This window comes from Mesorhizobium sp. WSM4846, assembly GCF_055811415.1.
This window is the reverse complement of record NZ_JBVVPZ010000001.1, coordinates 434,459-484,600: the sequence shown is the minus strand read 5'-3', so window position 1 is coordinate 484,600 and position 50,142 is coordinate 434,459. Positions and strand designations below refer to the sequence as shown.

The 50,142-nt window shown below is 63.1% G+C and carries 38 protein-coding genes and 1 tRNA gene (1 of these 39 running past the window's edge); 18 read left to right on the top strand and 21 right to left on the bottom strand.

Features of this window, described 5'->3' with window-relative positions:
* Positions 1 to 146: 146 nt before the first annotated feature.
* Positions 147 to 1,643: an FAD-linked oxidase C-terminal domain-containing protein gene (locus tag AC0L15_RS02330; RefSeq protein WP_287246562.1), complete on the bottom strand. Its 1,497-nt coding sequence runs from the start codon at positions 1,641 to 1,643 to the stop codon at positions 147 to 149.
* A 287-nt stretch (positions 1,644 to 1,930) separates the two neighbouring features.
* Positions 1,931 to 3,274 (bottom strand): DUF3422 family protein, encoded by a 1,344-nt coding sequence (locus AC0L15_RS02325; RefSeq protein WP_287246561.1) that lies wholly within the window; start codon positions 3,272 to 3,274, stop codon positions 1,931 to 1,933.
* Positions 3,275 to 3,472: 198 nt separating this feature from the next.
* Between AC0L15_RS02325 and AC0L15_RS02320 the strand changes: the two genes are divergently transcribed.
* From AC0L15_RS02320 to AC0L15_RS02310, 3 genes are read left to right on the top strand one after another with little or no spacing between them, the layout of a single operon-like run.
* Positions 3,473 to 4,276, top strand: coding sequence for a FadR/GntR family transcriptional regulator (locus AC0L15_RS02320; protein ID WP_287246560.1), 804 nt, complete (start codon positions 3,473 to 3,475; stop codon positions 4,274 to 4,276).
* Positions 4,277 to 4,325: 49 nt separating this feature from the next.
* On the top strand, positions 4,326 to 5,462 hold the full coding sequence (locus tag AC0L15_RS02315) for an alpha-hydroxy acid oxidase (protein ID WP_287246559.1): 1,137 nt from the start codon (positions 4,326 to 4,328) through the stop codon (positions 5,460 to 5,462).
* A gap of 26 nt (positions 5,463 to 5,488) precedes the next feature.
* On the top strand, positions 5,489 to 6,271 hold the full coding sequence (locus AC0L15_RS02310; protein WP_473495846.1) for a metallophosphoesterase: 783 nt from the start codon (positions 5,489 to 5,491) through the stop codon (positions 6,269 to 6,271).
* 5 nt (positions 6,272 to 6,276) lie between these two features.
* Here AC0L15_RS02310 and AC0L15_RS02305 read toward each other — a convergent pair whose 3' ends face one another.
* Entirely contained in the window at positions 6,277 to 6,417 is a 141-nt protein-coding gene (locus AC0L15_RS02305; RefSeq protein WP_091595274.1) for a hypothetical protein, read from the bottom strand.
* Positions 6,418 to 6,690: 273 nt separating this feature from the next.
* Entirely contained in the window at positions 6,691 to 7,389 is a 699-nt protein-coding gene (locus tag AC0L15_RS02300) for a type 1 glutamine amidotransferase (protein WP_128175229.1), read from the bottom strand.
* Positions 7,390 to 7,475: 86 nt separating this feature from the next.
* On the opposite strand from AC0L15_RS02300, the gene AC0L15_RS02295 reads away from it, so the two are divergent.
* The 5 genes from AC0L15_RS02295 (at position 7,476) to AC0L15_RS02275 (ending at position 11,827) form a co-directional block, all read left to right on the top strand.
* Positions 7,476 to 8,153 carry a hypothetical protein gene (locus AC0L15_RS02295; protein WP_128175231.1) on the top strand — a complete coding sequence of 226 codons (678 nt, stop codon included), beginning with the start codon at positions 7,476 to 7,478 and terminating at the stop codon, positions 8,151 to 8,153.
* A gap of 31 nt (positions 8,154 to 8,184) precedes the next feature.
* Positions 8,185 to 8,919, top strand: coding sequence for a 16S rRNA (uracil(1498)-N(3))-methyltransferase (locus tag AC0L15_RS02290; RefSeq protein ID WP_287246622.1), 735 nt, complete (start codon positions 8,185 to 8,187; stop codon positions 8,917 to 8,919).
* A gap of 257 nt (positions 8,920 to 9,176) precedes the next feature.
* Positions 9,177 to 10,550: a glutamate--cysteine ligase gene (locus AC0L15_RS02285; protein ID WP_287246557.1), complete on the top strand. Its 1,374-nt coding sequence runs from the start codon at positions 9,177 to 9,179 to the stop codon at positions 10,548 to 10,550.
* Positions 10,551 to 10,664: 114 nt separating this feature from the next.
* Positions 10,665 to 11,552 (top strand): DUF937 domain-containing protein, encoded by an 888-nt coding sequence (locus tag AC0L15_RS02280; RefSeq protein WP_128247897.1) that lies wholly within the window; start codon positions 10,665 to 10,667, stop codon positions 11,550 to 11,552.
* Positions 11,552 to 11,827 carry a type II toxin-antitoxin system HicB family antitoxin gene (locus AC0L15_RS02275; RefSeq protein WP_353813030.1) on the top strand — a complete coding sequence of 92 codons (276 nt, stop codon included), beginning with the start codon at positions 11,552 to 11,554 and terminating at the stop codon, positions 11,825 to 11,827. Before AC0L15_RS02280 ends, AC0L15_RS02275 begins: the two co-directional genes overlap by 1 nt.
* A 135-nt stretch (positions 11,828 to 11,962) precedes the next feature.
* On the opposite strand, the gene AC0L15_RS02270 is transcribed toward AC0L15_RS02275, so the two are convergent.
* Positions 11,963 to 12,253 (bottom strand): DUF1127 domain-containing protein, encoded by a 291-nt coding sequence (locus AC0L15_RS02270; protein ID WP_128247895.1) that lies wholly within the window; start codon positions 12,251 to 12,253, stop codon positions 11,963 to 11,965.
* Positions 12,254 to 12,429: 176 nt separating this feature from the next.
* Between AC0L15_RS02270 and AC0L15_RS02265 the strand changes: the two genes are divergently transcribed.
* The gene (locus tag AC0L15_RS02265) at positions 12,430 to 13,380 is read left to right on the top strand and encodes a LysR substrate-binding domain-containing protein (RefSeq protein ID WP_287246556.1); all 951 of its coding nucleotides are present in this window, start codon (positions 12,430 to 12,432) and stop codon (positions 13,378 to 13,380) included.
* Between the two features lie 3 nt (positions 13,381 to 13,383).
* Here AC0L15_RS02265 and AC0L15_RS02260 read toward each other — a convergent pair whose 3' ends face one another.
* Complete coding sequence (locus tag AC0L15_RS02260; RefSeq protein WP_287246555.1) at positions 13,384 to 15,597, bottom strand: putative bifunctional diguanylate cyclase/phosphodiesterase; 2,214 nt, start codon at positions 15,595 to 15,597, stop codon at positions 13,384 to 13,386.
* 115 nt (positions 15,598 to 15,712) lie between these two features.
* Here AC0L15_RS02260 and xseA point away from each other — a divergent pair, with 115 nt between their 5' ends.
* Both xseA and AC0L15_RS02250 read left to right on the top strand, forming a co-directional pair.
* Positions 15,713 to 17,278, top strand: a complete 1,566-nt coding sequence (gene xseA, locus AC0L15_RS02255; RefSeq protein ID WP_128247892.1) for an exodeoxyribonuclease VII large subunit — start codon at positions 15,713 to 15,715, stop codon at positions 17,276 to 17,278.
* Positions 17,279 to 17,287: 9 nt separating this feature from the next.
* Positions 17,288 to 18,421 carry a DmpA family aminopeptidase gene (locus AC0L15_RS02250; RefSeq protein WP_287246621.1) on the top strand — a complete coding sequence of 378 codons (1,134 nt, stop codon included), beginning with the start codon at positions 17,288 to 17,290 and terminating at the stop codon, positions 18,419 to 18,421.
* A 170-nt stretch (positions 18,422 to 18,591) separates the two neighbouring features.
* Here the strand turns inward: AC0L15_RS02250 and AC0L15_RS02245 are convergent, their stop codons facing one another.
* The 5 genes from AC0L15_RS02245 to AC0L15_RS02225 form a co-directional block, all read right to left on the bottom strand.
* Positions 18,592 to 18,834, bottom strand: coding sequence for a DUF768 domain-containing protein (locus AC0L15_RS02245; protein ID WP_287246553.1), 243 nt, complete (start codon positions 18,832 to 18,834; stop codon positions 18,592 to 18,594).
* Positions 18,835 to 19,326: 492 nt separating this feature from the next.
* On the bottom strand, positions 19,327 to 20,082 hold the full coding sequence (locus tag AC0L15_RS02240; protein WP_473495845.1) for an ATP-binding cassette domain-containing protein: 756 nt from the start codon (positions 20,080 to 20,082) through the stop codon (positions 19,327 to 19,329).
* Positions 20,075 to 21,127, bottom strand: coding sequence for an ABC transporter permease subunit (locus AC0L15_RS02235; protein WP_027156329.1), 1,053 nt, complete (start codon positions 21,125 to 21,127; stop codon positions 20,075 to 20,077). Before AC0L15_RS02235 ends, AC0L15_RS02240 begins: the two co-directional genes overlap by 8 nt.
* A gap of 96 nt (positions 21,128 to 21,223) precedes the next feature.
* A complete protein-coding gene (locus tag AC0L15_RS02230; RefSeq protein ID WP_287246550.1) occupies positions 21,224 to 22,204 on the bottom strand; it encodes an ABC transporter substrate-binding protein in 981 nt (326 codons plus the stop codon).
* A gap of 467 nt (positions 22,205 to 22,671) precedes the next feature.
* Complete coding sequence (locus AC0L15_RS02225; protein ID WP_287246549.1) at positions 22,672 to 23,577, bottom strand: sugar-binding transcriptional regulator; 906 nt, start codon at positions 23,575 to 23,577, stop codon at positions 22,672 to 22,674.
* Between the two features lie 283 nt (positions 23,578 to 23,860).
* Here AC0L15_RS02225 and AC0L15_RS02220 point away from each other — a divergent pair, with 283 nt between their 5' ends.
* The 3 genes from AC0L15_RS02220 (at position 23,861) to AC0L15_RS02210 (ending at position 28,659) form a co-directional block, all read left to right on the top strand.
* Positions 23,861 to 24,766 carry a tagatose-bisphosphate aldolase gene (locus tag AC0L15_RS02220; protein ID WP_287246548.1) on the top strand — a complete coding sequence of 302 codons (906 nt, stop codon included), beginning with the start codon at positions 23,861 to 23,863 and terminating at the stop codon, positions 24,764 to 24,766.
* A gap of 269 nt (positions 24,767 to 25,035) precedes the next feature.
* Entirely contained in the window at positions 25,036 to 26,520 is a 1,485-nt protein-coding gene (locus AC0L15_RS02215) for an ROK family protein (protein ID WP_473495844.1), read from the top strand.
* A 231-nt stretch (positions 26,521 to 26,751) separates the two neighbouring features.
* The gene (locus AC0L15_RS02210; protein ID WP_287246546.1) at positions 26,752 to 28,659 is read left to right on the top strand and encodes a putative bifunctional diguanylate cyclase/phosphodiesterase; all 1,908 of its coding nucleotides are present in this window, start codon (positions 26,752 to 26,754) and stop codon (positions 28,657 to 28,659) included.
* Positions 28,660 to 28,708: 49 nt separating this feature from the next.
* On the opposite strand, the gene AC0L15_RS02205 is transcribed toward AC0L15_RS02210, so the two are convergent.
* Complete coding sequence (locus AC0L15_RS02205; protein WP_287246545.1) at positions 28,709 to 31,024, bottom strand: acetamidase/formamidase family protein; 2,316 nt, start codon at positions 31,022 to 31,024, stop codon at positions 28,709 to 28,711.
* A gap of 330 nt (positions 31,025 to 31,354) precedes the next feature.
* Here AC0L15_RS02205 and AC0L15_RS02200 point away from each other — a divergent pair, with 330 nt between their 5' ends.
* Positions 31,355 to 32,806: an acetamidase/formamidase family protein gene (locus AC0L15_RS02200; RefSeq protein ID WP_287246544.1), complete on the top strand. Its 1,452-nt coding sequence runs from the start codon at positions 31,355 to 31,357 to the stop codon at positions 32,804 to 32,806.
* Positions 32,807 to 33,064: 258 nt separating this feature from the next.
* Here the strand turns inward: AC0L15_RS02200 and AC0L15_RS02195 are convergent.
* Both AC0L15_RS02195 and AC0L15_RS02190 read right to left on the bottom strand, forming a co-directional pair.
* Positions 33,065 to 33,141, bottom strand: a tRNA-His gene (locus AC0L15_RS02195).
* 440 nt (positions 33,142 to 33,581) lie between these two features.
* Complete coding sequence (locus AC0L15_RS02190; protein ID WP_128166139.1) at positions 33,582 to 34,040, bottom strand: phasin; 459 nt, start codon at positions 34,038 to 34,040, stop codon at positions 33,582 to 33,584.
* A gap of 254 nt (positions 34,041 to 34,294) precedes the next feature.
* Here AC0L15_RS02190 and AC0L15_RS02185 point away from each other — a divergent pair, with 254 nt between their 5' ends.
* Positions 34,295 to 37,948: a PAS domain S-box protein gene (locus tag AC0L15_RS02185; protein WP_287246543.1), complete on the top strand. Its 3,654-nt coding sequence runs from the start codon at positions 34,295 to 34,297 to the stop codon at positions 37,946 to 37,948.
* Between the two features lie 380 nt (positions 37,949 to 38,328).
* Here the strand turns inward: AC0L15_RS02185 and AC0L15_RS02180 are convergent, their stop codons facing one another.
* The gene (locus AC0L15_RS02180) at positions 38,329 to 40,323 is read right to left on the bottom strand and encodes an acetoacetate--CoA ligase (RefSeq protein WP_287246542.1); all 1,995 of its coding nucleotides are present in this window, start codon (positions 40,321 to 40,323) and stop codon (positions 38,329 to 38,331) included.
* Between the two features lie 278 nt (positions 40,324 to 40,601).
* Here AC0L15_RS02180 and AC0L15_RS02175 point away from each other — a divergent pair, with 278 nt between their 5' ends.
* Positions 40,602 to 42,452, top strand: a complete 1,851-nt coding sequence (locus AC0L15_RS02175; protein ID WP_287246541.1) for an AsmA family protein — start codon at positions 40,602 to 40,604, stop codon at positions 42,450 to 42,452.
* 67 nt (positions 42,453 to 42,519) lie between these two features.
* Here the strand turns inward: AC0L15_RS02175 and AC0L15_RS02170 are convergent, their stop codons facing one another.
* The 6 genes from AC0L15_RS02170 to AC0L15_RS02145 form a co-directional block, all read right to left on the bottom strand.
* Positions 42,520 to 43,338, bottom strand: a complete 819-nt coding sequence (locus AC0L15_RS02170; RefSeq protein ID WP_287246540.1) for an ABC transporter permease — start codon at positions 43,336 to 43,338, stop codon at positions 42,520 to 42,522.
* 4 nt (positions 43,339 to 43,342) lie between these two features.
* On the bottom strand, positions 43,343 to 44,317 hold the full coding sequence (locus AC0L15_RS02165) for an ABC transporter permease subunit (RefSeq protein ID WP_287246539.1): 975 nt from the start codon (positions 44,315 to 44,317) through the stop codon (positions 43,343 to 43,345).
* A gap of 8 nt (positions 44,318 to 44,325) precedes the next feature.
* Positions 44,326 to 45,465: an ABC transporter ATP-binding protein gene (locus tag AC0L15_RS02160; protein WP_473495843.1), complete on the bottom strand. Its 1,140-nt coding sequence runs from the start codon at positions 45,463 to 45,465 to the stop codon at positions 44,326 to 44,328.
* 74 nt (positions 45,466 to 45,539) lie between these two features.
* Positions 45,540 to 46,637 (bottom strand): polyamine ABC transporter substrate-binding protein, encoded by a 1,098-nt coding sequence (locus tag AC0L15_RS02155; RefSeq protein WP_287238008.1) that lies wholly within the window; start codon positions 46,635 to 46,637, stop codon positions 45,540 to 45,542.
* Positions 46,638 to 46,994: 357 nt separating this feature from the next.
* Entirely contained in the window at positions 46,995 to 47,945 is a 951-nt protein-coding gene (locus AC0L15_RS02150; protein WP_287246537.1) for a DMT family transporter, read from the bottom strand.
* Between the two features lie 144 nt (positions 47,946 to 48,089).
* Positions 48,090 to 49,544, bottom strand: a complete 1,455-nt coding sequence (locus tag AC0L15_RS02145) for a helix-turn-helix domain-containing protein (RefSeq protein WP_287246536.1) — start codon at positions 49,542 to 49,544, stop codon at positions 48,090 to 48,092.
* Positions 49,545 to 49,790: 246 nt separating this feature from the next.
* On the opposite strand from AC0L15_RS02145, the gene aceA reads away from it, so the two are divergent.
* Positions 49,791 to 50,142, top strand: the 5' end (the start) of a protein-coding gene (gene aceA, locus AC0L15_RS02140) for an isocitrate lyase (RefSeq protein WP_287246535.1). 938 nt of this gene lie beyond the right edge of the window; 352 of the gene's 1,290 nt are visible here — the first part of the coding sequence; the start codon lies at positions 49,791 to 49,793; its stop codon lies beyond the right edge, outside the window.

The window sequence follows — 50,142 nt, the reverse complement described above, 5'->3', positions numbered from 1 at the left end:
CCCCCCCCCCCCCCCCCCCCCCCCCCCCCCCCCCCCCCCCCCCCCCCCCCCCCCCCCCCCCCCCCCCCCCCCCGCCGGGGCCCCCCCCCCCCCCGCCTCTGCCCCGCATTGCGGGGGCGAGGAACCGCCATTCCGCGACGCTACCATCAAAACCTCGGAATATCCGGAAACGCCATCTGGCCGCGATGCACGTGCATGCGTCCGAGCTCGGCGCAGCGGCGAAGCTGCGGAAACACCTTGCCCGGGTTGAGCAGATGGTTGGGGTCGAATGCGCATTTGACCCGCATCTGCTGGTCGAGGTCGATCTGGTTGAACATTTCCGGCATCAGGTCGCGCTTCTCGACGCCGACGCCGTGCTCGCCGGTCAGCACGCCGCCGACCTTGACGCAAAGCCGCAGGATGTCGGCGCCGAAACTTTCCGCCTTGTCGAGCTCGCCCGGCACGTTGGCGTCATAGAGGATCAGCGGATGCAGATTGCCGTCGCCGGCATGGAATACATTGGCGACGCCGAGCCCGTATTTTTCGGAGAGTTCCCGCATGCCGTGCAGGACGCGCGGCAGTTCCTTGCGCGGGATGGTGCCGTCCATGCAGTAATAGTCCGGCGAGATGCGGCCGACCGCCGGAAAGGCCGCCTTGCGGCCGGCCCAGAAACTCAGCCGCTCCTGCTCCGATTGCGAGATGCGGCATGTGGTCGAGCCGTTCCTATAGGCGATTGCCTCAACCAGGCCGATCAGATGATCGACCTCGACGCCCGGCCCGTCGAGTTCGACGATCAGCAGCGCCTCGACATCCAGGGGATAGCCGGCATGGACGAAATCCTCGGCAGCATGGATCGCCGGGCGGTCCATCATCTCCATGCCGCCCGGGATGATGCCGGCGCCGATGATGTCGGCGACGCATTGGCCGCCCTGCTCGCTGGTCGGGAAGCCGATCAGCAGCGCGCGCGCCGTCTCCGGCTTCTTCAGGATGCGCACGGTGACCTCGGTGACGACGCCGAGCAGCCCTTCGGAACCGGTCATCACCCCGAGCAGGTCGTAGCCTTCCGCGTCGAGATGCTTGCCACCGAGCCGCACCACCTCGCCGTTCATCAGCACCATCTCGATCCCGAGCACATTGTTGGCGGTGAGGCCGTATTTGAGGCAATGCACGCCGCCGGAATTCTCCGCGACATTGCCGCCAATCGAGCAGGCGATCTGGGAGGATGGATCGGGGGCGTAATAAAAGCCCTCCTGCTCGACGGCGGTGGTGATGCCGAGATTGGTGACGCCCGGCTGGGCGACGACGATGCGGTTGGGAAAATCGATCTCGAGAATGCGGTTGAACCTGCTCATCACCAACAGCACGGCATCTTCGAGCGGCAGCGCCCCGCCGGACAGCGAGGTGCCGGAACCGCGCGGCACGACGCGGATGTTGCGGTCGTTGCAATATTTCAGCACGCGCGAGACCTGCGCCACCGTTTCGGGCAGCACCACCACCAGTGGCAACTGCCGATAGGCGGTGAGGCCGTCGCTCTCGAAGGCGCGCATCGAATTGGCAGCGTCGACGACGCCCTCGCCCGGCACGATGATGCGCATATCGGCGACGATCTCGTCGCGCCGGCGCATCGTGGCGTCGTCTGATTTCGGCATCAGCAGGCCGGACATCGACAGTTCCTTCGATCGACTGGTAAAAATCTTTTACCAGCGGCAGGCGCTGGTTGCAAATCCTGCTTTGGCTGAAATCGGAAGCCGATACCGGGATGATCTTGCGCGGGTCGGCGAGAGGGAAGCGCTGACTTTCTCCCCCCTCGAGGGCCCTCGAGGGGGAGATGGCCGCGAAGCGGCCAGAGGGGGTCGTCTCACGTAAATCGCCGACGTCGTGTCCGGCCGCGAAACGAGGTTGGCGCCCATGCGAGACGACCCCCTCTGTCGCATTCGGCGACATCTCCCCCTCAAGGTGGGAGATTGCCTGCCTGCTCGCCTGCCGGCTTGGCGGGTTCGGAGTGCAGGCGGCGCACTCGGCGCACGCCCCACCAGACCAGCAGGATGGCGAGCGGCACCGAGGCGGCGGTGACGACCTCGGGCGCGACGGCATGGCCGAAGATCGAGGCGCCCTTGGCGAGGTAACCGATGAGCCCGACGACGTAGTAGGAGACGGCGGCGACCGAGAGACCCTCCACCGTCTGCTGCAGCCGCAACTGCAGGCGGGCGCGGTTGTTCATCGACGCCAGCAAATCGCGGTTCTGCTTCTCGACCTCGACGTCGACCCAGGTGCGCAGCAGCGTGGTGGCGCGGGTGAGCTTGGTCGACAGATTGGCCTGACGCTCCTCGACCGAACGGCAGGTGCGCATGGCTGGGGCGACGCGGCGCTGCAGGAAGCCGCCCCAGGTGTCGTAGCCGGGCACCGCCTCTTCCTCCAGCGCCTCCAGCCGTTCGCGGACGATGCCGTCATAGGCGCGGCTGGCGCCGAAGCGATAGAGGCTTGAGGCTGCATCGGCCTCCAGTTCGGCGGCAAGCTCGGTCAGATCGGCAAGCAGCGTCTGGTTGTCGCGGGTTTCGGCGACCTTCATTTCCAGCGTGGTCTGCGCCAGCCTGTCTTCGATGCGGCGGGCGCGACCGGACAGCATCAGCGCCAGCGGCAGGCCAAGCATGGCCAGCGTGCGGTAGGTTTCGATATCGATCAGCCGCTGCGCCAGCGCGCCGGTCCGTGCCGGCGTCAGGTTGCGGTCGAGCACCAGCATGCGGGTCATGCCGTCACCGTCCTGGCGGAAATCGGTGACAATGGCGGCGTTGCCGCGCTCGACCAGCGAATAGCACAGGCTGGTCGGGTCGAAGCCGGCGATCAGCCTTTCGCTCGCCTGCGTCCATTTGCGGATTTCGAGCCTGATGCCGGAAATCACCGTTCCCGGCGGCGAAAAGCCGTTGCCGAAAGGCGAACCTTCCTGGCGCTGGCCGCTCTCGGAGAGCGGTCCTTCCCACAGATAGGTGGAGAATTCCGTATGCCGCTCCCAGCGCAGCGAGCCCTTGCCCCACTTCATCGCGTGGTGGCGGGCATGAGGGTCAGGCGCAGCGATGCCGAGGCGCCGCGACAGTTCGGAAAGCACCGCCTGGTCGACGCCAGAGCCAGCTTCGGTCATGAACGAAAGCTGCACCAGCACGCGCGGTTTCTCGACCAGCGGATGCGGACGAGCGTGAACCTCGCCGAGCGCGCCAGGCCGTCCCTCATGCGCGGGAAAGCCCATGACGCTGCCTTCGACGCGCGGCTGGAATTCGAGATTGGACGGGTCATCTGCCACGGCTGGTCCCCCGGGCCTGGTGCACTCGCGTCCCTCTAGAGCCAATTGCCGGGGCACGCAAACGACAAATTAGCCGAAAGCGATAGGCCGGGACGACGTCGGACCCGGCCAAGTGGGCGAACTGGATAAATAATTTGACCAGTTGCCGACACTGACTTTATCCTGCGCCATACCGGTTCAATTCCCAGGCCATTCCCGTTGAGCGACATTTTCTCCAGGATCGAGCATTCCCGCACCGCCGACGAGGTGGTGCAGCAGATCGAAAGCCTAATCCTAGAAGGCGTTCTGCGCACCGGCGACAGGCTGCCGGGCGAGCGCGAGCTGGCGCGCCGGTTCGAGGTGTCGCGGCCGATCCTGCGCGATGCGCTGAAGGCGCTGGAGGGGCGCGGGCTTTTGACGACCCGGCCCGGCGGCGGCACCCATGTCGCCGACGTCATCGGCCAGCTGTTCACCAAGCCGGTGACGGACTTGATCTCCATGCACCGCAAGGCGGCGACCGACTATCTGGAATACCGCCGCGAGATCGAGGCAGTGGCGGCCGAGTATGCGGCGCGGCGCGCCACATCAGACGATCTGGCGCTGCTCGACCGCATCATGGCGCGCATGGACGAGGCGCACCGGACCGGAAATTTCGACGACGAGGCGGAAATCGACGTCGAGTTCCACCACGCGATCTGCGAATGCGCGCACAACATCATCCTGTTGCACACGCTGCGCTCGTGCTACCGGCTGCTGTCGGAGGGCGTGTTCCAAAACCGGCTCCTGGTGTTCAACGTGCCGGGCGCGCGCGAGGCGCTGCTTTCGCAGCACCGGGCGATCTACACAGCGGTCAAGGCCGGCGATCCGGCGGCCGCACGGCAGGCGGCGATGGACCACATCACCCATGTCGAACGCACCATGGCCGAGGCCGAGCGCAGCGGCGACTGGCAACGCGTGTCGCGGCTGAGGCTGATGCAGCGCTCAGAAGCCGGCGACAGCGAGCCGGCAAGAAAACGCTCGTGAGAGCCGGCCAAGAATTACGACGAATTAGCGAACCATCAGCGGGAAGCCCATGAGCATGATCCTCACCATCGCCGATCTCAAGGACCTGGCGCGCCGCCGCGTGCCGAAGATGTTCTTCGATTATGCCGATTCCGGTGGATGGACCGAAAGCACCTACCGGGCCAATGAGGAGGATTTCCAAAAGATCAAGTTCCGCCAGCGCGTGCTGGTCGACATGAGCAACCGCTCGCTGGAATCGACCATGATCGGCGATAAGGTGGCGATGCCGGTGGCGCTGGCGCCGACCGGCATGACCGGCATGCAGCACCCCGACGGCGAGATGCTGGCGGCGCAGGCGGCGGAGGAATTCGGCGTGCCGTTCACGCTGTCGACGATGAGCATCTGCTCGATCGAGGATGTCGCATCGGTGACCAGGAAGCCGTTCTGGTTCCAGCTCTATGTGCTGCGCGACAAGGATTTCGTCCTCAGTCTCATCGACAGGGCGAAGGCGGCGAAGTGCTCGGCCCTGGTGCTGACGCTCGACCTGCAGATCCTCGGCCAGCGCCACAAGGACATCCGCAACGGGCTGTCGGCGCCGCCGCGCTTCACGCCGAAGCATGTCTGGCAGGTGGCGACCAGGCCGGGCTGGTGCCTTGGCATGGCCGGCACCAAGCGCCGGACTTTCCGCAACATCGTCGGCCACGCCAAGGGCGTCGGCGACCTCAACTCGCTGTCGTCGTGGACGACGGAGCAATTCGATCCGCACCTGTCGTGGAAGGACGTCGCCTGGATCAAGGAGCGCTGGGGCGGCAAGCTGATCCTGAAGGGCATCCTCGACAAGGAGGACGCGCTGATGGCGGCCAAGACCGGCGCCGACGCGATCATCGTCTCCAATCATGGCGGACGCCAGCTCGACGGCGCGCCGTCGTCGATCTCGGTGCTGGAAGAAATCGCCGACGCGGTCGGCGACACGATCGAAGTGCATATGGATGGCGGCATCCGCTCTGGCCAGGACGTGCTGAAGGCGCTGTGTCTCGGCGCCAAGGGGACCTATATCGGCCGGCCTTTCCTCTACGGCCTCGGCGCGCTCGGCAAGGATGGAGTCACCAAAGCCTTGGAAATCATCCGCAAGGAGATGGACATAACGCTGGCACTGTGCGGAAAGCGTCTGGTGACCGACATGGGCAAGGATCAGCTTCGGCGTTAGACTCCCGTGGCGGCATGATCACGGAGATGGAAGCATTGATTGCCCCCGGCATCCACTTTCTCGACGCGCGCGGACCGGAAGGCATGCGCATCTATGCGGTCGGCGACGTGCATGGCCGGCTCGACCTGCTCGCCGCTATGTACCGCCGGATTGCGGCCGAGATCAGCCAGGCGCGGCCTGCCGACTGGCGTGTCGTCCATCTCGGTGACTATGTCGACCGCGGCCCGGACTCCAAGGGCGTCATCGATTTCCTGATCGAAGTGCGAAAACGCGACCCGCGCCACCTGATGCTCGCCGGCAACCACGACATCGGCTTCCTAGACTTCCTCGACACTCCCGATGCGGACGGGCTTTTCATGCGCTACGGCGGCATCCAGACCGCGCAATCCTATGGCGTAGCGCTCAATGAAGGTGGCGGCGCGTGGTTCGGCAGGTCCGAGGCGGCACTGCGGCAAGGCCATGCAGCACTTGTCGAGGCCGTGCCGAAAAGCCATGTCGAGTTCCTGCAGTCGCTGCCGTTTTCACTGACCTTCGGCGACTTCTTCTTCTGCCATGCCGGCATCCGGCCGGGCATTGCGCTGGAAAGTCAGAGCGCGCAGGACCTGATCTGGATCCGCGATGTCTTCCACAATCATTCCGGCCTGCATCCAAAAATCGTGGTGCATGGCCACACGCCGGTGCCGGAGGCCGAGGTGATGGTCAACCGCGTCAATATCGACACGCTCGCCTACCAAACGGGAAACCTCAGCGCGCTCGTCGTCGACGGTGCCGACAAGCGTATCCTGGTGGTGTCAGGCGAGAAGGGTTAAAGCGCTTAGCGAAGCGCGGCGGTGACGCCGTAGCCGTCGACGGCGTTGTGGTTGTTGGCTGCGTCGCCGGCGTAGGTGCCGAAGCCGCACAACACTATGGCCGACAACATGACAAAGGACAGAAGCGCTGCTTTCACGGACGTCATCTCTTGTTGAGCTTCCTGCATCTGTGCACGGGGCGGGTTACGAATGGGTTGAAACGCAAAATACGTCTCAAAGTTTCGACGATTTCGCGCTTTTAGGCATGTTCTGTATCGGCGATGTGTCGCCCGAGCGACCCAAACGGTTCATCGCGTTGCACGGACGATGCAGAGCGCGTGCCTTCTAGGGTGGCGGGCGGCCACAAGCCAAGCACGAAACATGCTGTCCACAGCGGATTTTTGCCGGCGTGCCAAATATGCAACGTCGGTACTGACTGATCAGATCGTCGCCACCCAGGCGCGGGCGATGGCCAGCCCGGCGGCGTCGGCAGCCGCTCCGTGGCGGGCCATTTCGTCATCGAGCCGATCGCTCCAGTCCGGGTGCCGCTCGGCAATGAGCGATGCGAAGGATGCGCTCCAGTCGCGGACCATCGGCCCGTCCGCCTCGAAATGGAACTGAAAGCCATAGACGGCACGGCCGATGCGAAACGCCTGGTTCTCGGCGACTTCGTTGCCGGCGAGCCGCACTGCATTTTCGGGCAAGACAAAAGTGTCGTCGTGCCACTCGAAGATCGAGAAATTTTCGGGCAGCGCGGCGAGCACCGGATCGGCCGTCGCCGCCGGCGTGAGCGAGACCTTGTGCCAGCCGAATTCCGAGGCGCCGCCGATCCGGTTCTCGCCACCGAAGGCGCGCGCCACAAGTTGGCTGCCAAGGCAGATACCGAGCACGGCGCGATCCTTGCCGGCGAAATCGCGCGTCAGGTCGAGAAGTTCAGGAAAATACGGGCAAATCTCGTCGTCCAGCGCATTCTGGGCGCCGCCGAGCACGACCATGGCGTCGTGCGCAGCGCTGTCCTGCGGCAGCATCTCGCCACAATAGGGCCGGCGCAGGTCGATATCGGCGCCTGCCTCGACAAGCGCTGCGCCGATCTGTCCAAGGCCCTCGCTGTCGAAATTCTGGACCACCAGCACCCGCATTGAAAACCTGCTGACATGAAAACGATGCGACGAGCGATATCATGCCGCCGTCATTCCGGCCAAGATACGTATCTGGGGAGAAAGCTATGCCACTGCAGAATCGGGTCGACCCGTTCGGCGTCATCCACGCCGTGCCGGAGCGCGGCCTGTTCATGGGCAATCGCGGCATCATCCATGACCCCGAAACGAAGACGCTGCTGAAAAAACGCTGGGCGCTGCAGGCCTGGATCATCTGCGTCTGCGAATTCCGCGATGTGCGGCGCGAGCCGATGGGCCGCAACCGGAACGGTGGCAAGGCCGGCTGGACCGAATTGTTTTTCCTGGACGAGGTGACCGCGCTCGCGGCCGGGCATCGGCCCTGCTTCTTCTGCCGGCGCGAGCGGGCCAGGGACTTCGTCCGGCGCTTCGGGATGGCCTTCGGCATTGCCGCGCCGCGCGCACCGCAGGTCGACAAGCGGCTGCATAGGGAGCGGCTGGCGTCGGGTGGGCAGGCACCGGTCGTATCCGTAGAAGAGCTTGCCGGGTTGCCGGACGGCGCCATGGTTGCGGACGGCGGCAATGCCTATGCGATGCGCGGCGGCAAGGCGCTGCGCTGGTCGTTCGCAGGCTATGGTGATCGTGTGGGGGGCGATCCGGTGGACGGCGATCCCGTGGGGTTCGGCGGTTTTGCCGACCGTCCAATCCGCCTGCTCACGCCGGCGACCACCGTTGCCGTGCTGAGGCAAGGCTATGTGCCAGTGTGGCATCCGTCGGCCGAGACTTGACGCCAAGAGCCGGCTCGCCCATTCCTCGGCGATGCGCGCCAATTACAAGATGCAGCGGCTGTTCGTGCCGGACGACCTCGGACCGGATATCGAGTTCGAGGCGAGCCCGCAGCAGGGCCATTACCTGATGCATGTGCTGCGGCTCGGCGAGGGCGCCGAAATCCTGTTGTTCAACGGCCGCGACGGCGAATGGTCGGCTTCTATCGCCGCCAGGTCCAAAAAGACGGTGCGGCTGAAGGTGCTGGCATTGCAGCGGCCGCAGCCTCCGCTGCCCGATCTCGTCTACTGCTTTGCGCCGCTTAAGCAGGGTCGGCTCGACTATCTGGTGCAGAAGGCGGTCGAGATGGGCGCCGGCGTCCTGCAGCCGGTCATTACCCAGCACACGCAGGTGGCAAAGCCCGCCATGGAACGGCTGCGCGCCAATGTCGTCGAGGCCGCCGAACAATGCGGCATCCTTGCGGTGCCGGAAGTGCGCGAAGCGGAAAAAATCGAGCGCCTGCTGGCCGGCTGGGACAAGGAGCGGCGGTTGATCTTCTGCGACGAGGATGCTTCCACCAACAATCCGCTGCCGGCGCTGCAGGCGGTGCGGGAGAAGAAGCTCGGGCTGCTGGTCGGCCCCGAGGGCGGATTTTCCGACGAGGAACGAAGGATGCTGCGGGAGCTGCCTTTCGTAACCGCGATTCCTCTCGGTCCGCGCATCCTGCGCGCCGATACGGCTGCTGTGGCGGCGCTGGCGGTGATACAGGCGACAATCGGAGACTGGTGAGGCACTTCCCTTCTCCCCTTGTGGGCCTTGTGGGAGAAGGAAGAAGCAGCCAATCAATTCCAGTTACCCTGTGGCTCAGGATTTTTCGCTTGATCGCCTACTGACATTTCGTCCATCTAGCGCCGGCGGTCGTCCGACCACCTACAGCGCCGCGCGTCCTTTCGGACGCGCAAAGGACGCTGTAGCACTTGATTGGGCACATGATCCTTTCCGAAAATCGAAGCCGATTTTCGGGGTCATGTGCTAGAGGACTTGTAATGGCGCGCGACACAACCGATTTCCGGCCGATCGAAGGCGTCGACGAGCTTGTCGAGCACCTGGCTGAAGGCAACAAGCCGCGCGACAAATGGCGCATCGGCACCGAACACGAGAAATTCCCATTCTATGTCGACGGCAATGCGCCAGTGCCCTATGGCGGCGAGCACGGCATCCGCGCCATTCTTGAGGGCATGCAGGAAAAACTCGGCTGGGATCCGATCATGGATGCCGGCCGCATCATCGGCCTGGTCGAGCCGACCGGCCGGGGGGCGATTTCGCTGGAGCCCGGCGGCCAATTCGAACTGTCCGGCGCGCCGCTGGAAACGATCCACCAGACCTGCCGCGAGGGCAATGCGCATCTGGCGCAAGTGCGCGAGATCGCCGAGCCGATGGGCATCCGCTTCCTCGGGCTCGGCGGCAGCCCGAAATGGTCGCTGGCCGAGACGCCAAAAATGCCAAAGTCGCGCTATGAGATCATGACGCGCTACATGCCCAAGGTCGGCACCAAGGGCCTCGACATGATGTACCGCACCTGCACCATCCAGGTGAATCTCGACTTCGAGAGCGAGGCCGACATGCGCCGCAAGATGCAGGTGTCGCTGAAGCTGCAGCCGCTGTCGACGGCGCTGTTCGCCAACTCGCCGTTCACTGAGGGCCGGCCCAACGGATTTCAGAGCTGGCGCGGCGACATCTGGCGCGACACCGACAACCAGCGCTCGGGGCTGCTCGACTTCTGCTTCTCGCCCGATTTCGGCTTCGCCGACTATGTCGAATGGGCGCTCGACGTGCCGATGTACTTCGTCATCCGCGACGGCCACTACCACGACATGACGCACGTCTCCTTCCGCCAGTTCATGGCAGGTGCGGCCCGCAACGAGATTTCTGACGGGCTGCCGACGATGGGCGATTGGGCGAACCATTTGTCGACGCTGTTCCCCGACGTGCGACTGAAGCGTTTCCTTGAAATGCGCGGCGCCGATGGCGGACCATGGCGGCGCATCTGCGCGCTGCCGGCTTTTTGGGTCGGGCTGCTCTACGACGCGGCGGCGCTCGACGCGGCCGAGGCGCTGACCTCAAGCTGGAGCTATGAAGAGGTGCTGGCGATGCGCAACGCCGTGCCGGAACAGGGCATTTCGGCGCCGTTCCGCAATACGACACTGCGCGAGATCGCCCGCGACGTGCTCGTCATCTCGCGCATGGGGCTGAAGAACCGCGGCCGCAAGAACCGCGACGGCTACGACGAAACGTCGTTCCTCAGCACGCTGGACGAAGTCGTCGCGCGCGGCACCACCAGCGCCGAGGAACTGCTCTCCGCCTATCATACGCGCTGGGGCGGCTCGATCGAGCCGGTGTTCATGGAGTATGCGTATTAGCCGTTTGCTATCGGCTTGGCTGACAGCTCGGGAAACGCGCTTTCCGAAATCGATTCCGATTTTCGGGCCGATGCGGTAGGCTCTTCTACGAGGATTTTCCCGAGGAGAAAACCAATGGCTTCCTTGTTCGACATTCTGGCGCAGGCGCAGAACGGTAACGGCATGCAGGCCCTCGCCCAACAGTTCGGCCTTTCGCAGCAGCAAGCGCAATCGGCGGTCGAGGCGCTGCTGCCGGCCTTTTCACAGGGGCTGAAGCGCAGCACCTCCGACCCCTACGGGCTCGGCGCGTTCATGACGGCAATGGCCAGCGGCCAGCACGCCAAATATTTCGAGGACGCAGGCCGGGCCTTCTCGCCGCAGGGCGTCGATGAAGGCAACGGCATTCTTGGCCATCTGTTCGGCTCGAAAGACCTGTCCCGCGCCGTTGCCAGCCAGGCAGCGCAGGCGAGCGGCGTCAGCCAGCAGATCTTGCAGCAGATGTTGCCGGTCGTGGCTTCGATGATGATGGGCGGCCTGTTCAAGCAGACCACAAATCAGATGCAGGCAGCAGGCGGATTCGGCGGCGGCAGCAATCCGCTCGGCGAGATCATCGAGCAGATGATGCGGCAGGCCGGTGGCGGCGCACCGGCGCCGCAACAGCGCCAGGCGCCGCAGCCCGGCCCGATGGACAATCCGTTCGGCAAGGTGCTGCAGGACATGTTCGGTGGTGCGCAGCAGCCGCAGGGTCAGCCGCGGCAGGCGCCCAATCCCTACGGCGACAATCCGCTCGGCAAGGTGCTGCAGGACATGTTCGGCGGCGGCGCGCAGCAGCCGCAGCCGCGTCAGGCGCCGCAGCAGCGCGAAACGCCGCAGCCGCAGACCAATCCGAGCGGCAGGCCACGCAATCCGTTCGACGATTTGTTCGGCAAGATGTTCGAGGCAGGTGCGCAGCAGCGTGACGACTACCAGAAGGGCGTGGAATCGATCTTCGATCAATTCAAGCGAGGCATGGATCGGCGGTAATGTTGCGAGCGTCCGAAAACTCGTGGCATTCATCGACGAGGCAAAGAGACATGACGGGCAGACTTGAATATCCGGTTGTCATCGCACCGCTGGCTACAGAAGACGGAGGCGGATTTTCGGCCCTGGTACCTGACCTGCCGGGCTGTACGAGCGATGGCGATACTCCTGAAGAGGCCATCGCGAACGTCCAGAACGCCATAGCGTCCTGGATAGAAGCCGCGCACGAAGTTGGTAGATCGACACGGCGGCCGTCGCGAAAGCTGGCCTTCGCCTGATTTAAAAAAAGAAAATGCCCGATCCTTGGGAGGACCGGGCAGTGCGCAGGCGGGCCGGCGGGGAAACCGGCAGGGAGTGGGAGCCTGCGAAATCCTATGGCGCCGCGCGCGCCCCAAGGGCGGCCACCAACGCGATCAGGTCACCTTGCGGGCAATATCCTCGATCGTGTCTGTGCGATCGGCCGCGATGACGCGAAGCCTCTCGGTTGGATCGCGGCCAAACGGCACGTCGATGGCGACGTGGAGATCGGCGCGCGTCAAGCCGATGTCGGCAAGTTCGGCGTCCGACATCTCGCCAAGGCGATAGAAGGCGCGGCGGTTTTTCCAGGCGCGATAGACGCTGGAGATGGTGTTGACCACGCGCGTCGCAATAGCCGGACGCGACGTGATGCGCGAAGTCTCGGTGGCGAAATCAAACGTAGCCATGTCAGTCTCCTTCATTCGAACGGACGAAGACGCGCGATCGGCGCTGGCAACAGCGGCCGTTCCGGTCCCGATTCACATGCTGTCATGTGGACAGTCGTAAATTTGCCATCGTTCGATTGATTAATCCAACGAATGTTTCTAATCTTTAACATCAACACTAGTGATGGATTGGACCGATGAAAGCGCCACTCGATCTCGATCAATTGCAGACCTTCGTCTCAATCGTCGACACCGGCAGCTTCACCCGCGCGGCGGAAGCGGTGCATCGGACCCAGTCGGCGGTGTCCATGCAGATGCGCCGGCTGGAGGCGCGGATCGGCAAGCCGCTGTTCGAAAAGGACGGGCGCACCAACAGGCTGACCGAGGAAGGCGACAGGCTGCTCTCCTACGCAAGACGGTTGCTGTTCCTCAATCGGGAAACGCTGGCCGCCTTCGACGACCGGCGGCTCGAAGGCACGATCCGAATCGGCACGCCGGACGACTATGCCGATCGCTTCCTGCCCGAGATCATGGCCCGCTTCGCCCGTTCCAACCCACGTGTCGAACTGACCGTGATCTGCGAGCCGACGCCGGGGCTGGTCGAGCATATCAAGCGTGGCAATCTCGATCTGGCACTGGTGACGCATAGTGACGCGCACGGCCAGTCGGAAGTGGTGCGGCGCGAACCGCTGCTGTGGGTGACTTCGGCCAACCATGCGACGCATGAACAGGACGTTCTGCCGATGGCCTTCGGCCGACCGAACTGCATCTGGCGGCGGGCCGCGGTCGACGTGCTCGACCGGCAAAACCGCGACTACCGCATCCTGTTCACCAGCTTCTCGGCGACCGTCATCACCGCCGCGGTGCTTTCCGGCCTGGCGATCTCGGTGCTGCCGGAATGCGCGCTGCGCCCCGGCATGCGGGTGCTGGGCGACGCCGACGGATTCGGCGCCCTGCCCGATTGCCGCATCGGCATCATGCGCGGCCAGACGTCGCGGCCGGAGATCGTCGACGCGCTGGCCCGTCACATTTCGGAAAGCCTCGACAATATTTCCGTGCCGCCCGGCGAAGAGACGGGAAGCTTCGACTTCGCAGCCTTTTCGAAGATGAAGCGGGGCAAGCCGAACCAGATCGTGCCGGGCTGGTAAGGATCAGGCGGAAACTGCTGCCGGCGTGCTGTCCTTGCCAGGCAAAAGGCCGGCCAGCCGCAGCAATTGCGCCGGCTCCAGCGGCAGCGACAGCAGATGGCCCTGAAACTCTCGGCAGCCCATGGCGACGAGCAGCGCCTTTTGCTCCTCGGTCTCCACGCCTTCCGCGGTGACGCCGACGTTAAGAGCGTCGGCAAGATCGACAAGTGCCCTGACGATCGCCGCTGAACTCTCGTCGCGGCCGAGGAGGTTCACGAAGGAGCGGTCGATCTTGAGCTTGTCGATAGCGTGGCGGCGCAGATAGTTCAGCGACGAATAGCCGGTGCCGAAATCGTCGAGCACTATGGCGATCCCCGACCGGCGCAAGGCAGCCAGAGCCGTCCTGGTCGTATCGTTGTTGTCCAACAGCACGCCCTCGGTGATCTCGAGCTGCAGGCGCCCTGGCGCCAATCCGGTCTCGGCGAGAACCGCCGCAAGCTGCTCGGCGAAACCGGCGTCGCGCAGTTGCAGCGGCGACACGTTGACGGCCACCCAAGGCAATTCGGTGCCGACAGCGAAGCGGCAAGCCTCTTGCAGCACCCATTTGCCAAGCTGGCCGATCATGCCACGTTCTTCGGCGATGGCGATGAATTGTGCCGGCGGCAAGCCACCGTGGACCTCATGTCCCCAGCGGATCAGCGCCTCGGCACCGAGGATCGTGCTGCCGTCCGCCGCAAAGATCGGCTGATACGCCAGCTTGGTCCCGGTTCCGCCATTCAGGGCATGGCGAAGCTCGCTCTCAACCTGGCGCTTGCGCAACAGCAGGTCGTCCATGTCGCCGGCAAAGACCTGGTAGCGGCCGCGGCCGTTCTTCTTGGCTTCATAAAGCGCGATATCGGCCTTGCGCAGCAAGTCGTCCGCATCGGCATCCGGACCGGTCGACAATGCTATGCCGATGCTGGCGCTGACAAAAACCTGGTCGTCGGCCAGCTTGAACGGCTCCTGCAGCTTTTGAAGCAGACCCTCCGAAACATCCTCGGCGCCTCGGATGTCGTCAACATCAATCAGGATCATGGCGAATTCATCACCGCCGAGCCGTGCCACCGTGTCGACCTCCCGGATTGCCTGCTGGAGCCTCGCGGCGGTCTGGCGGACAAGCTCGTCGCCGGCAGGATGGCCAAGCGTGTCGTTGACATGCTTGAAACGGTCGAGGTCGAGATAAAGAAGCGCCACTTTGGCTGTTTCGTGACTGGCCGTGAGCAAAGCGCGCCGGAGCCGGTCCTCGAACAGCGCCCGGTTGGGAAGGCCGGTGAGCGTGTCGTGGAAGGCGAGATACTGCGCCTCGGCCTGACTGGTCTGCAGCGCCGACGATGCACGGCGGAGGCGGCGCAGCAGGAATGCCAGGACACCTGCCGCGAGCAGCGCGCCACCGATCAGGGCCGGCCCTGCCTCGCGCACAAGCGCGCTGCCGGGCCGCTCCTGATCCCAGCCGGCATAAGCCAGGATGACGCCGTGTGAGTCGACCAGCGGAATGGCAGCCCCGCCGACCGGCTGCGACAACGGCAGCAGGCGGGCGCCCGCCAACAGATATTGCCCGGCGATCTTGGCCAGCAGCGCGTCGGTGATGAAGTCCACCGAGATATGAAGGTATTCGCTGCCAGGTGTCTGGATGACGCGGTCGGAACTCGGCACCAGCGGCATGATGCTGAGGATGGCAGGTTTTCCGTCAAGCTCCACCAGATCCCCTGCGGCCAATTTGACCGGACCGCCGGCCAGGTCTTCTTTCGCCGGCTCGCGGATCAACCGGCGCACCCTTTCGACCGTGGGCAACAGAACCGGTTCATCCTCGCTGTAACGCGCCGGCGCCAGCACGTTTCCTTCACGCATCGCATGGACCGGACGATCGGCGGCATCCAGTACATAGACCCGATCATGCCCATAGTAGGAATACATCCAGACGCTGATGTTATCGATCATCCAGTCCACGTTGCCGGCCTTGGCATTGATGACGGAATCGTCCCAGACTGCGATGCTTTCCTGCTCGCGATCCACCGCCGCCATCCGGTCCCGCATGCCGTTGGCGAAAAGGATTTTCTGCCGCTCGAGGGAGACGCTATCCGCCTGCACAGTGGCGTAAAAGCCAAAGCCGACGACCATGGCAAGCGCGAAAATGGCAAGCGCCATCACCGTCAGCGTGACCTGGAACGTTAATGGGCTGCGTTGAAGACGACGGCTCATGCGTCCTGGCCACTCTCTTTTCCGCACAGTCATCAGATCGGGTTAAGATCGAGTTATGACATCGGCTACGAGCGACGGCCTTGACGCCGGCCAACAACCGCCCCCCAATCGGCTAATGAGCGACGCTGCATCCGAATCACGTACCAACGCCACCGAATACACGGTCAGCGAGATTTCCGGCGCGCTGAAGCGCACGGTCGAGGACGTCTTCGGCAATGTCCGGGTGCGCGGCGAAATATCAGGCTATCGCGGGCCGCACTCCTCCGGCCATGCCTATTTCTGCCTCAAGGACGACCGCGCACGGCTCGACGCCGTGGTCTGGAAGACCACAATGGGCCGGCTGAAATTCCGCCCTGAAGAAGGCCTGGAGGTGATCGCCACCGGCCGGCTCACCACCTATCCCGGAAAGTCCACCTACCAGATCGTCATCGACAATCTGGAGCCCGCCGGCGCTGGGGCGCTGATGGCACTGCTGGAAGAGCGCAAGCGCCGGCTGCAGTCCGAAGGCCTGTTCGATGCCGGCCGCAAGCGCTTGCTGCCGTTCATGCCGCGCGTCATCGGCGTCGTCACCTCGCCGACAGGCTCTGTCATCCGCGACATCATCCACCGGATCAAGGACCGGTTTCCGCTGCATGTGCTGGTCTGGCCGGTGCGAGTGCAGGGCGAAACGGCCGGCGCCGAAGTGACCGCCGCCGTCAACGGCTTCAACGGACTGGCGCAGGATGGCGTCATCCCGCAGCCCGACCTGCTGATCGTGGCGCGCGGCGGCGGCAGCCTCGAGGATCTTTGGGGGTTCAATGACGAGGCGCTGGCCCGCGCCGTCGCCGCCTCGCGCATTCCGGTGATTTCCGCCGTCGGCCATGAAACGGACTGGACGCTGATCGACCTGGCGGCGGATGTGCGGGCGCCGACACCGACGGGTGCCGCCGAAATCGCCGTGCCCGTACGCGCCGACCTCGAAGTGACGCTTGCCGGCCTTGGTGCGCGGCTCAAGGCCGCGGTGTCGCGCAATTTCGAGCGCAAGCGCCAGGCGGTGCGTGCCGCCACCCGGGCGCTGCCCTCGCCCGACCAGTTGCTGGCATTGCCGCGCCGGCGTTTCGACGAGGCGACGAGCCGGCTTGGCCGAGCGCTGTCCGTCAGCGTCCAGCGCAAGCGAGCCAGGCTTCAGGCGCAGCGGCTGACGCCGGCCACCCTGTCGCGACGCATGAACGAGGCCCGCACACTGGCCGGCCGCGACCTTGGCCGCGCGCAAGCGGCGTTCTTCGCCATCGTGCGCGAGCGGCGAACGCGGTTTTCGCGCACCGCGGCGCGGCTGTCGCCGGCGCCGCTCGCAAGGCGGCAGAAATTGCAGGCAGATGCCCTGACGGCGCTGTCGCGGCGGCAGGACCGGGTGATTTCGGTGCGGCTCGAGCGTTTGCGCGGGAAACTGACCCAGGCCGACCGGCTGCTGGCGACGCTGTCGCACAAGGCGGTGCTGGCGCGCGGCTTCGCCCTGGTGAAAGATGCCGACGGCGCAGTGATCAATCAAGCGGCGGAAGTGGCGCCGGGGATGGCACTTTCGCTGGAGTTCGCCGACGGAACCGCCGATGCGGTTGCGACCAGCGGCGCGGCACGGCCGAAAACTGTTGCAAAGCCGGCCGCCAAAGCCAAGGAGCCTGGCAGCCAAGGCTCGCTGTTTTGAGCGCCGATGATTTCCGGCAATCCACATCACCAGACGACGCCTTCCGGCAGGCCGCGTGCGCGAGCCTTCGGCATTCGTTTTGACGGAACGCCCGGACCGTTCAACGCCATCACCGATGTGGCTGGCGTTGCGGTCGGTTATTCGACGCTGATTTCGGGCGAAGGTGCGCTGGTGGTCGGCGAGGGGCCGGTGCGCACCGGCGTGACCGCCATCCTGCCCAGACCGCGCGCCGAACTGGCCACGCCGGTGTTTGCCGGCATTTTCGGCCAGAACGGCAATGGCGAATTGACCGGCTCGCACATCATCGAGGAAACCGGTGCCTTCAATTTTCCGATCACCATCACCAACACGCATTCCTGCGGCGTTTCACGCGACGGAACGCTGCGCTGGATGCAGCGCGTGCTGCCGGCCGCGCTCGACAGCGGCTGGGGCCTGCCGGTGGCGGCGGAGACCTATGACGGCTTCCTGAACGACATCAATGGCCACCATCTCGGGTTTGAGCATGTCGCCGCGGCCCTCGATGGCGCGACCAGCGGATCGATCGAGGAAGGCAGCGTCGGCGGCGGCACCGGCATGATCGCCTTCGGTTTCAAGGCAGGCTCCGGCACGGCATCGCGCCTCGTCGAATGGTACGGCCGGCGCTACACGGTCGGCGCGTTCGTGCAGGCGAATTTCGGCACGCGGAGCAATTTTACCATTCGCGGCCTGCGCGCCGGGCCCGATCTCGTGGCACCGGCGATCTACGAAAGCACGCCGCGCGCCGAGAAGGGCTCGATCATCGGGATCGTCGCCACCGATGCGCCGTTGCTGCCGCATCAGATGAAGCGCTTGGCACGCCGGGTGCCGCTCGGCGTCGCCATGACCGGCGGCTTCGGCTATCACAGCTCGGGCGATATTTTCCTGGCCTTTTCGACCGCCAACCGCGAGGCGGCGATGGCGCCGTCAGGCCGCATCGCCAGCGCCGACTTCATCCCGGATACCGACATCGACCCGTTCTTCGACGCCGTGATCGGGAGTGTGGAGGAAGCGATCCTCAATGCGCTGGTCGCCAATGACGACATGACCGGGCGCGACGGCAATTTCGTGCCGGCGCTGCCAAAGGCATGGCTCAAGAGCAAATTCGGGGCTAGGCAGAGAAAGTAGAACTGTGTGGCGTGTCACGCGTCGCACAGGTGAATAGACGCCTTTTGCCGGGTCGGCATGTCACTCGCTAAAGCGCGTCGCGTTTGAAGGGATTCATGCGACGCGCTTTAGTTCTTTGTTTTATGCATGTCGTTATCCCAAAAGCGCTGCGCACTTTTGGGCGACATGCATTAGTTCGAATTCTTTTCGTCCTGGTCGGCCTCAGCCGCCTCTTCCAGCCTCGACGCGATAAGTTCCTGAATGTCGCCGACCTCTTCCTGGATATCCTCCAGCGGTATGCCGGCCTCAGCAGCCTTCGCCGCGCATTCCTTGGCGAGGGTCTCGGCCTGCTCCTCGATCCTGTCCAGCGAAGACTGGCAGTGGACCTTTTCGCCGATCCACTCCTGCAAGAACTCGATCGCGTGTTCGCTCATGCTGCTGTTCCCTGGCGGCTGCGCCGGTTGGTAATCATAAACGCCGGCATCCCCGAAAAGATGCACGCTCCTATTCCAACCGAGTCGCCGTCACCCGGCAAGCCGATCTTGCCCAAGCTCCACAGGGCTGACGGAAATCGAAGGTTCAAGGAGCACATTCTAATTCTGAAGGAGATTCTATTTTCCTGAGCAGACTGGCACCGTTGACTGGGATCAGGTCCCGGATCGCGCCATTGTTTCTACTTGTTATTTTCCGGCAATCCAGTCAATTTGTATGACAATAGGTATCGCATTACGCGGCACGTTTGCGGCGCCATTCGGGGCGCAACCCTAGGGTACGCGGCCAAAGCCGCCGCTATATAGTGACATCCTCGGGCAATGTCGACTCTGCTCGCCGTCCTGCTTCCTTCCGCCGCGCCGAGCGTATCTGGATGGCATTTTGTCACCGTCGGGGCGAGCATGGTTTCGCCGGAAATCGGGCGGGCGCTCGGCCTATCCGCCAACCATGAGCTTGACGACTTCGTCATAATTAGTCTCCGAAATCTTGCGCTCGCCGGCCTGGATGCCGCGGCGCAGCACGACGATACGGTCGGAAACGGCGAAAATGTCCTGCAGATTGTGCGAGATGAAGATCACTCCCCGGCCTTGCGCCTTGAGCTGGTGGATGAGCGAGATGACCTTGCGCTGCTCCGGCACCCCGAGGGCCGCGGTCGGTTCGTCCATGATCAGGATCTGCGCATCCCAGTAGACGGCCCGGCCGATGGCAACGGCCTGCCGTTGACCGCCGGAGAAATTGCTGACCGGGGCGTCGAGCCGGCTGACATGGAAGTCCAGCCGCCCCATCGTCTGCTTGGCGGCGACGGCCATCGCCTTGCGGTCGAGCACCGGCAAGAAACCGAAAGCCTTGCGCATGGGTTCACGGCCGAGGAAGATATTGGCGCCGATGGATAAATTGTCGGCGAGAGCGAGATCCTGGTAAATGGTCTCGATGCCTTTTTCGCGCGCCTCCTGCGGCGTCGCGAAGGTGACCGGCTGCCCCCTCAGCAGAATTTCACCGCCGGTCGGCTGAAAGACGCCCGATATCGCCTTGATCAGCGTCGTCTTGCCGGCGCCGTTGTCGCCGGCCAGCGCCACCACTTCGCCCGGCCGCACGGCCATGGAGAAATCGTTCAGCGCCTGCACCGCACCGAAATGCTTGGAAAGGTGTCGGACTTCGAGAAGGGGGGTGGTTGGTTCGGAACTATTCATCCTGGCGAGCTCCACTGAACCGGCGCTGCGCCTGGTCGATAAGGACGGAGATAATGATGACGAGGCCGACGGCGATGAACTGCCAGAACGGCTCGACATTGACGAAAACCAGCCCGTATTGAATGACCGCGATGACCAAGGCGCCGGCGACCGTCCCGAAGATGGTGCCTGAGCCACCGAACAGGCTGGCGCCGCCGATTACCACGGCTGCCACGCTGTCCAGCAGCAAGGGCTCGCCGGCCTGGGCGGCGCCCGCGGTGAAGCGCGCTGCATAGAGCGCGCCCCCGAGGCCGGCGCACATCGCCGAAAGCACGTAGAGGCGCAGGATGTGGCCCCTGATGTCGATGCCGGCGCGGCGCGCCGCCTGCACATTGGCGCCGATGGCGTAGTTATGCTGGCCGAACCGGGTCTGGCTCAGGATGTAGTGCATCACCACGACAAAGACGGCGGCAATGATGACGAGATAAGGCACCCCGTAGAACCTGCCGTTGCCAAGCAGCGCGAACCAGGAATTCTGGACCGGCACCGTCGTGCCGCCGGCCAGCAGGAACGCAGCGCCGCGCGCCACGCCAAACATGCCAAGCGTGCCGATAAAAGGGGGAATTCTGAGGCGCGAGATCAGCAAGCCATTGATGACGCCAGGCACGCCGGCGACGATCACGGCCGCCAGAATGCCCAACATCATGGCCAGAGGCACCGGCATGGCGACGCCAGCCATATTCGTAGCGTGGGCGGCGACGACGGCCGCGAGACCCATGATGAAACCCAGCGAGAGGTCGATGCCTCCCGAAATGATGACGAAGGTCTGCCCGGTCGCCAGCAGCAACGGCGCCACGGCGAATATCGCAATGGACTGCACGTTGAACGGGTTGAGCACGAAGGTCGCGCCGAAGGAGAGCCTCGACCAGACCTCGAAACAGATGATCAGGCCCGCAAGGAACAGCCAGGCGCGCCCTTCGGCGATGCGTGCGAGCCAGCTCCTGGCCGGATCACCGTGATCCGCCTGAGGAGCGACATGCGTTTCGGTTGGTGATGTTGAAGTCATGGATGGTTCCGATCCGCAGAGCGGCCTCCGACAAACAGGGTCAAAGCGACCCGGCGCAGGTCTCCTTCCGGCAGGCCGGAAGGAGACTGGCTGGACTTATTCGGAATAGAGGTATTTCGAGATGTTCGGGTCGGCGATGTTGGCCTTGTCCATGATCGTAAAGCCGGTGCCGATCGCAACCGGGATCGACTGGCCGGTCAGATGGGCATAGGCCGACACGACGCCGAAATAGCCGATTTCCGCGGGATGCTGGGCAATCGCGACGTCGACAAGGCCAGAGTTGATGTTGTCGGCAATGCTGGTCGGCGCGTCGAACGCCACGACCTTGACGGTGCCGGTCTGCCCGGCCTGCTGGACGCCATTCGCCGCGCCAAGCGCCGAGAACAGGTTTGCGCCGAACACCCCGACGAGATCGGGATTGCGCGCGAACACAGCCTGCAGCTGCGAGGCGGCCTTGTTGGCGTCATTGTCGTTGAACTGGGTTTCGAGAACGGTGATGCCGGGATGGTTGGCCGCCATCTCCTTCTTGAAGCCCTCTTCACGCTGGTCGGTGGTCGAAATGCCGGGCTTGACGTTCGAAACGTAGACCTTGCCCTTGTCGCCTATGGCCTTGGCCAATGCCCGCGCGGCGATCTCGCCGCCCAGAATGTTGTCGGAGGCAATATAGGACAGTGGGAAATCCGCCTCGCCGGCGCCGGTCTGGTAGACGCCGCTGCCGATGAAGGTGTCGACGGTGATCACCGGAATGCCGGCGTCATGGGCCTTGCGCAGGGGTTCGACCAATTGAACCTTGTCGGTCGGCGCGATCAGGATGGCATCCGGCTTCTTGGCGATGACCGCGTCAAGCACGGGGACTTGCGTTACCGGATTGAAATCCGGGGCGCCCTGGAAAACCAGGGTCACACCAAGGGCATCGGCTGCCGCCTGGGCTCCCTTGCGCATGGTGATGTAAAAGCCGTCGGTGGTAAGACCCGGAATGAGCGCAATGGTGTATTTTTTGTCCTGCGCCAATGCGGGCGTGACCAGCACCGCTGCGCAGATGGCGAGAGCCGCCAGAGCGGCAACAATCTTCTTCATAACATCCTCCTCCTAATGTTGGCAGATTTTGCCGTTGCGAGTCGTCCCGGCTCTGTGAAGTGCTGGCGGCGAGAAGCGGGTTTCGCCTGCTTGCTGTTATGGGGCAGCCTCCTCCCAAGCGCCCCAGTCATTAAATCGACCGTCGAAACCGACCAGCCTGCTGCGCAGTCCCGTTACGAGCCTCCGCAAGGTGCAGGAAACTGCGCCGCTCGGCGCGCATGCTTGCCTAGCTGCAATGTTGTAACACTTTGCTGAAAGAAATTGCAACCGCACATTTCCGGGGTCGAAACGCTTTCAAACCGGACACCATCTATCTGCTCCGCAGAGCCCCTCCCGCAGACTATTGCCCCAACGCCTTGCCGACACAACTGATGATTTCGCGGCGATGATTTCGCGGCTGCGGGTTGGGTGTCGATCGGTCTGGAATCGATCAGCTGTGCCGATGTCACGTATCGGCGTGCCCAGCATTATCGGGGCAAGAGAGCCTCGAGAATGGCCTGGGCCGTCTTCGTGTCCGTCACCAGAGCATTGATGAGGCTGGCGCGGACGGCACCTATGATCGCCTTCGCCTTCTCCGGCGAGGCGCCAACGCCGATCACCAGCGGGACGGCTCGAAGCTGGGCCGGCGACATTGCGATCATCCGGCCCTCCCCCTCCCACGGGATGAGCTTGCCTTCGACGTCGAAGTAGTGGCGGATGACGTCTCCCGCCGCATGAAACAGGGCCTGTTCGCTCAGCGTGGCCGCGCTCGCTTCGGGCGGATTGATGGCATGGGGCAGGCCGATGCCGACGATCGCAACGTCGGTCCGGTCCCAAAGCGCGACGCTGTCGCGGATGGCCGCATCGCCGAGGAAGACCTCACGCAATTCGGACGACGGCAGATAGGGCGCATGGATGAAATGCGGCGTCCCGCCCAGCTCTTCTGCGGCCAGCCGCACAAACTCGTTGATCTGAAAATGCGCCGCCTGCTGCTGCATGCCGCCGGTGGCAGCGACGGTAAGAACGCCGGGAATGCGCGGCAGGCCTGCCTGGATCACCTCGCGAATGGCTCGCCCCCAGCCGATGGCGACGACCTTGCCGGCCGTCAGTCCCGCTTGCTTGAGCAAGGCGCCGAGCGGCGCAGCGAGCGCCGCCAGCGCACCGGCTGACGGCGTTTCGATGACCGCCGCGTCACGCAGCCCGAGTGCCTCAACCAGTTGCGTGGTGATGCCTTCGGGGGTTGCAAGATCGAGAACTTCGATCCGCACGATGCCCTCCGCTCTCGCCCGCTGCAGGAGGCGCGATATGGTCGCGGTGGAGACGCCAAGCCGCCGCGCGATATCGACCTGCGACATGTCCGCCTCATAGTGCAGTTTGGCGACCGTATGCAGCATCGTCCGCGATGCGGCTGCATCTTGTGCGGGAGGTGCAGACAGCTTGCAATTCCTTTCAGCAATGTGTTACAGACCCATCGACCGATTGGAGTTATCGCGCAAATCCGGCTGACTCGCAACGTGGGCTGGTTTCCACGGCAGATTGCGGCCAAGGCCGAATTTCTCGGTCCATAGCGCAGCAAAGCGGCAAAACCTCCTGTCGGGAGGCAGGTAAAACTGAACCTTTCTTGTTTCCACTGATCTGCGCCCCGGTGAATGGGCGCCAACATCGGACAGAAGACCCATGACAAAGATGACGACCGCAGAGTTGCGCGGCTACCAGCAGATATGCGGCAAGGACGGGGCGATGATGGCCATCGCCTGTGACCAGCGCGGCGGCATGCGAAGCTTGCTTGCGGCGGACCCTGAAGAACAGGCCAAGATCACCGACGACATGCTGGGCGACACCAAGTCGGACATCACGCGATACCTCGCCAGCCAGGCATCCTGCGTGCTGCTCGACCCGCTCTGCGCGGTGCCGCGGGTTGTCGATGACGGGGTGCTGAGCCGCGATACGGCTCTGCTCATCGGCCTCGACGCTTCGGGCTTCGACGTCTCGCCTGCCGGCTACCGCCTGTCGCGTCTCGTTCCCGGCATCGGCGCGCGCCGCGTGCGCGAGCTCGGCGGCACCGGCGGCAAGATCATGGTCTATCTCAGGCCCGACAGGCCTGAGGCGAACGAGCATAATGTCGCCATTCTGCGCCAATGCATCGCCGATTTCGCGCAAGAGGACCTCCTGCTCGTCGTCGAGTTCCTGACCTATCAGCTCGAAGCGGAAAGCCATGAAGAGTATACGGCCAAGATCCCCTGGCTCGTCGAAGAGGGCACCCGTACTTCGCTGGAATGCGGGGCAAAGGTGCTCAAGCTTCCTTATCCCGGAACGCCGGAAGCCTGCGCCAGGATCAGCAGCATGGCTGGCGAGGTGCCTTGGGCGGTCCTCTCCGCCGGCGTCAACCATGCAACCTTCCTGGGCCAGGTCGAGATCGCGATGAGGAACGGCGCGTCAGGCGTCATCGCCGGCCGGTCGCTGTGGAAGGACTGCATCTCGCTCGACCGTGACATTCAGCGTGAAAGGCTCAGGACTATCGCGGTGTCGAGATTGCGCGAGCTTCAGGCGGTGATCGGAAACTACCGGCAGAAAGCCGCTTAGCACGATGACCCCGAACCGAAGGTCCGCGGATGCAAAATCGAAGTCGATCTTCGAAAAGGATCATGCGCAAATCAAAGTACTATAGCGTCCTGTGCGCACCAGGATGCGCGGCGCTGTAGCTATCCGACGTTCACACCAGGCACGCACGGGACGTCATGCCTCTGACCATGATCCCGACAAGTGGGGACCGGTTTTCGGAGAAGATCATGGTCAAACAGCAAGATAGAGTCCCATTTCGATTTAGTCGAAATGGAACAGGCTCTGGTTCGATGGCCATAGGAATCGATATCGGCGGCACCAATCTGCGCGCTGCCCGTGTTTCCGGCACGGGCGAAATCCTCGAGCGCATTTCCGAGAAAAGCGCGCCGGACCCCGAGCTCGTGCTCTCCCGGATCGCCGAAATGGTACGCCGGCTCGATTGTCCCGAAGTTGCGGCCATCGGCATCGGCGTCCCCGGCCGCGTCGATGCGCGGCTTGGCGCGGTCTTGTCAGGGGGCTATGTCAACCTCGCCTCGGTCTCCCCTGCGCAACGGCTGGAAAGCCTGGCGGGCAAGCCCGTGGTGATCGACAATGACTGCAACATGGCATTGGTCGCGGAAATGGCCCTCGGCGGCGCCAGAGGCCATGAAAGCATCGTCATGTTCACGATCGGGACCGGCATTGGCGGTGCCGTGGTCCAGGACCGGCGGATCGTCCGCGGCAAAGGGACGGCGGGGCAGCTCGGCCATATCACCGTCGATCTATCAGGCGAAGCGTGCGTCTGCGGCCGGCGCGGCTGCGTTGAAACCACCAGCTCAGGCACCGCGCTTGGCCGTCACATCGCGCGGGCAGGCCTCGGTCCGGACGTTTCGGTCGATCAGCTTTTTGCCCGGGATGCGGGCGGCGATCCCTTGGCGCGCGCTATACTGGAAGCTTGGGCCAGGCCGTTGCGTGCGGCAATCGATACGACCGTGGCCATGTTCGACCCCGACCTGGTGCTGCTCGGCGGCGGACTTGGCCTGGCGGCCCATCGGGCGCTTGCCAGGGCTCCTGCCCTGGCGCTCTGGTACCAATGCCCGGTGGAAGCGGCGCAACTGGGTGACGACGCCGGGGTCATCGGCGCCGGTCTGCAAGCGCTCGCCGAGCAACCGGCAGTTGCACAATCAGCAGTTGCACAAGCCTCGCCAGTATCCTTGCCGACCGCCCGGCTCGATCGCACCAGGCGCGCCGTGCCCGGCCGGCGCGCCGTGCTCGTCAACGGCATCCCCGCCAGCGGCAAAAGCACGGTCTCGCGCGGCATCGCCGCGCACATGGGTTGGCCATTGCTGGCGCTCGATACGATCAAGAACCCGTTCCTGGAAGTGCTCGGCGGCGGCGATCGCGAATTCAACCGCATACTCGGCCGCGCCAGTTACCAGGCCATCTGGTCGGTCGTCGGCGAGGCCCCGGCGGACGCCATATTTGTCATCGACGCCTGGTTCGGCTTCCAACCGCGCCAGGTGCTCGAGGATCACCTGCGCAGCGCCGGCGTCGAGCAGACCGCCGAGATCTGGTGCCATGCGCCCGGCGAGGTTCTGGCCGAGCGCTATCGCGCAAGGCTCGACCAGCGTCCCGCCGGCCATCCCGGCGCGGCCTACATCCCCGAACTGATCGAACTGGCCAAGCGCGCCGAGCCGCTGCGGCGCGGACCGCTGCTTGACGTCGACACGACCAGACCGATCGCTTTCGACGCCATCACGCAGTGGCTGCAGGCGACGATTGCGGCTGACAGGTAGGCAGCGCAGCCCCTAAGCACGTCGCATTTGAACGGATGCATGCGACGCGCCTTAAGTTATTCCCGAGCGTCAGGATGCTGCCGATCCATGTTCTCTATCACCGCACAAATGAGGAGGATTCATACAAAGGCCTCGCAGAAGGCTGATACAAGCTGAGTGGTTAACCCGTCCTTCAGTGGGCTTGCATAAGCTTACGCTGCGAATCGGCATGGGAAGCGAAACGACTGGTCTATGGCCCCAAAGAAAGAACACGCGCTGGAGGCCAGAATCCTCAGAGATCAGCTTGCTGATCTGAAGGCCGGTCTCTTCGTATCGATGCCGATAAGCACTATGCTATCAGGCCTGATTTTGACGGTGCAGGCCTTTTCTGGCGGGGGCTTTGCCGCCGCAATCTGGTTCCTGGTTATCAATGCCATAAATGCCGCCCGCCTCGGACTCGCCCGTTATCAGCTAAACGAGACGGGGGATCAGGACGATTTAACAGGGATTTCGCAGCGGCTTCGCTGGTTTGGCATCCTTGCTCTTCTGTCAGGGTTTGCCTGGTCCTTTCTTGCCGTCCTTACTGTTGGCTACACAACGCCGCAAGCGCCGCTGCATCTGATTATTCTGGCGGGCATCTCAGCTGGTGCGGTTACATACGGCAGTTCATATGCCGCGGCCGCGATCAACTTCATCACGCCGCCGCTTGTGATCGCGATGGGTTGCCTGTTGGCGAAAGGCAACTTTGAAGATTACATTCTGGCCTTTGCCGTTCTGCTCTTCGTGGGCGGCTTGGTTCGAGGCTCGTTTGTAGGGCAAGCCCGCTTCCGCGAAGCAAGCCGCCTGAGACATGAGGCGGAGCGGCTTGCGGCGGAAATGGAGCGCAATTCCAGGGAGGACCACCTGACGGCCCTTCTCAACAGACGGGGCCTCGAACACGCGATCAATCAGTTCGAGAATACGGACGGCCCGTTCGTTGCAATGCTGATTGATCTGGACGGCTTCAAATCTGTCAACGATACCTACGGTCACAGGACCGGTGATGAACTGCTCATCATGATCGCCCGCCGCATAGAGCAGGCAGCGCCGTCAGGCTCAACGCTCGCCCGTATCGGCGGCGATGAGTTCGTGCTGTTTTTTCCCTCAGTCAGGAGTTCGCTTTCTCCCAGTACCCTCGCATCCAATATCATCGCCAAAGTCGCCAGCCCCTATCGTGAGGTCGCGTCCGTCCGGATCGGTGCATCGATCGGAATATACTTGGCTGAAAGGCCGGGGCTGACGGAAATGTTGCTGCGGGCGGATGTCGCCCTCTACACGGCCAAGCGTCGTGGCAGGAACGAATTTCGCCTGTTCGATGCCGAACTCGACAGGGAATTGCAACGTCGCCAGTCCATCGAACGCGACCTTCATTCGGCGATAGAGGCGAGAAGGGTTGCACCTTGGTTCCAGCCCATCGTAAGACTCGACACCGAAGCCGTGATCGGTTTTGAAGCCCTGCTAAGGTGGTCCCATCCGATCCATGGTTCCATCTCTCCACCCGAAATCATGACAGCCGCACGCGAAACCGGAATGCTTCAACTGTTAACGCAAACGGTATTCTCCGACTGTTGTGCTCTTATCGACGGCTTGGTGAAAGCTGACCGTCGAGATGTTCGTGTGGCAATGAATGTTTCACCGCGCGAATTGGAAGCCGGCGATATCGACGACATGGTTCTGAATGGTCTGGCGGCAAAAGACCTCCCGACAACGATGTTCGAAATCGAGATTACCGAAGAATCTCCAGTGGACCCGGAAAGACTGGATGAAAAGCTCGGACGGCTTTCACATGCCGGCATTTCCATCGCGCTCGATGACTTCGGCACCGGCTTTTCCACGTTGGCGTCGCTCAAGGACAGCCGGATACGCAAGGTGAAAATAGATCAAGGCTTCATTCGCGGCTTGGCCAAGTCTCGGGAAGATCGGCTGCTTGTCAAAACGGTGATCGATCTTGGTCGGGCGCTCGGGATCGATGTCATGGCCGAGGGCGTCGAAACAGAGGCGGACCGGCAAATTCTGTACAAGCTCGGCTGCAGAACTGCTCAGGGCTTCCTATTCTCCACGGCGGTGCCTCTAAGCCAGGCGCTCGAGGTGGCACAAAAAGAGCACGCTACGGAGTTGTGAGGGCACACGCCATCAATGAAACCGCTGCGTGATCTCTGATCATGGGTGGTCAGGGGCGAGCGGTACGCTGGCTGTGCTGTCGCTCGCCGAACACGGCCTTGGTGATCGTGGCGTGCACGCCGAAATTTCCGTCGGCGACTTGCGTAATGCCGAAGTCGGCGGCAAGCGACATGATGCTCAACACCTCGTCCTCCGTGAGATCGTATGTCTGCATGATGAATCGGCGCGTCTGGCGGAAGGCGTTGCGCAGCGCCAACTCGATGGTGGATGTCTTGTAGACGTCCGACTGCGCGTTGCTGCCGAGGTCCCTGAGGTAGTTGGGATGGCTAAAACTCTGTATCACCCAGCTGTGCTCGGTTTCGATGAGCGGCGAGTTGAGACCGCGCAGGAAAGCCGGGCACCCTTCGCCCGCCTTATGCAGCTTGATGATGATGTCGCCGGTCAGCGAACACTCAAGACCCGTGCCATTGATCTCGCCGTCCGCCTGCGCGAAATGTCCATCGCCGAGCGAGAGCAGTGCGCCCTGAACCGCAACGGGCAAATAAAGCTTCGCGCCGGCTCCGATCCTCCAATTGTCGATATTGCCGCCGAAATAGCCCGGCGGGATGGAATCGACAAGGTCGGCCTCGCGCGGAGCCACCGCGATGCACCCGAAATGCAGGCGCGCCGGTATGCGCACGCGGCTACCACTCAAGTCGCGATGCGAAACTTTGCTGTGGTCGACGGGTATGCCAGGATAGTCGATCGTCGCGTGGACCACGCCGAAGGGGTCGGTCTGCGGCTGCCATTCGTAGCTGTACAGCGGCCGCGCTGCGGCCGGGCACCGCATGTCGATCTCGAAGATAGTCACGGTTTCGCGTTTGGCATCCCGGTCCAGAAGGTCGTGATACTGATACCCCCACCACGCCGATACGTTCGATGCGAAGGCCTTGCCGGGAAAGGCAGCGCTCGGCCGTGGCCGAATTTCGACGAACTCGATCTCAAGCACGTCGCCGGGCTCGGCGCCGCGCACATAGATCGGGCCAGTCATGATGTGAACGCCGAACCCCTCGCCAGCGCCGCGCCCAAAGATGGAAGCGTTTGCCGGACCGGCCCCGCGACGGTCGACGCGCTTGTGTTCGGGTGACCAATCGAACACGCTTTCAGCCCCGCTGTCACCCGCCACCATCCGCTGCCAGTCGTCGCCCGCGTGCTGAGTGAGTGTCTCAACGGTGACTGAATCGCCCGGATCGACGCGCAACACCGGCGGCAGCGAGCGGCTGAAAAAGCCCCAATGCACTGTCTCCGCTGTTGCTGGCAAATGCCAATGGTCCGTGCGTTCGCGCGCTCTTGCCGTTGGTGGGGAATCCATAGCGGCCTGCAGCATCGGGGCCGGCCGCGCCGCCGCCGACTTGCGGCCGTCCGGTTTGCCGCGCAGCGGATAAGCCTCCTCCGTCTGCGACCTAGCGCGCCTCACCTGCCTGGGACTCATTCCAAACGTCGCGCCGAAAGTGCGGCTGAAATGCGATTGATCGCGAAAGCCCCAGCGCTGTCCGATCGCGGCCACGCTTTCATGTGCATGGTTGGGATCCGCCAGGTCGATGCGGCAATGTTCGAGGCGCTGCTGGCGCACATATTCGGAGAAGCTTTCGCCGCGCCCCTCGAATAGTTTTTGCGCGTAGCGTACGGAAAGCCCTTCCAGTCTCGCGATCAGGGCCAAGGCAAGATCCGGGTCCGACAGCCGGGCGTCAATCGTCGCAGCGACGCGCCTGAAATGCGCCGTTTGCACCCCGGTCAGGCTGCCAGCGGGCTCACGTACCTCGCCAAGCAGGGCGCTTGCCACGAGTTCCGTCAAAGCCACTTCGGCGGCTGTCAGATCGGCCGCACCGGAAGTCTCGAGATTGGAGCCCAGCGTTCGCAATCCGGATTTCGCAACCGCAGCGACGACGGTGCTGCCTAGCACCTTCGGCAAGCGGATGCCGCTGCGGCCCAGCCGTGCTTCCAGCGGACCGGCGGCCGCCTGAAATATGAACGCGCGGAAGTCACTGCGAAAGGTCAAAGACCAGTCGTCGGCCATGCCCAGCACCATCATGTCGCCGTCAGCAAGATCGAACGCCTGGTGCGGGGCGACAAGACGCCCGCGCCCAGCAACGATGAGAGCGAATAGAATCCCGTGGTCCCGGCGCATCGGCACGATGCGCTGGGGTGTACCAGAGACGTCGGCGAGCCGCGTGTTGGCGTTCGCTGCCCGCAGGTGCATGGTGCCTCTCGGGATCGGCTGGTCGTCGACAGACGCGGAAAGCGAAAGCTCCTCAAACCAGTCGAGCCACGCCTTGTCGCGGTGTTCGAGGGGCAGGTGGTCGATCGATCGCAGAGCCGCAACCATAAGAGAAGAGGGTCCTTGTTGCATACTGCAGCGGCCTTTCCGGGGCGCGTTATGTCCATCAGGCGACCCGCCCGCCGAGATTCACTTTAGCGCGACCCCGGCCACAGTATTTGTGCGCATGCGAACAATCTCTTGACTTTACCCTGTCACCAGGCGGAGCTCAAGCTCGCCGGTCTTGCCGGCGTGAGCGTAAGCCATTGAATTGACCCATATTTATTTAGGAAACAGCGCGATGCATTGATTTTCGCGGCCGGCTGGCCGGATTGCCGATGGCGCGCGTGGTGCATAAAATCGCGCACATTCCTTCCAACAAAAACAAGGGGACTGTTCATGTGCAAAGGCGATGATATCAGCTGTCCGCATTTCGAGCTCCACTACAAGAAGTTGAAGCAAGATCTAAATGCCGAGCGACGCGGCTTTCTGAAGGGGGGCCTGTTCGCAGCCAGCGGTCTGGCCACGCTGGGCGCCGGTGACATCTCGCTGGTCACACCCGCACTGGCGCAGGCCACGACATCGAAGCAGCCTGCACAACGCGCCTATCATTATTTGCCGGCCAACGCCGAGACCGTGCATTGGGGCTACTTCAGCAAATCGCTGAAGCCGCGCATCGAGGTCAATTCCGGCGACATCGTCACGATCGAGTCGCTCACCCACCATGCGGGCGATGACCTGGAGCGCATGGTCGACGGCGACGAGGGTGCAGAGAGCGTCTATCTCTGGACGAAAGAGAAGAAGGGCGTCGATCGCCGCGGTGCCGGCCCTATCGACCCGGCCAAGTACAAGAAAGGTTCTGGTGAGGGGCAGGGCGTGCACATCATGACCGGCCCGGTCTATGTCCGCGACGCGGAGCCCGGCGACATATTAGAGGTGCGGATTCTCGATTGCGGGCCGCGTCCCTCTGGCAATCCCAAGTTCAGCGGCAAATCATATGGCTCCAACGCGGCGGCCAATTGGGGCTTCCACTACAATGACCTGCTTGGCGGCACTAAGCGCGAGGTCGTCACCATCTACGAGGTCGACGTTGCCGGCGGCAAAAGCTGGGCCGAAGCGGTCTACAATTTCCAATGGGTGCCGCAGACCGATCCGTTCGGCGTCAGGCATGACACGATCGACTATCCCGGGGTTCCGGTCGACCACAGCCTGACCAAACGAAACTACGATGTGCTGAAGGGTGTGAGACTGCCTATTCGCCCGCATTTCGGTACGATCGGACTGGCACCGAAAGAAGCGGACGTCGTAGACACCATCCCGCCGAGCTACACCGGCGGCAACATCGATAACTGGCGCATCGGCAAGGGCGCCACGATGTATTATCCGGTCTCCGTCGACGGCGCGCTGCTCTCGGTCGGTGATCCCCATGCCAGCCAAGGCGACAGCGAATTATGCGGCACGGCGATCGAATGCTCGCTCACCGGCACGTTCCAGCTCATCTTGCACAAGAAAGCGGACCTTGCCGGCACACCACTCGAGGAGCTCAACTACCCCATGCTCGAGACGCAAACGGACTGGCTGGTGCATGGGTTTTCCTACGCCAACTATCTTGAGGAACTGGGACCGGGCGCTCAGAGCGACATCTATTCGAAGTCGTCTGTCGACAGAGCGCTGCGCGATGCGTTCCGGAAGATGCGCCACTTCCTCATGACAACCAAAGGACTAACAGAGGACGAGGCGATTTCCCTGATGTCGATCGGAGTAGACTTCGGCATCACCCAGGTCGTCGATGGAAACTGGGGGGTGCATGCGGTGGTGAAGAAGGACATCTTCGCCGCACGTGTCGCCTGAGATGGAGGGTAACCAAATCTCGCATCACGTTGCCGTTACTCGGAAGCTCGACTAAGGCTAAGCTAAAGCGCGTCGCGTTTGAAGGAATTCATCCGACGCGCTTTACGCTGCGCACCCTCGGGTCAGGCCCGAGAGCATGCTTTTGCGCAACATGCATCAGGAATCCGAACCAAGCGGGGCACCGACCGGTCCTCCGTAAGAACGGACATCTGTAGCCAAGAGAAGCGGCCGAAACCGAAGAAGACGACCGTGCACCAATGGTACCGTTGGCTGGGATCGAACCAGCGACCTCCGGATCCACAATCCGGCGCTCTAACCATCTGAGCTACAACGGCACGTTAGCCTGAGCGGGATGGAACGTTCATCCTCCGAGACCCGCTCTGTCGTTCGGCGATGCGTCCATACGGGCTATCGGAGTTTAATTCAAGGCTTTTGGCCGCGCATGACCCGGAAAATCAGAATCGATTTGCTGGGGATCATGCGCAAAATTCCGGGTTCCGCAGCGCCCTTTGCGCGCCCAGGAAGGCGCCCGGCGCTGTAGGCAAAGGGTGCTCCGGCACCGACATCATATTCGCCGGGCAAAGAAAAAGGCCGGCGGGAGGAGGTGCCGGCCTTTTCCTGTTCCGAGCCAGCGGGAGGAGGTGCTGGCTGGTCATCCCGGAGAGCAGAGGGAGGAGATTCCACCCGCCGGGTATTCGCTTGGACCACTATATCTCACATAATCCTGTTCGAAGAAATGCGACCTTTTGTTGCATCTTCGAATTATGCGCAAATATTAGGCGATCTTAACTTCCTTCATCGCCTTCTCGAAGGCGGTCTTGATCGGCTTGGAGACGTCCTCGGCCGCCTTGGAGGCGACGGTCTGGAAATCCTTTGCCTGCTCGACAGTCATCTCGACCTGCTTGCGCAGGAATGCGGTCTGCAGTTCGACGACTTCCGACAGCGACTTGGCGCCGATCAGAGCTTCGAAATGCGACAAGCCGGCTTCAGTATTGGCGCGCAGAGCGGCAATGGTCTTGAGCGACAGGTCGTTGGAAACGGTCTTGGCGGTCTCAAAGGTGGACTCAAGAGCCTTCTGGGTCTCTTCGGCGCCGGTCTTCAGCTTGGCATAGGCCTCTTTCGACTGCTCGACGCCCTTTTCGGCGAAAGCACGGATCTGGTCGGTGGCCTTGGAAGCGTCGAAGCTCGGGAATTCAACGTTTTCGATAGTATCAGCGGTCTTGGTCCTGGACAATTTTCCATCCTTTGCAGTGGCAGCGGCTTCGATAGGAAAGCCGTCTCGTTCATGTATGATGGCAATATAAAGGCAAATCTTGTGCATTGCAATATCTTTGTTGCAGCGCACCATAAATTTTCTCTCCCAGCGTTAACCACGCGCCCAGAGATTCCGGCGGTTGCACGCTATGGCTTGTGGACCTTCGCGCCGTCGGCTTTTATTAACAAAGCGTTAACTGCAAACTGCCCGCTTCGTAAGGGTTCCCAAAGCGCATGCCGTCTGAAAACTACTCCTTCCTCGACGTCGCCGTGCTCGACGCGATCCGCCAGCGCTTTGCCGCCGGCGACGCGATCGCCCTTCTGTCGGCAGACCTCGAACAGGTGATCTGGGCCAACGGACCAGGGGCAGCGGTGTTCGGCTACCCCGACATCGAGGCGATCATCGGCGCATCGGCCGGCTTGCCGCCGATCGCCAGGCGCCAGATCATGGCGACAAGCGGTTTTCCACAGATCGGCCGCGACCGCGCCATCACGGTGCGGCTGGCAACCGGGCTGACCAGCCGCGCGGTTGGCTTTCTGGCCAGCGCGGTGACAATGCCTGACGGCGAAAACGCCATCATGCTGGCGGTGCCGGCGACGCAGACCGGCTCGCGCAGCGCCGCCGAGCTTGCCGCTCGGGCCATCAGCGGCTTTACCGAAGACGGTCATTTCATCGCCTTCGTCGATGCCAACGGCAACATAGAGGCCGCTTCCGATGGTTTTTCGGCACTCGGCATCCTGCCCGAAACGCTGACAGCGCTTGTCGCCGATGTTGCGAACGAGAGCGGTCGCGTCGTCAAACGCCTCGTTCCTGGCGGCACCGCTTCCTACCCGGCCGGCCTCGCCCGGCTGACTGACGAGCGGCACCTGCTGGTGGTGATCGACGAGAACCAGCTCGACTCCGAAGCAGCCCCTGCTGGCGTGCTCAGCGCGGGGGCGGCGGCCGATGCCGCAGTCCCGCCAAAAGCACAACAGGACAACCCGCCGGCAACAGTCGCGAAAACGGCTGCGGCAGCGCAGACAGTTGCGGCAGCCGACGAAGACACTTCGCTGTCGGCGGAGCATGATGTTCCCGATTCCACTGGGCCCGATTCGATCGGATCTGATTCAACTGCGCCTGATTCACCCAAGCAGGGTCCGGAAGCGGCCGGCGGAATACCTCCACAGCATGACCATTGGTATTTCAGCGCCAGCGAGGACGAGGCGCAAAAGCCGGGACCGGATGCATCCGGTCCTGTCGAGGCGGATGCTTCGGCGGAAAGCTTCGCACAAAATGCCGTCAGGGCCGCCTCCCCGGTCAAAAATGCCGTCCCCTCGATCGATCGCGCGGCGGCGCCCCTGCGTTTCGTCTGGCGCACCGACGCCGAGGGCAGGTTCAATGCATTGTCGCCGGAATTCGCGGAACTCGTCGGCAAGCCTGCCGCCGATGTGATCGGCCGGCGCTTCAGGGACGTCGCGGCCACCTTCGACCTCGATGCGACCGGCGAGATCGCCGGCCTGCTCGACCGACGCGATACCTGGTCCGGCCGCTCGGTGCTGTGGCCGGTCGCCGGCACGGATTTCAAGATACCCGTCGACCTGGCGGCGCTGCCCGTCTACGGCCGCAGCCGTGCCTTCGAAGGCTTTCGCGGTTTCGGCGTTGCCCGCACCGGCGATGCGGTGGTCGATCCGGAAGCGATCGGCATGGCGCTTGTCGCCAATGCCGACGTTCCCGTCGACCCGGAAGTCGCCAAAAAGCCTGACGAAACCGACCCGTTCCAGGGCGAGGTGCCGGCGCTGACCATCGTGCCACAGCCGGAGCGGCGCTTAGCCGACAAGGTGATCCGGTTGGCGGAGCACAGGCAGCCGGCCAACGACAAAGGCCTGTCGACGCTGGAACGCAGTGCATTCCGTGAGATCGGCGAGCGGCTCAAGAAGGACAATCCCCCAACCGAACAGCCCGCTGCCGCAATTGCGGCAGAGCCGGCTGCGGCGGAACCGGCCGAAACCGATGTCGAAGACGAGAAGGATGTCGCAAGGCTCGACGGTGAGCAGCCGCAAGCAACCGTGTCCGACCTCTCAGGCTCGCTGCTCGACTATGCCGACCGGGACTATGTCGCCGACGATAGCGACGGTGCGCCGGTCTCCGAGCCGGACAAATCGGCGCAGGAGATGGCTGAGCCCACCGACGCCGCCAGTCGATCGATCGCCGAAGACGCCGACAGCATGACGGCCGCCGATTTCCGCGATGCAGAAGACAGCGAGGACTGGGCGCGACCCGATGACGGCGAAACCGGTTCGCCAACCGATGGCATCGGCGATGCCGGCGACGTCGAGCCGGCGACGGTCGAGCGGCCGCGCCTGCCGGTGCCGCCGCTCAAGCTCGAAGGGTTCGTGCCGTCGGCTTTTTCGACCGCGGACGACAACATGGCTCCGGACATTTCGATCCTGGGCAAGCTGCCGGTGCCGCTGCTGATCCATTCCGGCGACGATCTTCACTATGCGAACGAGGAATTCCTCAGCCTGACCGGCTATGACACGCTCGAACAGCTGGAGGATGCTGGTGGCCTCGACGCGCTGTTTGCCGATCCTTACGACGGCAGCGCCTCCGATGGAACCGACCACGCGCTGCGGTTGAAGACGCGTGATGGTCAGGAGTTCCCGATCGAGGCCATTTTGCGCTCGGTGCCATGGCGTGGCGGCAAGGCGCTGATGCTGGTCGTGCGCCGTTCCGGCGACGACGAGGCAGCAGGTGCCGCCGACGACCAGACGCAGCCGGACACTTTCGAGCTCAAGGCGCGCATCGCCGAGATGCGCACCATCATCGACACCGCGACCGACGGCGTCGTGCTGATCGGCCGAGACGGAACGATCCGCTCGATCAGCCGACCGGCGGAGGCGCTGTTCGGTTTCGACAGCGACGAGGTGACCGGAAAACCCTTCGTCTCGCTGTTCGCGATCGAAAGCCAGCGCGCCGCGCGAGACTATCTCGACGGATTGTCCGAGCCCGGCGTGGCGAGCGTGCTCAACGACGGCCGCGAGGTGATCGGACGCGAGGCGCAGGGGCGCTTCATTCCGCTGTTCATGACCATCGGCAGGCTGCCCAACGACAGCGGTTTCTGCGCGGTGGTGCGCGACATCACCCAGTGGAAGCGGGCCGAAGAGGATCTGACCCAGGCGCGCGCCGTGGCCGAGCGCGCTTCCTCGCAGAAGACCGACTTCCTCGCCCGCATCAGCCACGAAATCCGCACGCCGCTCAACGCCATCATCGGCTTCTCCGAGCTGATGGTCGACGAGAAATTCGGACCGGTCGCCAATGACCGCTACCGCGACTATCTGCGCGACATCAACCGGTCGGGCAACCATGTGCTCGACCTGGTCAACGATCTGCTCGATATTTCGAAAATCGAGGCCGGCCAGCAGGAGATGGCCTATGAGGCAGTGTCGCTCAACGACACGCTGGCCGAGACGGTGGCGATGATGCAGCCGCAAGCCAACCGCGAACGTGTCATCATCCGCTCCAGCTTCGCCTCCCGGCTGCCGGAAGTGGTGGCCGATCTGCGCAGCGTGCGCCAGATCGCGCTGAACATCCTGTCGAATGCCATCCGCTACACGCAGGCCGGCGGTCAGGTGATCGTATCGACAGCCTACGAGAACTCCGGCGACGTGTTGATGCGCGTGCGCGACACCGGCATCGGCATGAGCCAGTCCGAGATCGAGCAGGCGCTCAAGCCGTTCAAGCAGCTCAACGCGCTTAAGCGCGGGCGCGGCGACGGCACCGGTCTCGGGCTGCCGCTGACCAAGGCCATGGTCGAGGCGAACCGGGCCCGGTTCACCATCAACTCGACGCCCGGCGAGGGCACTCTGGTCGAAGTCGCTTTCCCGTCGACCCGCGTGCTGGCGGATTAGGGCAGCGGACTTTCGGCCCTCCGTGTCGCCGCTCTATCTCTTTGTTTGAGCACCGGATTTCCCAAAACCGGTGTCCACTTTTGGCTCATGCTCGGCACACAAAAGAAAGGCGTCCAACAGGACGCCTTGAATGATCGATTGCTGTACATCGGGGGCTTGAGCGAATTCAGATCCTCTGGGGATTTAGAGGAACGGGATTTCTCCCTCAAGTTACGCACGACTATCGATGTCGGCCCTTAACAAAACCTTACCGGCACCGCGAAAAATTTACCAATGTGTACCACTCATAAAATCTAGGTAAATTCGAGCGAGATATTTCGTTAACCATGCTCGGCTCCGTTTGAACGCGTGACTGATCGCATGTCTTGGACCTCGAGAAACTAATCGGCCAGCTGCGGCAGGTCGCGGAACAGCTCGAGCGCTTCGGGATTGGCCAGCGCCTCCTTGTTCTTGACGGCACGGCCATGCACCACGTCGCGCACCGCAAGCTCGGTGATCTTGCCCGATTTGGTGCGTGGAATGTCGGCGACGGCGACGATTTTAGCCGGCACGTGGCGCGGGCTCGCGCCGCTGCGGATTTTCGCGCGGATGCGTTTTTCCAGCTCGGCGTCGAGTTCAACGCCAGCAGCCAGCCGCACGAACAGCACGACCCGCACATCATTGTCGAAATCCTGGCCGATGCACAGCGCTTCCAGGATTTCCGGCATTTGCTCGACTTGGTTGTAGATTTCCGCCGTGCCGATCCGAACACCGCCCGGGTTGAGCGTCGCGTCGGAACGGCCGTGGATGATCAGGCCGCCATGGGCGGTCCATTCTGCGAAGTCGCCGTGGCACCAGACATTGTCGAAGCGCTCGAAATAGGCGGCGTGGTATTTCTTGCCTTCGGGATCGTTCCAGAAGCCGATCGGCATCGCCGGAAACGCTCTGGTACAGACGAGCTCACCCTTCCCCTGTCTGAGCGGCTGGCCGTCGTCGTCCCAGACATCGACGGCGAGGCCGAGGCCAGGTCCCTGGATCTCTCCGATCCATACCGGTTCGATCGGCACGCCGAGCACGAAGCAGGAGACGATGTCGGTGCCGCCGGAGATGGAGGCGAGATGCACGTCTTTCTTGATGCCGTCATAGACGAAGCGGAAATCTTCCGGCGACAGTGGCGAGCCGGTGGAGGAGATCGTGCGCACACTGGAAAGATCGTGCGTGTTGATCGGCCTGAGGCCCGCCTTGCGCGCGGAATCGATGAATTTGGCCGAGGTGCCGAAATAGGTCATTTTTTCGGCGTCGGCGAAGTCGAAAAGCACGTTGCTGTCGGGGTAGAAGGGCGACCCGTCATAAAGCAGAAGGGTTGCGCCCGACGCCAGGCCTGAGACCAGCCAGTTCCACATCATCCAGCCGCAGGTGGTGAAATAAAAGAAGCGGTCGCCGTCGAGCAGGCCGGCGTGGAGTCGTTCTTCCTTGACATGCTGGATCAGCGTTCCGCCGGCCGAATGGACAATGCATTTGGGAATGCCGGTCGTTCCGGAAGAAAACAGGATGTAGAGCGGATGTGCGAACGGCAACCGTTCGAAGGTGACCGACTTGGCAGCGAAGGATGAGAGCGCCTCGTCCAGCGCAGTCGCCTTCTCGATGGTCGCTGCCACATCGGTCGACGTGCCGAGATAGTCGACGATCAGGATCTTGCGGACGGTGACCAGCTTTTCCGCAACGGCCGCGATCTTGTCGGCAACCTCGATCGCCTTGCCATTGTACCAGTAACCGTCGGGCGCGATGAAGACGACAGGCTCGATCTGCCCGAACCGGTCCAGAACGCCCTGTTCGCCGAAATCGGGAGAGCAGGACGACCACACGGCGCCGATCGAGGCTGTCGCCAGCATTGCCGCGACCGTCTCCGGCATGTTGGGCATCATGGCAGCGATGCGGTCGCCCTTTTTCACCCCGAGCGACAGGAAAAGCTGCTGCAGCCGCGAGGTCAGCGCATGCAACTCGTTCCAGGAGAGCCGGCGCTCGACCTTATCCTCGCCGCGAAAGACGATGGCGTCACCGAGCCCGGTTTTTTTCAACAGGTTCTCGGCGAAGTTAAGCTTGGCGTCCGGAAAGAAGGCGGCGCCGGGCATCTTCTCGCCATCGACAAGCACGCGCTCGCCGCCACTGACCCCGCCACCGGCGCCCCCATTGGCGCCTTTGTCGCCGACGATCCCGCAAAACTCCCAGACCAGGCTCCAGAACGCCTTGCGATCGTCGATCGACCAACGATGAAGATCGCCGTAGGAGGAAAAAAACTTGCCGGTTGCGGCCGCCGCGGCCTGCATGAAGGCGGTCATCGGCGCCGCGTCGATCTGGTCTTTGGTCGGTATCCAGAGCGGTGCGTCGCCAGCCATGATCGTTCCTCCTTAAAGCACGTTACGCTTGAAGAGATTCACGCGACGCGCTTTAGACTTTGTTATTATCATGTCGTTATCCGAAAACGTTGCGCATTTTGGCGACATGCATTGGCATCGCTTATGCATATCGCAGCGCAGCAGAGCAAGATTTTGTTCGGCCGAGCGACGCGGATGTGCGCAAATGCCATCGCTGGGCCATAAAGACTTGAAATGCGTCAGCCGTGGGTTACACCCGTCGGGCGATTTTTTGTCGGAACGGAAGCATACGGGGCGACATGCCATCACCTTTGATCCGGCGCGGAATATGGGCGATCGGCGTTGCCGTGCTCGTCATCGCGCTGGCCGTTGCCGCCCTGCCGCTCGTCGCCTCGACCCGTATCGTGCGCGACCGCATCGCCTGGGAAATGAGTGCGTGGAGCGGTTTCAGGGTCACCATCGACGGCGCGCCACGGATCGAGGTCTGGCCGAATTTCCGTGCCATCCTGGCCGACGTGACGCTTTCGCAATGGACAGAGACCGACGCGCCGCCGGTGATCGAGGCTGAACGGGTCGAGGTCAATCTCTCCGCCATGGCGGCGTTGCGTGGCAATGTGGTGTTCTCGACGGCGCGGCTGATCCGGCCGACGATCAGGGTTCAACGCGCAGCACATGGATTTTTCCTGCCCGCCCTGCCTTCGGGCGGGCGCATCACCCGGTCCATCGACATCGCTCGCGCCGTTGTCAGCGCCAATCCAGCCAAGCCGGACCTGGGCAAGCTGCCGACTGATCCGTTCGGCACCGTGGAGTTCAGGAACGGCCGCGTGGTGACCTCCGTCGATGGCAAGGACGCTGAGATACTGAGCAGCCTGAGCGGCCAGGCGAACTGGGCCGCAATGAACAGCAATGCGACGCTGTCGGCGACCGGGATCTGGCGCGGCGAAAGCGTCGCCGTGGATGCCGCGTCGTCAAACCCGCTGGTGCTGTTTGGCGGAGGTGCGGCGCCGATGACGCTTTCCTTCAAGGCGGCCCCTGCCAGTTTTTCGTTCGACGGCGTGGCCAGCATGTCCGCGAATGCCTATTTCGACGGCCAGGCAAAATTTGCCGCACCCTCGCTCAGGCGAGCGCTCGAATGGTCGCGGGCCGGCATCGCGCCGGGCGCAGTAATTGGCTCGGTTTCCGTTTCCAGCAAGCTCACGACGACCTCCGGCCGCATTAAATTCGAAAACACCGAGATCGCTCTGGACGACAATCAGGGAATGGGCGCGCTGGACTTCTCCTTTGGCGAGGCGCGGCCGGTGATCGCCGGTACGCTCGCCTTCGAGACGCTCGACCTGCGGTCGTTTCTCTCCGCCTTCGCACCCCTGGCGCCTACGAGCGGCGCTGGCCCCGGCGAAATCGACATAAGCGTCGCCGACCGGATCGATCTCGATCTCAGACTGTCGGCAGCGCAGGCCACCGCAGGCGCCATCCAACTTGCCGAAGTCGCCGCCACCGCCCAGGTCAAGAACGGTCTTGCCGTCTTCGATATTTCCGATGCATCGGCCTTTGGCGGCAACATCCAGAGCAGTCTTCGTTTCGACCGCAAGCCGGAAGGCACGCAGGTCGAGATCAGGCTGCTCGCCTCCGACATCGACGGCGGCGCTTTTGGCACCGCAGCCGGAATGACGCGGCTGGTGCCGATCGGCACGGGAACCGTTTCGGTCATCCTCAAGGGGCCGGGCAGAACCTGGGATTCCATTTTCGAAAACGCCGACGGCTCGGTTTCGGCGAAATTCGGCCAGGGCGCGTTGAGCCGGTTCAACCTGCCGGCGTTTCTCAAACACAACGAACAGGGCGGGTTCTTCGCGCTCGACGATGTCTCCGACGGAACGCTGCCGATCGACGGGGCCGAACTCAAGGCGAGCATTTCGAACGGTGTGGCGAAGATTGACAAGGCCGAAGCGAATTCGGCGAAGTACAAGATCTGGCTTTCCGGTATCGCCTCCTATGCCGGGCGCGGGCTGGCGCTGTCCGGCGGCATCATTCAGGCGGACCAGCCAGCCACGCAGACAAATAGCCAAGGTCCCAACCAGTCTTCGTTCTTCATAGGCGGAACGTGGAGCACGCCGTTCATTTCGCCGATAAGCCGCGGGGTATCCGGCGAGTAGGCAACGAAGCTGCTGCGGTCGTCGTCAGAAGTGCTTCCTGCCGGCTCTGCTGGCGCCGCCCCTTTCGTCACCCACGCTGAGCGGCCTGCTCGTCGCGCTGGCGCTGGACCTCGCGACGCTTGTTGGCGAGCGACGCGATGATGACGCCGACCGCCACAACCGCGATCAGGATGGTGCAGGCGGCGTTGATCTCCGGCGTCACACCGAGACGAACCTGGCTGTAGATCTTCATCGGCAGCGTGGTGGCACCGGGCCCTGAGGTGAAGCTGGCGATGACCAGATCGTCGAGCGACAATGTGAACGCCAGCATCCAGCCGGATACGATCGCCGGCATGATGACCGGCAGCGTGATTTGGAAGAAGGTCTTCACCGGGGGCGCGCCAAGATCCATCGCGGCTTCTTCGAGCGAGCGGTCGAACGTGATCAGGCGCGACTGCACGACGACGGCGACGAAGCACATGGTCAGGGTGATGTGGGCAAGCGTGACGGTGACAAAGCCGCGGTCGAGACCGACGGCGACAAAGAGCAGCAGCAGCGACAGGCTGGTAATGACTTCCGGCATGACCAGCGGCGCAAAGACCATGCCGGAAAACAGCGTCCGGCCCTTGAAGCGTGTGTAGCGCGTCAAGGTGAGAGCCGCCAGCGTGCCGAGCACGGTCGCCACGGTGGCCGAGATGACGGCGACGCGGGCCGTTACCCAGGTGGCGTCCATGAGGCCCTGGTTGTGGAACAGCGAGACGTACCATTTGGTCGAGAAGCCGCCCCAGACGGTGACCAGCTTCGATTCGTTGAAAGAGAAGACGACGAGCAGGACGATCGGCAGGTAAAGAAAGGCAAAGCCGAGCACGATCGAAGTGATGTTGAAACGGCTCCAGGTCGGGTTCATGGGTCTACCGATCCTGTTCCTGGGCGCGGGCCTGGGCCCGCTGGAACAGCATGATCGGCACGATCAGCAGCAACAGCAGGATGACGGCGACGGCCGAAGACACCGGCCAGTCGCGATTGGCGAAGAACTCGTTCCACAGCGTCTTGCCGATCATCAGCGTCTGTGAGCCGCCGAGCAGGTCGGGAATGACGAACTCGCCGACGGCGGGGATGAACACCAGCAGGCAGCCGGCGATGACCCCGGGCAGCGAAAGCGGAAAGGTGATCTTCCAGAAGGCGCTGGTCGGTGGGCAGCCGAGATCCTTGGCTGCCTCGATCAGCGAATAATCCATCTTTTCCAGCGACGAATAGAGCGGCAGCACCATGAACGGCAGGTAGGAATAGACGATGCCGATGAAGATCGCCGTATAGGTGTTGAGGATGATCAGCGGCTGGCTGATGACGCCGGTGGCGAGCAGCAGCTGGTTGAGCAGCCCCTCAGGCTTGAGGATGCCGATCCAGGCGTAGACCCGGATCAGGAACGAGGTCCAGAACGGCAGGATCACCAGCATCAGCAAAGTCGGGCGCAGCATCGCCGGGGCGCGCGCCATGCCGTAGGCGATCGGGTAGCCGACAAGCAATGTCAGCACCGTCGAGATGGCGGCGACGATGACGCTGGTCACATAGGCGTTGACGTAGAGCGCGTCCTGCGTCAGCCACGTGTAGTTGTCGATGCTGAGCTCGTTCAACTGGGCGAAGAAACCGGCAAGGCCGTCGCCGAAGCCGAGCACCGGCGTGTAGGGTGGTATGGCGATCGCCGTCTGCGACAGCGATATCTTGAAGACGATGACGAACGGAATGAGGAAGAAGAAGACGAGCCAGAGATACGGAATGAGGATGACAAGACGGCTAGCCAAGGCCTCTCCCAGTCTGGCCAGGGCGGATTTGCCGGCAGCGGTGGCTCGAGAGCTTGTTGCAGCAGTGACAGCGGCATTCGACATGGCCGCCCCTATCGCGTCAGCACGACGCCGGCGTCCGGCCGGAACGACACCCAGGCACGGTCGTTCCAGCTCAGCGGATCCTCGGTGATGCGGGCCGCGTTCATCGTGCTCGCCCGCACCACCTGGCCGTCGTCCAGCCTGACGTGATAGACGGTCATGTCGCCGAGATAGGCGATCTCATAGACTTCACCCTCGATGGCGTTGACAGCGCCGGCCGGTCTCGTAGACGATATCCTGATCTTCTCCGGCCTGATGGCGAAGGCGACGGCCGCGCCAGTTGCGGCATCGCCGGCATTCTCGGTCCGGATGGTGATGCCGTTGCCGGCATCGATGCTGGCCGCACCCGCCTCGCCGTTCGCAATCTTGCCTTCGAACATGTTGACGTTGCCGACAAAGCCGGCGACGAAACGGGAACCTGGCGCCTCGTAGACTTCCGCCGGCGTCGCGACCTGCATCACCTCGCCCTTGTCGATGATGGCGATGCGGTCGGCCATGGTCATCGCCTCTTCCTGGTCGTGAGTGACGACGACGAAGGTGAGGCCGAGTGACTGCTGCAGATCCATCAGCTCGAACTGCGTTTCCTCGCGCAACTTCTTGTCCAGCGCGCCCAACGGCTCGTCGAGCAGCAGCACCTTCGGCCGCTTGGCGACCGAGCGGGCAAGCGCGACGCGCTGGCGCTGGCCGCCGGACAATTGGTGCGGCTTGCGCTTGGCGAACTGCTCGAGCTTGACCAGCTTCAGCATCTCTCCAACGCGCGCCGCGATCTCGGGCTTCGGCATGCCGTCCTGCTTGAGGCCGAAGGCAATGTTGTTCTCGACCGTCATATGCGGGAACAGCGCATAGGACTGGAACATCATGTTGACCGGCCGCCGGTATGGCGGGATGCCGCGCAGATCCTGGCCGTCGAGCAGGATGCGGCCGGCGGTCGGCTCCTCGAAACCGGCGAGCATCCGCAGAAGCGTCGACTTTCCGCAGCCGGATGCGCCGAGCAGGGCAAAGAACTCGCGCTCGAATATCGTCAGCGACAAATTGTTGACGGCGGTGAAGTCACCGAACTTCTTGGTGACCTTGTCGAACTGGATGTACGGCTTGGCGTTCGGATCGTTCCATGGCGCGAAATCCCTGCGGATGCTGCCAAGCGATTTCATGTCCCACTCCGTGCTCGCGTTCTATCCCCAGAAGACTTGACCCCGGCAGCACCTGCCGGGGTCGTTGATGTCGCTTACTGCCCGGTGACGATCCTGGTCCAGGTGCGGGTGACGACGCGCTGGGTCTTGGAATCGTAGGGGGTGATGGTGAACAGTTTCGCCAGCGTCGCCTCGTCCGGGTAGATCGCCGGATCCTCGAGTATCTCCTTGTCGATGAACTGCTGCGACGCCTTGTTGCCATTGGCGTAGAAGACGAAATTGCTCGCCTTGGCGATGACTTCCGGCTTCATTATGTAGTTCAGGAATTCATGCGCCTCGGCGACATGCGGCGCGTCGGCCGGGATCGCCATCTGGTCGAACCACATTTCGGCGCCTTCCTTCGGCACGGAATAGGCGATCTCAACGCCCTGGTTTGCTTCCGTCGCACGGTCGCGGGCCTGGAACACGTCGCCCGACCAGCCAACGGCCAGGCAGATGTCGCCATTGGCCAGCGCGTTGATATATTCCGACGAGTGGAACTTGCGGATGTAAGGCCTGATCTTCAGCATCACTTCTTCGGCCTTGGCGAAATCGTCCGGCGACGTGGTCTCAGGATCGATGCCTAGATATTTGAAGGCGTTCGGCAGGATGTCGCTCGGAGAATCGAGGACATAGACGCCGCAATCCTTCAGCTTGGCCAGCTTTTCCGGGTTGAAGAACACGTCCCAGCTGTCGATCTTGTCGGTGCCGAGCGCTTCCTGCACTTTCTTGACGTTATAGCCGAGGCCGACCGTGCCCCACATGTAGTTGATCGAATATTCGTTGCCGGGATCGTACTTGGTCGTGCGCTCCGAGACGACGTCCCACATGTTGGAAATGTTGGGCAGCTTCGACTTGTCGAGCTTCTGGAACACCCCTGCCTGGATCTGGCGTGCGAGGAAATTGGCGGTCGGCACGACAACGTCGTAGCCGCTGCCGCCGGCAAGCAGTTTCGTCTCAAGCAGCTCGTTGGAATCGAAGGTATCGTAGGTGACCTTGATGCCCGTTTCCTTGGTGAAGTCGTCGATGATCGAACTGTCGATGTAATCCGACCAGTTATAGACGTTGACGACGCGGTCCTGGGCATGAGCGCCGAGGGTGAAAAGCGCCAGAAATGCCGAGGTCGCCGAAAGCCAGAATGCTTTGCGGATCATGCGTCTCTCCTTTGATGAGTGTTCCATCGCCAGCACGTCGCGGGGCTGCGCGGCTGGGCGTTTGCTTCAGATTATTGAGCTTTCCGACAAGCGACAAGCGCGAACCGTCAACACGACAGCGGTTCGATGCGCAACGGCCGAGCCCCCGGTTCCTTTGTCGTGATCCAGGTGGCATTCCGGCGCCGTCAAAGGCTCTCGCCACGGCGCGGGCAGGGATACGACGATGTTGTCCGGTCTCGGTCGGGCCGGAGGGGAGACTTGGCAAGATGAGCCTGTCTTGTTGTTGCCGTATTTGCAGCCTGCCCGCGCGGCTGCGCCATTGTCAATGGCTCATCTCGCTTTGGCGCGTGCGCTGCATCAGTTAGGCGACGGCATGCCGGTGACACCCGGCCGCACCGGCCGCGCCTGACGCTTGAATTCGAGCCCGATATGGACGAGCAGCGCCGTGACCACGACCGTGCCGCCAAGGATGGTGCGTCCCGACGGCACCTCGGAATGGATGAGCCAGACCCAGATCGGGCCGAGGATCGGCTCGAAAGTGCCGAGCAGTGCTGCGACAGCAGCCGGAACGAGCCGGGCGCCGGTGGCGAAAAAGGCAAGGCCGAGACCGAGATTGACCACGCCGAATGCAAACAGGAAGCCCATGTCACTGCTGGACACGCTGAATTGCGATGCCTGCGACGCCGCGAATGCGGCGGCAATCATCGTGCCGAGGCAGGTCGCCGGCGTCATGCGCACATGGGCAAAGCGTCGCGTGATGACGGTGGCGATCGAAAACATCACGGCGATGAGCAGCGCCAGGCCGTCGCCGATGGGCGACACCGCGCCATCGAGCGATTCCGATACCATGATGGCAACGCCGGCAATGACGGCGGCAATCGCCACCCAGGTCGCCAACGCCACCCGTTCGCGAAACAGCACCCAGGCAAACAGCGCCGCCAGGAGCGGCACGCCGGCCTGCATCAAAAGGATGTTGGCGACGGTGGTGTGGGCAAGCGCCACGACGAATGAGGTCGATGCGGTGGCGAAGCAGAACGCCACGGCAAGGCCGGACAGGCCCATGCCGCGGAACAACCTCACCGTGCCGTGCCAGCCGTCGCGCCAGACCATGAAGCAGATGAGGAAGGCGGCGGCCCAGACCGAGCGCCAGAACACCACCGTCCAGCTGTCTCCGGCGTCGATGAAACGGGCGATGGCGCCACCGAAACTCCACATCAGCGCCGACAGGAATATCAACAGGAAGCCGACACGCTCGTCACGCGGCGAGACGACAGGCGAAACGGCTAACGGTGATGATGTATCGGTCATGATGGCGACTGTCGGCGGTTTCGAGGCAACACGATGCATAGCGGACGACAGAAACGTGCCACATTCGCGTAGCGCAAAGGCAGCGGCGGAGCGTGGTCCACCGGGCAGCGACGGTTGTGGCAAAGACGGCAGCTCGCCGGAACCTCACTGGAAATCGAACGCGCTTAGTCCGGTCACCATCTCGTCGAGGCCGAGCGGACGCGTCACCGGCGGCTCGGCGCGGGCGAGGCAGCCGATGCGTTCGCACAGCCGGCAGGCCGGGCCAACCGGCGTGGCCGGATTTGTGCCCTGTCCGGCTTTTCCGGCCGCAGCGGCAGCCGGCCCCGGCAGTGCTGCGCCATAGACGATCTCATCACGAAAGCCGATGTCGCAGCCGAGCAGAAGCGCGGTACGGCGCGGGCGCTCCGCAAACGAGCCTTGTGGCCCCTCAAGCGTGCGGGCGACGCAGAGGAATTCGGCGCCGTCGGGCATTTCCACCGCCTCGACGAAGATCTGGCCGGGCTGGGTAAAGGCGGCATGCACGGGAAGTTTCGGACAGCCGCCGCCGAAGCGGCTCTGCGGAAAACCCTGGCTGCCAGCCTTGCGGAAGCGGTTGCCGGCATTGTCGACCTCGAGCATGAAGAACGGCACGCCCGGCGTGCCCGGCCGCTGCAGCGTGGTCAACCGGTTCGCCGCCTGCTCGAAGGAGACGCCGAAGCGCGAGCGCAGCACGTCGATGTCGTAGCGCGCGCGTGTGGCGGCCGCGTGAAAGGATTGATAGGGCATCATCAGCGCGTGGGCAGCGTAGCGGCCAAGCTCGAAGCGGGCGAGCCGGCGGGCCTCATCCGTGGTCAGCTTCAGCGCCTGGATCTCACTTGCCACGGCGACCGTCATGCGGATCAGGCAGGCCTCCATCGCCACCTCGCGCAACTGGTCGAACGGCGACAGGCGCTCGGACAGGAACAGACGCTGCGAATGGCGGTCGTAGCGGCGGCGCCAGTTCGGCATGGTGGCGACCGGCAGCACCTTGACGACGATGCCGTATTCGCGCTTCAGCCAGGCCTTCAGCGCACCGAGCAGATCGTCGCTGGGATCGAGCACCGAAATGAATGCCTCGGCCTCCTCTTCCAGCGCGGCAAAATGGTTCGGACGGCGCTCGAAAATCTCGTGCACCTCGTCGATCGGCAAGCGGGCGCCGGACAGCGCCGTCGCTTTGCCCTCACGCGCCAGCAGCTCGTTGAGGTCGGAAAGGCGCTCGGCCTGCTCGCGATAAGCGCGAAACAGTTTTATCACCGCGGCGGAAGCGTTGGGCGCCGCCTCGGCAAGCTCGATCAGCTCCTGGTCGCCAGGCAATTCGCCGACCAGCAGCGGATCTGAAAACACTTCCTTCAAGGCGGTGACCGACCCCCTCGCCTCGCCCTGCAATTCATGCGGGTCGACCTTGTAGACAGATGCCAGCTTGAGGATCAGCTGAACCGTCAGCGGCCGCTGGTTGCGCTCGATGAGATTGAGGTAGGACGGCGAGATGCCGAGCCCTTCGGCCATCGCCGTCTGGGTCAGGCCCTTGGCGCTGCGAATGCGGCGGATGCGCGGCCCGGCGAAGATCTTTTGATCGGCCACTCGGCTGTCCTTGACAGAATTTACATTGACTCCCGCGCGGCGCTGCCATGCCGGCCTTTCACAATCATGACAGATTTACAGCGCCTGACTGTCAAACGCAACACAGGTTTTCCCTTATTTTCCAGCCAATCCTCTGGTTTTCCTCGCCTGTCTCCCGCCAAAATGTAAATGCTGTCATACCAAAACGGCGCAGAAATCTTCATGAGGCGGCGTTTCTATCCCAGCCACGATCTGTCGGAGCGACCAATGACTGATTTTTACAACCTCGTCCCCTCGGCGCCGGAAGGCCGCTTCGACGGCATCGAGCGGCCCTACTCGCCGGACGATGTGAAGCGGCTGCGCGGTTCGGTCCAGATCCGGCAGAGCCTCGCCGAAATGGGCGCCAACCGGCTCTGGAAGCTCATCCACGAAGAGGACTTCGTCAACGCGCTCGGCGCCATGTCGGGCAACCAGGCGATGCAGCAGGTCCGGGCCGGACTGAAGGCGATCTACCTGTCTGGATGGCAGGTCGCGGCCGATGCCAACACCGCATCCGCCATGTATCCGGACCAGTCGCTTTATCCCGCCAATGCAGCGCCCGAACTGGTCAAGCGCATCA

Coding starts and splice junctions, on each gene's coding strand:
- AC0L15_RS02235 (WP_027156329.1), bottom strand. CDS start 21,127: ATGACTTCAACATCACCAACCGAAACGCATGTCGCTCCTCAGGCGGAT.
- AC0L15_RS02305 (WP_091595274.1), bottom strand. CDS start 6,417: ATGACGTCCGTGAAAGCAGCGCTTCTGTCCTTTGTCATGTTGTCGGCC.
- AC0L15_RS02260 (WP_287246555.1), bottom strand. CDS start 15,597: ATGAGCCGTCGTCTTCAACGCAGCCCATTAACGTTCCAGGTCACGCTG.
- AC0L15_RS02160 (WP_473495843.1), bottom strand. CDS start 45,465: ATGAAATCGCTTGGCAGCATCCGCAGGGATTTCGCGCCATGGAACGAT.
- xseA (WP_128247892.1), top strand. CDS start 15,713: ATGAGCGACGCTGCATCCGAATCACGTACCAACGCCACCGAATACACG.
- AC0L15_RS02280 (WP_128247897.1), top strand. CDS start 10,665: ATGGCTTCCTTGTTCGACATTCTGGCGCAGGCGCAGAACGGTAACGGC.
- AC0L15_RS02295 (WP_128175231.1), top strand. CDS start 7,476: ATGCCACTGCAGAATCGGGTCGACCCGTTCGGCGTCATCCACGCCGTG.
- AC0L15_RS02215 (WP_473495844.1), top strand. CDS start 25,036: ATGGCCATAGGAATCGATATCGGCGGCACCAATCTGCGCGCTGCCCGT.
- AC0L15_RS02150 (WP_287246537.1), bottom strand. CDS start 47,945: ATGACCGATACATCATCACCGTTAGCCGTTTCGCCTGTCGTCTCGCCG.
- AC0L15_RS02225 (WP_287246549.1), bottom strand. CDS start 23,577: ATGCTGCATACGGTCGCCAAACTGCACTATGAGGCGGACATGTCGCAG.
- AC0L15_RS02155 (WP_287238008.1), bottom strand. CDS start 46,637: ATGATCCGCAAAGCATTCTGGCTTTCGGCGACCTCGGCATTTCTGGCG.
- AC0L15_RS02210 (WP_287246546.1), top strand. CDS start 26,752: ATGGCCCCAAAGAAAGAACACGCGCTGGAGGCCAGAATCCTCAGAGAT.
- AC0L15_RS02240 (WP_473495845.1), bottom strand. CDS start 20,082: ATGAATAGTTCCGAACCAACCACCCCCCTTCTCGAAGTCCGACACCTT.
- AC0L15_RS02285 (WP_287246557.1), top strand. CDS start 9,177: ATGGCGCGCGACACAACCGATTTCCGGCCGATCGAAGGCGTCGACGAG.
- AC0L15_RS02175 (WP_287246541.1), top strand. CDS start 40,602: ATGCCATCACCTTTGATCCGGCGCGGAATATGGGCGATCGGCGTTGCC.
- AC0L15_RS02265 (WP_287246556.1), top strand. CDS start 12,430: ATGAAAGCGCCACTCGATCTCGATCAATTGCAGACCTTCGTCTCAATC.
- AC0L15_RS02330 (WP_287246562.1), bottom strand. CDS start 1,643: ATGTCCGGCCTGCTGATGCCGAAATCAGACGACGCCACGATGCGCCGG.
- AC0L15_RS02180 (WP_287246542.1), bottom strand. CDS start 40,323: ATGGCTGGCGACGCACCGCTCTGGATACCGACCAAAGACCAGATCGAC.
- AC0L15_RS02270 (WP_128247895.1), bottom strand. CDS start 12,253: ATGGCTACGTTTGATTTCGCCACCGAGACTTCGCGCATCACGTCGCGT.
- AC0L15_RS02220 (WP_287246548.1), top strand. CDS start 23,861: ATGACAAAGATGACGACCGCAGAGTTGCGCGGCTACCAGCAGATATGC.
- AC0L15_RS02300 (WP_128175229.1), bottom strand. CDS start 7,389: ATGCGGGTGCTGGTGGTCCAGAATTTCGACAGCGAGGGCCTTGGACAG.
- AC0L15_RS02170 (WP_287246540.1), bottom strand. CDS start 43,338: ATGAACCCGACCTGGAGCCGTTTCAACATCACTTCGATCGTGCTCGGC.
- AC0L15_RS02230 (WP_287246550.1), bottom strand. CDS start 22,204: ATGAAGAAGATTGTTGCCGCTCTGGCGGCTCTCGCCATCTGCGCAGCG.
- AC0L15_RS02185 (WP_287246543.1), top strand. CDS start 34,295: ATGCCGTCTGAAAACTACTCCTTCCTCGACGTCGCCGTGCTCGACGCG.
- AC0L15_RS02205 (WP_287246545.1), bottom strand. CDS start 31,024: ATGGTTGCGGCTCTGCGATCGATCGACCACCTGCCCCTCGAACACCGC.
- AC0L15_RS02165 (WP_287246539.1), bottom strand. CDS start 44,317: ATGTCGAATGCCGCTGTCACTGCTGCAACAAGCTCTCGAGCCACCGCT.
- AC0L15_RS02310 (WP_473495846.1), top strand. CDS start 5,489: ATGGAAGCATTGATTGCCCCCGGCATCCACTTTCTCGACGCGCGCGGA.
- AC0L15_RS02290 (WP_287246622.1), top strand. CDS start 8,185: ATGCGCGCCAATTACAAGATGCAGCGGCTGTTCGTGCCGGACGACCTC.
- AC0L15_RS02275 (WP_353813030.1), top strand. CDS start 11,552: ATGTTGCGAGCGTCCGAAAACTCGTGGCATTCATCGACGAGGCAAAGA.
- AC0L15_RS02200 (WP_287246544.1), top strand. CDS start 31,355: ATGTGCAAAGGCGATGATATCAGCTGTCCGCATTTCGAGCTCCACTAC.
- AC0L15_RS02245 (WP_287246553.1), bottom strand. CDS start 18,834: ATGAGCGAACACGCGATCGAGTTCTTGCAGGAGTGGATCGGCGAAAAG.
- AC0L15_RS02315 (WP_287246559.1), top strand. CDS start 4,326: ATGAGCATGATCCTCACCATCGCCGATCTCAAGGACCTGGCGCGCCGC.